Consider the following 54,533-nt stretch of genomic DNA (forward strand, 5'->3'; position numbering starts at 1 on the left):
CCCGGGTGCGCCGCGAAGGCACAACCGCCACGTCGTCGAACCCGTAGGCGCGGCGGCCACGCTTGGCCCGGCCGCCGGGACGGACCCGGCGGCGGGCGAGGCGGTCAGGGGCTCGTCCATGGCTACTGCCAGGTCTCCTTCGCCGCGTCCTTCTCCAGCTGCGCGGCGGTGCCGTTGACGTCGCCGCTGCTCAGGAAGTCCTGCAGGTCCTTCCACTCCCCGGCGCCCTTGGTGCCGCCGAACCCGACCGGGGCCTGGTCGGACATGTCGAACCGGAAGCCGTCGCCGGCGCCGATCAGCATCTGCGCCTCGGCGCGCGTGGTGTCGTCCGGGTAGGCGGACATCGGCACGTTCTTGTTCGGCGAGACGAAGCCGCCGGCCGAGGCCCAGGCCTGGGCGGCGTCCGGCGAGGCCAGGAACTGGATGAACGCCATCGTCGCCGGGCTGTCGTTGGTGGCCAGCGCGGCGTCGCCGCCGCCGTCCACGAAGTTGGTCAGCGAGCCGGCCGCCGGGAACGGGAAGAACTTGGCGTCGGTGCCCAGCTTGGCCGAGGTGGTCGAGGTGATGACCGAGCCGGAGAAGTCGCCCTCGTAGACCATCGCGGCCTTCGGCGGGCTCTTGAAGGTCTGGGTGACCGAGTCGTTGAACGAGGTCTGCAGCGCCCCGGACTTGCCGCCGGCCATGAACTGGTCGCTGCCGAACAGCTGCTTCAGCGTGGTCAGCGCCTGGACCACCGTCGGGTCGGTCCACGGGATCTGGTGGTGCGTGAGCTTGTCGTAGTTGTCCGGGCCGGCCTGGGACAGGTAGACGTTCTCGAACCAGTCGGTGAGCGTCCAGCCGTCCGCGCCGCCGACCGAGACCGGGGTGATGCCGGCGTCGGAGAGCGTCTGGCAGGCCTTCAGGAAGTCGGCCCAGGACTTCGGCGGCGTGATGCCGGCCTGCTGGAACTGCGCGGTGTTGTACCAGAACGTCGACTTGTTCGCGGCCTTGAACATGATCGAGTAGACCTGCCCGTTGACCGAGCCGAGCTTCTTCCAGCCCGGGTCGTAGTTCGCGTCGATCTCGGCGATCACGTTCGCGGCCAGCGGCTTGATCTGCCCGGCCTTGGCGAACTGCGCGATGGCGCCGGGCTGCGCCAGCAGCGCCACGTCCGGGGCGCCGCCGCCGGCCAGCTTGCTGCGCAGCACGGTCGGCGTCTGGTCGCCGGCGCCCTGGTAGCTGACCTTGGCGTGGGTCTTGGCGCTGAAGGCGTCGATCACCTTCTGGAAGTCCTGCTGCTCGGTCCCCGACCACTCGGCCAGCACCTGGATCGACTTGCCGGACAGGTCCGGCAGCGCCGGACCCGAGCCCGCGGCGCCGCCGGCCGAGGACGAACTCGACGACGAGCCCGCCCCGGAGGCGGAGCTGGAACCCGACGAACCCGAGGAGCCCGCCGAGGGCTTGGAGGAGCTGGAGGAGCAACCGGCCAGTGCCAGGCCGGAGGCCAGTCCCACGGCCAGGACAACCGTGACGGACCGGTGGGAGCGTGCACCCATGATCAGCCTTCTTTCATCGACTCGAGTGAGGGACCTGTCGTTTTTGAAGTGGGGCGGCGTTGCGGGAAACGTAAAGGCGACGAAATGAAGGCGTCAAGCATGTTGCGATTCCGTGATGGACGAACAAATTCCACCGAACTAACCGGGGCTTCAACCCCTGAATTTGTTTGATCCTTGACTAATGACGCCCGATCCCAGCATCCTTCAGTCCCATGAGGACGCCACCCACGGAGTCCCGTGCCGAGCGCAGCCGACTGGCCGTCGTACGGCTGCTGCGCGAACGCGGGACGATGAGCCGCGCCGACATAGCCCGCGCCGTCGGCCTGTCCCGCTCGACGGTCTCCGGCATCATCGCCGCCCTGGTCACCGACGACCTGGTGGTCGAACTGGACGCGAAGCTCACCCCCGCCGGCGGCGGAGCCGGACGCCCGGGCGCCGCCGTGATGCTCAACCCGGCCAGCGGCGAGGCGATCGGCGTCGACTTCGGCTACCGCCACGTCCACGTCATCATCGCCAACGTGGCGCACGCGGTCCGCATCGCCAAATCGGTCCGCCTCCCGGTCGGCTACGACCCCGGCCAAGGCTTCGACGTCGCCGCCGACCTGGTCCGCACCGCGATCGACGAGGCGGGCACGGACCCCAGCCGCATCCTGGGCGTGGGCGTGAGCGTCCCAGGCCCCTTCGACACCGCCCGCGGCGTCCCCAGCTCCGGCATGCCCTCCCGCTGGGCCGGAATCCCCGTCGCAACAGAACTCGGCGCCCGCCTGAACCTCCCGGTCCTGGCCGACGGCGACACCAAACTCGGCGCCCTGGCCGAACGCCGCTGGGGCGCGGCCCGCGGCTGCGACGAGTTCGTCTACATGAAGCTGCACGGCGGCGTCGGCGGCGCCTTCGTGTCCAACGGCCAGCTGACCCGCGGCGTCAACGGCGGCGCCGGCGAGATCGGCCACCTGGTCGTCGACGCCACCGGCCCCCTGTGCCGCTGCGGCAACCGCGGCTGCCTGGAGACCTTCGTCGGCCTGCCGGTCGTCATGCGCGCCCTGGAACCGGCCTACGGCGACCGCCTGACCCTCCGCAACGTGATCACCATGGCCTGGCAGGGCGACCGCGGCTGCATCAGAGCCCTGTCAGACGCCGGCACCATGGCCGGCCGCGCGGTCGGCATGCTCGGCAACATCCTGAACCCGCAGAGCGTCATCATCGGCGGCGCCCTGTCCGCCGCCGGCGAACTGCTGATGGGACCGCTGCGCGAGGCCGCGGCGACAGCGTCGCTCCCGCTGGCCGGCGACGCGATGACGATCCAGGTCGGCTCGCTGGGCCCGCAGGCGTGCGCGCTCGGGGCAGTGGCGATGGTGCTGGGCGAGACGGACGAGAAGCTGTTGGCTGCTATGGGATCTTGAGCGGCTGCGCGGCTGGCTACGGTCGGCCACGCGACCGCCCGAACAACTCAGCTACAGAGCGGCCGCGTGTGCAACTAACCGCTTCCGCATCAAGCCTTCCGGAACAGCGTCACGACAGCCGCGCCCCCAAGCCCGATGTTGTGCGCCAGCCCAACCCGCGCTCCCTCAACCTGACGCTCCCCAGCCAGCCCGCGCAGGTGCCACGAGATCTCAGCACACTGCGCCAGCCCCGTCGCCCCGAGCGGGTGCCCCTTAGAAATCAGCCCACCCGATGGGTTCACCACCCAGCGGCCGCCGTAGGTCGTCGCGCCGTCGGCCACGAGCTTGCCGCCCTCGCCTTCCCCGCACAGCCCGAGCGCCTCGTAGGTGATCAGCTCGTTGATGGAGAAGCAGTCGTGGAGCTCGATCACGTCGAGATCGTCCGGCCCCAGGCCCGAGGCGTCGTAGACCTTGCGCGCCGCGTCGCGGCTCATCGGCCGGCCGACGACGTCGATGCAGGTGCGGGTCTCGAAGGCCTCGGCGGTGTCGGTCGCCATCGCCTGCGCGACGATCTCCACGGCCTGGTCGCCCAGCCCGTGCTCCTCCACGAACCGCTCGCTCACCACCACGGCCGCACCCGCGCCGTCGGACGTCGGCGAGCACTGCAACTTGGTCAGCGGCCGGTGGATCTCCCTGGCGTCCAGGATCTCCTGCACCGAGTACTCGTCCTGGAACTGCGCGTTCGGGTTGTGCACGGAGTGCCGGTGGTTCTTGGCGGCGACCATCGCCAGCTGCTCAGCAGTCGTGCCGTAGCGCTCCATGTGCTCGCGGGCGGCGTTGCCGAAGATCTGCGCGGTCGGCGGCGTGGCCTCGAACTCGTGCAGCTCGGCCATCAGCGTGTAATGCCGCGCCAGCGGCGAGGCGGCGAAGTCGTCGTTGTTCATCCCGCCGCCGAGCGCGCCCTTCTTCATCTGCTCGAACCCCAGCGCCAGCACACACTCGTTGAGCCCGCCACCGACCCACTGCGCCGCCATCAGCAACGCGGTCGACCCGGTGGCGCAGTTGTTGTTGACGTTGTAGACCGGCACGCCGGTCAGCCCGAGCTCGTACGCCGCCCGCTGACCACACGTCGAGGGCCCGAAGACGTACCCCGCAGCCACCTGCTCCACCTCGTCGTACCCGACGCCCGCATCAGCCAGCGCCGCGGAGCCGGCCTCCCGCGCCATGTCGAAGTAGCGCCACTGCCGGGTCTCGGGCTTCTCGAACTTCGTCATGCCGACACCGACGACGTAGACCTTGTTCACCGTTACGCCCCTTTTATCAGATTTCAGAGCCTGAGTCAGAGTTCAGTCTTAGTCACGAGGAAGACCGAGGATCCGCTCCCCGATCACGTTCAGCTGGACCTCGGTGGTACCGCCCGCGATCGTCAGGCAGCGGCTGGACAGAAAGGCCTGCGTCCACCCGGCCGCAGCTCCCGCCTGCTCGGTCGCACCGGCCGCGCCCAACAACTCCAAGCCGAGCTCGGCGACGTCCTGCGCGAGCTTCATCGAGATCAGCTTCCTGATACTCGCCTCAGGACCCTGCTCCATTCCGGACAACTGCCGCAGGGTCGTCCGAAGCCCGAGCAACGCGGCGGATTGCCCCTGGCAGATCAGCTCGCCGAGCTTCTGCGCGACCACTGCATCCAGCTCGTCCTGTTCGTCGCGCGCCGCCACCGAACTCAGCAGCCCTTCCAGCGAACCACCAAGTACCGGCCCCGAAGCAAGCGAGACCCGCTCGTTCCCCAGCGTGTTCCGCGCCAGCGGCCACCCGCCGTCCACCTCGCCGACCACCAGCTCGTCGGGCACGAAAGCCCCGTCGAGGAACACCTCGTTGAACATCGAAGCGCCGGTGATCTCCTTCAGCGGCCGGACGTCCACCCCGGGTGACTTCATGTCGACGAGGAAGTACGTGATGCCCTCATGCTTGGGCTTGTCAGGGCTCGTACGCGCGATGCAGATCGCCCACTGCGCGAAGTTCGCGACCGACGTCCAGACCTTCTGACCGTCCAGCTGCCAACCGCCCTCGACACGAGTCGCGCGGGTGGTCAGCGCCGCGAGGTCGGACCCGGCCCCGGGCTCGCTGAACAGCTGACACCAGATGATCTCGCCACGCAGCGTCGGCAGCACGAAGCGTTCGCGCTGCCCGTCCGTGCCGTACTTGACCAACGTCGGAACCACCCAGTTGCCGATCACGAGATCGGGCAACCGCACCTTCGCCGCCGCCATCTCCTGCGCGATCACGATCTGCTGAACCGGCCCGGCCGACAAGCCGTAGGGCTTGGTGAGATACGGAGCGGCGTAGCCGGTCGCGGCGAGCGCCTTGCGCTGCTCAGCGGGAGTCAGCTCCCTGACTCCGGCGAACGCCTCGCGCGCCGCGTCCCGGTAGGCGTCGGCTTCAGCGGGAAGCTCAACCTTGAGCTCACGACGGCGTCCAGCGGCGGTGAGTTCGGCGACGCGGGCACGCCAACGGCTGGTGGGACCGTGGACCTGGCGGAGAGTCAGGGCCCTGCGGAGATAGACGTGCGCATCGTGCTCCCAGGTGAAGCCGATTCCGCCGAGGACCTGGATGCAGTCCTTGGCGCATTCGACAGCGGCGTCCAGGGCAAGTGCGGCGGCGATGGCGATCGGGACCTCGATGTCGTCGACATCCCCGGCAGCACCGGCGACGAAGGCGGCATCCCAGACCGCACTACGCGCCTGCTCCATCCGCGCGACCATGGCCGCACACCGGTGCTTGACCCCTTGGAACTGACCGATCGGCTTGCCGAACTGCACCCGGACCTTCGCGTACTCGGCAGCGGTGCGCGTACACCAGTCCGCGATACCGACCGCCTCGGCAGATGCCAGAAGCGCCGCAATGCGATCGAGGACAGCGGTGCCGCCGATGATCACCTTTTCGCGCGCCACCACCACACCGTCAGCCGAGACTTTTGCCACGCGCCGCGTCCGATCCAGCGAAACCAGCGGGCTGATGTCCAGATCCGCCGCCGGGACGAGAGCCTGGATTTCGGAGCCGTCGGACCGCCGCGCGGTCAACACCAGCCAGTCGGCGAGCGCCGCGCCGATAACCGGTTCTACCGAGCCGGTGAGCCGGTAGCCGCCCTCGACGGGTTCGGCAACGACCGTCCCGGCACCGATCGCCACAGCCGCGATCACGCTGCCGTCCGCGATCCCCCGCACCACATCGGCGCAGCCCTTCCCGCCGCTCTCAGCCAGGAAGACCCCGGCGATCGCCGTCGGCAGGAACGGCCCCGGCGTCGCCGCGCGTCCCGCCTCCTCCACCACGACCGCCAGCGTCAGCAGCCCGGCGCCGGCACCGCCGAACTCCTCCGGCAGGTGGTCGCCGAGCAGGCCCTGCTTCGCCAGATCACCCCAACCCTCAGGGCGTTCCTCCTGCTCAGCGTCCAGCGCGGCGCGTACGGCGGCCGGTGGCACAGCCCGTGCCAACCATCCCCTGACCGCCTCGGCAAGCTCGCGGTGCTCACTGGTGATCCCTATGGAGCCGATTCCGGCGGTCACTGATGCCACGTGCCGGATAGTAGAACACGTTCCAGTTATCCGGAAGATAGAGTGACGCCATGGATCACCAGCTGCGCGCCGCCGCCGAAGCCGCCCCCGGCTTCATGCCCGCCGACGAGGGCCTGGCCCTGTACGAGGCGGCCGAGCGCGCCGCGAAGGTCGGCGACCTGCTGGAGATCGGCACGTACTGCGGCAAGTCGACCATCTACCTGGCCGCGGCCGCCGCCACCGCCGACCGCGTGGTGGTCACCGTCGACCACCACCGCGGCTCCGAGGAGCAGCAGCCGGGCTGGGAGTACCACGACCCGACCCTCGTCGATCCCGAGGTCGGCCTGATGGACACGCTCCCCACGATGCGCCGCACCCTGCACGCGGCCGGCGTCGAGGACCGCGTCGTCGCCGTCGTCGGCCGCTCCCCGGTGGTGGCGCGGCTGTGGAACACCCCGGTCGGCCTGTGTTTCATCGACGGCGGCCACACCGACGAGCACGCTCAGGGCGACTACGACGGCTGGGCCCACCACGTCGCGCCCGGGGGCCTGCTGGTGATCCACGACGTGTTCCCGAACCCCGAGGACGGCGGCCAGGCGCCGTACCGGATCTACCTGCGGGCGCTCGAGTCGGGCGACTTCGTCGAGGATTCGGTGACGGGCTCGCTCAGAGTGCTGCGTCGGGTCTAGCCGGCGACGCCTCCAGGTCGGCGAGCTTCCCCTTCAACACCGCCTGCTCCCGTTCGTTCCCGCACAACTTGATCGCGTTCTCCAACTCCACGCGCGCCTCGTCGAAGCGCTCAAGTTGAATCAGCAGCTCGCCACGCACACTCGGCAGCAAGTACGAGTTCGCCAAAGCCCCGTCCACGACCAACGCATCCACGAACTCGAGCGCAGCGGCGGGGCCGCCGGCTATGGAGACTGCGACTGCGCGATTAAGCTCCACCACCGGCGACGGAGCCAGATGTGCGAGTGCGTCGTAGAGCGAGACGATCTTCTCCCAGTCCGTCTCCTTGATCGAGGACGCGACGGCGTGGCACTCGGCGATCATCGCCTGCAAGCCATAAGCGCCAAGGCCCCGGCTGCTCTGCTGCGCCCGCGCCAGGGCCGCGCGACCGCGCCGGATCGCGGCGTGGTCCCAGCGTCGGCGGTCCTGGTCGGCCAGCAGGACCGGCTCGCCGTCCGCACCGACGCGGGCCGGGAAGCGCGCGGCGGTCAACTCCATCAGCGCCAGCAGGCCGTGGGCCTCCGGTTCGTCGGGCACGAGGCGGGTCAGCATGCGCGCGAAGCGCAGCCCCTCGCTCGCCAGGTCCTGCCGGATCAGCGCGTCGCCGGCACTCGCCGAAGAGCCCTCGGTGAAGATCAGGTAGACCACGGTCAGCACCGAGCCCAGCCGCTCGGCGCGCTGCTCCGGCGGCGGCACCTCGAAGGGGACGCCGGCCGCGGCCAGCGTCTTCTTCGCCCGCGTGATGCGCGCCTGCACGGTGGCCGTCGGCACCAGGAAGGCCTTCGCGATCTCGTCGCTGGTCAGGCCGCCGACCACGCGCAGCGTCAGCGCGACCCGGGCCTCGCGGGAGAGCACCGGGTGGCAGGAGACGAACATCAGCGCCAGCAGGTCGTCGTCGATCTGGTCCGGGTCCCACAGCACGGCCTCGCCGTCGCGCGGCGGGTCGATCGGCACGCCGCCGGCGGCCACGCCGCCCTCGCCCAGCTCCTGGGCGAGGACGGCGTACTTGCGGTCCTGGACGGCGTGCCGCCGGAAGTGGTCGATCGCGCGCCGCCGGCCGACGGTGAGCAACCAGCCGGCCGGCTGCCGCGGGACGCCCTCGCGCGGCCAGGTGACCAGGGCCTCGGCCAGCGCCTCCTGCGCCACGTCCTCGGCCAGCGCGAAGTCGCCGGTATACCGGGCCAGCGCGCCGACGATGCGGGCGGACTCGATGTGCCACACCGCCGCCACGGCGGCCCGGCCGGTCAGGTCAGTCATGGTTCACAGGCTCGCAGGCTCAGGCGCTCGCACAGGCTCACGCCCTCACAGCTGCCCGGTGGCCTCGCGCCACACGCGCTCCTTCTTGACCCACTCGTTGTCCTGCGGCATCTCGTCGATCGAGGTCACCCGCCGGACCTCGGTCTTGAACCCGGGACCGGTGATCGGCGAGCGCTTGGCCCACTCCACGGCCTCCTCCAGAGAGGCCACGTTGAGGATGTAGAAGCCGTTGAACAGCTCCTTCGTCTCCCCGTACGGACCGTCGGTGACCACCGGCGGCTCGGTGGAGTAGTCGACGACCACGCCCTCCTCGGGCCCGGCCAGCCCCTCGGCCGCGAGCAGCACGCCGGCCCGGATCAGCTCGTCGTTCATCCGGCCGACCTTGTCGATCATCTCGGCGAAGTCGGTGGTCGCCATCGACTCCAGGGCCTTGTCGTCGGCACGGAAGATCAGCATGTACTTCATGGTCGCTCTCCTTCGGTTCGTGCGGGCCCGGTTCGGCCCCGCACCCTTAGGTCGAACGGCGCGGGGCCCGGATCGACACGAGGTCCCCACTTTAATCTCGCGCGACGATCAAGGGCCACACCGACGAGGCCACACCGATGAGCTCACGCCGTGGTCAGCGGTCGAAGAGCTTCCAGTGCCCTTCGGAGACGACCTCGACGACGCCGTCCACCACCTTGATCGCCGTTTCGTCATCGACCGCGTATCCCGGCACCGGCACGCGCGCAGCCCACTTCTCGGCGTCGGCCATGGTGTTCTCCGGACACATGACGTTGTCCAGGTGCGGGAAGATCGAGAACCCGACCATGCCCAGCGCGCTGTCGCCGCCCGCGGCCGGCTTCCAGCCGACGAACCCCTGCCCGACGTGCGGGGCCATCACCATGCTGCCGGCGCTCAGTCCCACGTACACCGTCTCGCTCAGCGACGGGAACAGATCCGCCAGGCCGGACTCGCGCATCCAGTGGTGCAGATACAGGACGTCGCCGCCGCACACCAGCAGGGCGTCGGTCTCCCGGACCAGCGGAACCCAGTTCTCCTCGTCGATGCTGGGCAGCGCGGTCAGCTCCAGCATCCCCACGGACTTCCACCCGAGCTCGACCAAGGGGGTACCGGACTGCCCGGCGATCTGCTGCCACGTCGTGACGGCGGTTCCGGGCATGCCGTACATCGCGGTGGGAATGCACAGGGCCGTGGACTCGGCGATGGGCTTGCCCAGCATGCCGACCAGCGCGTCGCGGATGCTCTGGTTGCTGACACCACCGGAGGTGAGGAGAAGTTTCATGGGAGCCTTCTATCAGTCCTCGACGTTGTACTGGTCGTGTTCCAAGAAGAACGCTGGCCCCACCGTGTTCTGCAACCCCTCCACCAGCCCGCGGAAGTAGTTCTCGCGCGGCGCGCCGGGGGCGAACATCAACAGCATCGAGGCGGTCTCGCCGGACTCGTTGCGGAACGCGTGCAGCCCGCCGGGCGGCACGAACAGGTAGTCGCCGGGCGTGGCCTCCACCCACTTCTCGCCGTTGAACAGGCGCACGGCGCCCTTCAGGATGAAGAAGGCCTCGCTCATCGTCTTGTGGAAGTGCGTGCCGGGACCGCTCGGCGCCGCGGCGAAGTCCCAGCGGTAGAGCCCGTACAGGCCGTCGGTGCCGTCGGAGGTCGACAGTAGGCTGCAGGTGCCGCCGGAGGCGAAGGCGATCTCCGGCTCGGCATCGGCCGGTCGGAACGTGGCGCTGACCTCACCGGTGTCGGCGAAGTAGCGCGGGTCCGGATAGGACATTGACGCATCCCTTCCTGAGTACTTCCGCGGATGTGATCAACACGCCGCTTCCGTAGTCTGTCCGATGTCGGAAACACAGTAGACCCGGGGGGGATCTTGTGGGGGACCTGGTTCTTGTCAGGGATACAGATGTTCTTGTGATGGATCCAGTTGTTCTAGTGATGGATACAGATCATGGCTGAGAACTCACAACCCGGCCGCCTGGTCGGCGGCCGCTACCGTCTGGTCGACCGGCTGGGCTCCGGAGGCATGGGCCGCGTCTGGCGCGCCCACGACCAGACGCTGGGCATCGACGTGGCCATCAAAGAGGTCTCGCTGCCCTTCATGCTCTCGGAGAAGCAGCTGGCCGAGCGCCTGAGCCGGGCCGAGCGCGAGGCGCGCAACACCGTCCGGCTGCGCGACCAGCCGGGCATCGTGACCGTGCACGACGTGGTGATCAACGACGACGCGCCGTGGATCGTGATGCAGCTGGTGACCGGCAGCTCGCTGGACGAGCACCTGACCGAGCACGGCCCGCTGAGCGTGGAGAACGCAGCGAAGGTGGCCGACACCATGCTGCGCGCGCTGGCCGCCGCGCACGCGGCGGGCATCGTGCACCGCGACGTGAAGCCGGCGAACGTGCTGCTGGCCAAGGACGGCCGGGTCCTGCTCACCGACTTCGGCATCGCCCAGGCCGAGGGCGACAGCTCCCTGACGATGACCGGCGCGGTCATCGGCTCCGCGGAGTACCTGGCGCCCGAGCGGGCCCGCGCCGAGGAGGCCGGTCCGCCCTCGGACCTGTTCTCCCTCGGCGTGACGCTGTACCAGGCGGTCGAGGGGGTCTCGCCGTTCCGCCGCGACTCGCCGACGGCCACCATGACCGCGGTGCTGTTCGAGCAGCCGGCGCCGCCGAAGAACGCCGGGCGGCTGACCGCCCTGCTGGCCGCGCTGCTGGCCAAGGACCCGTCGCAGCGCCCGACGGTGCAGGCCGCGCTGGCGATGCTGAACGACCGCGGCACCGGTGGCACGAGCGCCGCCGGCTTCGGGGCCGGCTTCGCCGCCGCCGGCGCCACCACGCCGACGGCGATAGCGACTCCGACCCCGCACGTGCCGATGCCGGGCATCCAGTCGCCCCCGACGAGCGCGTCGAACGCCACGCCCTACCCGGCGCCGGGACCGCAGCCGACGCCGTACCTGGCCAGCCAGGCGCTGAACCCGCCGCCGCCGCGCAAGGGCAGCGGGGGGAAGATCGCCGCCGTGGTCGCGGCGGTCGCCGTGGTCGCGGTACTGGCGACGCTCGGCGCCACGCAGCTGATGCACCACGGCTCGCCGACGGCCGGACCGACGAACTCCACGACGTCCACGAGCTCCAGCACCGACACCCCGACCAGTTCGCCGTCCACCTCGGCCCCGACGCAGGACACGTCGACGTCCAGCAGCCCGCCGAGCCCGGACGGCGTCAAGGCCGGCTGCACGGAGGCCAACCGCGACCTGAACGCCTTCAACGCCTCCAACCCGGCCGGCACCGGCGACAAGGCCTACCAGATCAAGGCCGACCACGACCTGGCCGACAAACTGGACGCCGACGCCGCGCTGGCCACCGACCCGGCGGTGAAAACCGCGATCCAGAACGAGGCGTCGAGCTGGAACACGTTCGCGGACGACTACGCCAACGACGACACCAGCGGGATGAGCCAGACGATCCCGCAGACGACCAAGGACATCGCCGCGGTGAACACCGCCTGCAACAGCTGAGCCGACGGCATTAGGGATTATCACGGAGTACCAGGGCACGTCGCAGCCCGCTCGTTCGAGCTGCGACGAACTGCTGAGCCGCACCGCACTCAGCCACGAGCCGGTCCGCGCCGCACTCAGGCCGCCACACACTCCGCAACAGAGCACTCGACCGGCAGCCCCTCGGGCAACCCGTCCCCGCCGAACACGGCGACCGTCGCCTTGTCCTCGGCGAGCACCGCGAGCGCCAACAACAGCGCACCGGCCGTCCAAGCGGTCTTCTCCTGCGGCCAGATCGCGGGCGGATTCCCGTCCTTGTCCGCCTCGAAGACCCGGCCGGTCCAGTACATCCCGTCGGCGTCGTCGCGCAGGTGCTGGATGTCGCGCAGCAACGTCCGCGCCCGCTCCACATCGCCGATCGCCCACAGCGCCAGCGCCAGCTCGCAGGTCTCGCCGCCGGTGACCCACGCGTTCGGCGTCACACACCGCACCCCGAGCCCCGGCACCACGAAGGTGTCCCAGCCCTCTGCGATCCGTTGCTCCGCCGCCGCACCGCGCAGCGCCGTCCCGAGAACCGGGTAGTACCAGTCCATCGAATACGTGCCCTTATCCGCGAACCGCTCCGGATGACCGGCAAGCGCGTGCCCCAACCGACCGCACGCCAGCTCCCAGTCCGGCCGGCCGTGCCCGACCTGCTCGGCGACCGCCAGCGCGCAGCGCAGCGCCTGGTACATCGACGAGCAGCCGGTTAACAGCGCCTCATCGGCCTGACGCTCCTCCTCGTCCTCGCACCACACGATCTCGCCGCCGGGCGTCTGCAACCGCAGCACGAAGTCCGTCGCCCGGCGCACCGGCGGCCACATCTCGGCCAGGAACTCCTCGTCGCCGGTGACCAGGAAGTGGTGCCAGACGCCGACCGCGATGTAGGCGGTGAAGTTGGTCTCGCGCAGCCGGTTGGTCGGCTCGGTGACGCCCTCGGGGGCGTCGGCGTAGGCCGCGTACCAGGAACCGTCAGCATTCTGCGACGCCGCCAGCCAGCGGTAGGCGGCCAGCGCCCGCTCCGGCAGCCCGGCCACGTCCAGCGCCATCGCCGCCTCGATGTGGTCCCAGGGGTCCAGGTGGCCGCCGTGGAACCAGGGGATCGCGCCGTCGGGGCGCTGGAGCGCGGCGATGCCCTCGGCGGTGGCGCGGACCTGGCCGGCGCTCAGCACCCCTTCGCCGGCCAGCAGTGCGACCGCGGCGGTGAGCCCTTCGGCCGCCGGTGCGGACCCCAGCGTCATGCGGCGGACTTGGTGCCGGCGGGCTTAGTAGCGTCGGGCTTGGTGGCGTACACAACCAGGCTCTTGCCCAGCACCGGGTTCAGCAGCGTCTCACTCACGCGGGTGATCGCCGGGGCCTTGATGATGTCCCACTCCAGCAGCTTCTTGTACGCCTTCACCGGCGCGTTCTCGGTGTCCACGCCGACCGCGCACTTGAGCCACCAGTACGGCGCGTGCAGAGCGTGCGCATGGTGCAGCTCGCTCGGCACCACGCCGGCGTCGCGCAGCTTCTCGACCATCTCGCGCCGCTTGTAGATCCGGATGTGGCCGCCCTCGACCTCGTGGTAGGCGTCGGACAGCGCCCAGCAGACCTTCTCCGGGAACCAGCGCGGCACGGTCACCGCCAGCCGCCCGCCGGGTTTGAGGACCCGGACCAGCTCGGACATCGCCAGCCGGTCGTCGGGCAGGTGCTCCAGCACCTCGGCGGCGACGATCGCGTCGAAGGTGGCGTCGGCGAACGGCAGGCCGTAGGCGGTGCCGCGGACCGCGATCGCGCCGGCCCCGGCCGGCACCTCGCCGGCCAGCTGCATCGCCGCGAACCACTTGGTCACCTCGGCGACCTCGTCCTGGCTGTAGTCCAGGGCGACCACGTCAGCCCCCTGACGCAGCAGCGCGAAGGCGTGCCGGCCGAAGCCGCAGCCCATGTCCAGCACCTTCTCGCCCTTGGCGATCGGGAACTTCTCGAAGTCCACGGTGAGCACGTCAGACCCCTGCCTTTCTGCCACGGAGCCTGTCGGCGGCCATGCGGTCCCAGTCGACCGGATCCCGGCCGGCCTCGATGAGCGCCCGGTAGCGCTCGGCGGTGGCGATCGCCGCGGCCCGCCACGTGAACTTCTCCAGAACACGTTCTCGTGCCGCGGCGCCCAACCGGGCCCGCAGTTCCGCGTCCCCCAGTACCCGGGTCAAAGCGGCGGCAAGCGCTGACGGATCTCCCGGCGGCACCGCCAATGTGGTCTCGCCGTCCCGGCCGGCCACCTCGGGGATCGCCCCGCCGGTGGTGGACACCAGCGCGGTCCCGCAGGACATGGCCTCGACCGCAGGCAGCGAGAAGCCCTCGTACAGCGAGGGCACGCAGGCCACCTCGGCCGAGCGGATCAAGTCGATGAGTTCGGCGTCTGATATGCCGTGCACGAAGCGCACCGCGCCGCCCAGGCCCAGGCGCTCGATCGCCTTGGCGACGACGCCGTCCTCGCGGGCCTTGCCGACCACGACCAGATGCGCGTGCTCGACCTCGACCCGCACCTTGGCCAGTGCTTCGACCAGCGGCAGCAAGCCCTTGAGCGGGACGTCGGCACTGGCGGTGGTGACGATGCGCCCGGAGACCTTGGCCACCGAGGGATCCGGGGAGAAGGTGTCGGTGTCGGCGCCGATCGGGATCGTGCTGATCCGCCGCTGCGGGACGCCGAGGTACTGCCCGATCTCGGCGGCGGAGGACGACGAGACGGTGATGATCTCCGGCAGCCGCCGCGCGACGCGGGTCTGCATCTTGGTGAAGGCGTACCAGCGGCGGACCGAGGCGCGCTTGCCCCTGGTCGGCGCGGCGGCCAGCTCCAGCTCGCGGTCCACCTGGATCGGGTGGTGGATGGTCGCCAGCGTCGGGAAGCCCAGGCGCGGCATGCCGAGCAGGCCGTAGCCGAGGCACTGGTTGTCGTGGACCACGTCGAACTCGCCCTTGCGCTCGGACAGGTGGCGCAGCGCGCGCAGCGAGAAGGTCAGCGGCTCGGGGAACCCGGCGGTCCACATCGTCCCGACCTCCAGCATGTCCACCCAGTCGCGGTACTCGTCACGCTTGGGGGTGCGGAAGGGGTCGGGCTCGCGGTACAGGTCGAGGCTGGATATCTCGGTGAGCTTGACGCCGGGTTCGGGGTCCAGCACCGGATACGGCTGGCCGGCCAGCACTTCGACGGTGTGGCCTAAGCGGGCGAGCTCTCGGGAGAGGTGCCGGACGTAGACGCCCTGACCTCCACAAAAGGGGTTCCCCTTATACGCGAGCAAGGCTATGCGCAGTGGCACGTCCGCCATGCTCTATCACCTCGCTCCGTAAGTCCGTGTCCCGCCTTCACGGCTTAGACGGCGTCACGAGCGGGTCAACGGAGCATAATCCGTGGCGCTAATCTAGAACAAGTTCCTACTTCGCCCGCGCCGCAGGTGGCAGAGTTGGGACGTGACACAGTTCACAGACGGTTCACATCCGGCTACCACGGCGAACACCGTCCGTGAACCGCTGTGGCCAGGATCGGAACCGCGTTCGCAGAGTCTATCGAGGTTGAGGAAAGCCCATGTCGGTTGACGCGTCGGCCCCCGCCGGCCCCCCCGCTTCGGCGCCGTCGCCGGTCCCGGCCCTGACGGAGCGTCAGGAAGCCCGCCGCCAGCGCATCCTGCGCGCCACCCAGCAGCTGGCGGCCCGCGGCGGCTTCGACGCGGTGCAGATGCGCGAGGTCGCCGAGCTGTCGGAGGTGGCGCTGGGCACCCTCTACCGCTACTTCCCATCCAAGATCCACCTGCTCGTGGCCACCATGCAGGACCAGCTGGAGCAGCTGCACGACCAGCTGCGCCGCAAGCCCCCGGTGAGCACCGACCCCGGCGAGCGCGTGGCCGAGACCCTGATGCGCACCTTCAAGGCGCTGCAACGCGAGCCGCACCTGGCCGAGGCGATGATGCGCGCGCTGACGTTCGCCGACCGCTCGGTGTCCGCCGAGGTGGACTCGGTGAACCGGCTGATCACCGACGTCATCGCCGACGCCATCCACTCCGGCCGCCCGCTGACCCGCGCGGAGTTCGCGGCGGTGCGCGTGGTGACGCACACGTGGCACTCGACGCTGATCACCTGGCTGTCCGGGCGGGCTTCGATCTCGCAGGTGAAGGCGGACATCGACACGGCGTGCACGCTGGTTTCGCAGGCTACTGCGACGAGTGCGGCCGGCGCGGCTGGTGCAACTGCCGGCGCCGGTTCGACCGCCGACGCGGAGTGACGACGCGGGGCGAAAACCCGTTGCGCTGAAAAGCGATCGTCACCCTTCGCAATCCCCTGTCACCATCGGGTCGCGAAGGGGGTGACGACATGGGGATCCAGAGTTCCCAGCTCGGTGAGTGGCTGCGCGACCTGCCGGCGGTCCGGCAGGAGTGGCTGGACCTGCAGGCGTGCACGCAGCCGGTCGACCGGTACGAGGCGGAGTTCGGGGTCGCCCTGGCGTACGAGACCGCCGGGCTGAAGCCGCCGCACACTGTGGTCTGGGCACCGGATCCGGCGCTGGGCGCGGTGATCGCCACGGTGGTGTCCGGCTTCACGCCGCGGGCCTCGGCCAAGGTGTGGACCGAGGCGCGGCAGCGTGCGCGGCGCTCGACCGGGAACACCCACAAGAACCGCGTCTGGCAGCAGGCGGCGGCCGGGACCCGGTTCTCGGAGCGCGAGCGCGTGGACGCCGCCATCCGCTCGGCGGCGCTGGGGCTGGCGTTCACCACCCGGAACTCCAGGACGCCCGAGGCCGACGGCCTGACACTGGCCGAGCGACGGATCGAGGGGGCGCGCGCCAAGGCGTCGATGGAGGTGTGGGGGCAGCACGCGTTCTGGAGCCACGGATCTCTCGGACAGCGCCGGCTCGGCGTGCGGATGGCGTTGGACGCGCTTGGCTCCGCGGCGGAGAAGGAGTACAACGAGGCGCGCCGCCGCCATACGCCGTCCTACAACAAGGTGAGGGCGACCCTGGCCTGGGCCCGGAACCAGCACGAGGGATTGCAGGAGCTGGCGTTGCTCGACGCGCTGGCCCGACTGCACACGCAGGGCTCGCCGGCCGGGGTCGAGGGGCTGGTCCGCGTGGCGCGCTCGGCCGGGTGGTGGTGGCCGTTCCGGGACGTGGCAGTGGTCTGCGAACGTCCGTCGCTGCGCAAGGTCGACCGGGAGGGACGCCTGCACGCCGAAGACGGCCCGGCGCTGGTGTATCCGGGCGGGTTCAGCGCGTACTTCTGGCACGGACGGATCGTGCCGCGGTGGGCGGTGCTGGAGCCGACGGTCGCGCGCATCGGGGCGGAGCAGAACGTCGAGGTGCGGCGCTGCGCGATCGAGGCGCTGGGCTGGTCGCGGTTCACCGACGAGGCCGGGCTGAAGCTGGTCGACGAGTGCGCCGACCCCGGCAACCGCGGGCAGCGGCTGGCGCTGTATTCGGTGCCCGGGAAGCTGTGGGGGATGGCGGCGAACGTGCTGGTGTGCACGAACGGCACGGAGGATCTGGGCGGCGGGCGGCACACGTTCGGGCTACTGGTGCCGGTGACGGTGCGGGCGGCGCTGGGGGCCGCGGCCTGGGGTTACGGGCTGACGGCGGAGGAGTACGCGGGGCTTGAGCGGCGTGCTTGAGGCTTCGGGCGATACGGAAACCATGGGGAGATCACGGAGAATGAAGACTCTCGGCGAGGCGATCGAGGTCCACGGCATCGACGTGGACGAGCATCTCGATCGGCAGATGACGATCCCGGTGCTGACCGGGCTGCAGGCGCAGGGCGATGTGATGGTCGTGCCGCGTCCGGCGTTGGGGCCGGCCACGGCGGTGATCCCGCGTGCCGGGCTGCCGGTGGTCCGCGGCGAGTTCGGCGGGCACACGCACATGCTGCTCGCGGAGGGCGCGGCGGCGTTCGACACGGCGGGCGGGGACGGGAACGGGGACGGCGACGGGAACGGCGGCGGGCTGGACCTCGGGACGCTGACGGTGGCGGAGGGCGCGGTCGCGTACCTGGCGCATCCGGAGCACGCTTACTCGGGCATCGGGCCCGGGACGTACGTGCTGCGGCGGCAGCGGGAGCTGGACACGGCACGGCCGGACGCGGAGGCGATGGCGGAGCGGGCGGTGGCGGTGGCGTCGGCTCGGGAGCGCGAGCGGGTGCGGTACGTGCGGGACTGATCAGTCCGCCGACGGTTGCGGGCCTTCCGACGCCGCCGACCGCTCGTTGTCTTGCGCGCCGCCCCACTCATCGCCCCAGTCGGCGTCGCGTGCCGCGCGGTACGTGTCGCCCTGGCGCTTGGAGACGAGCGTCTGGGCGACCGTGCCGTCGGGCTGGCAGAGCTGCATCATGACCAGGCCCTTGCGGATCTGGGGGTGGCGCAGGATGCGCGCCTGGGATGCCGCCGGAGCCGGGACCGGGAGGCGGGTCGCCACGATGTAGGCGTACTTCTCATCCTCGTGGCCGAGGTCCCCGCCTTTGAGGCGGCGGTGGAGGGGGCTGCGGTGGATGCGTGAGGCGAAGTGGCACCAGTCGCGGGTGCCGAGCAGGGGGCAGGCGTCGGAGTGCGGGCACGGCGCCGCCACCCGGAGCCCCATGCCGACCAGGACGTCGCGCGCGGCCATGATCCGCTGGTAACCGTCGGGCGTCCCGGGCTCGATCACGGCGATGGTCTCGGCCCCTGCGGCCGAGGCGCGGACCAGCGCCTGCTGCGCGTCGGGCGCCAGCTCGCTCAGGACGTACGAGACGGTCACGAGATCCGCCGCCGGGACCTGCGCCGGAAACCGCACCTGCCGCCACTCCGCATGCCGCAACGCGCCCGCGAAGGCATCGCGCGCCAGCCGCCGCCCCAACTCCAGCGCGTCCGGCACCTGATCGAGCACGGTGATGTCTCGGAGCGACCCACCGAAGACGCCCGCAGCCGCCCAAGCCGCCGCCCCGGACCCACCCCCGACATCGACCAAACTCGTAGGCGCCAACCCCGCCACCCGCGCAGCCGCCGCCGCAAGCGCGCCCCGCACCGCACCCCACGTCGCCGGCATCCGGTACGCCGCATAAGCAGCGGCATCAACCCGCCCGCCGAGGATCGGCCGCTCAGCATGCCCGGGCGCCCGATAACGGGCGATCAGCCGATCAACCGACGCCTCCAGCTCCCGCAACGGAATGTCGGCGGTGGCGGCGGCAAGCGCGGCGGCAAGGTCGGTGGGGAGGTCCATGGCGGCACCATCCTGCCATCCGGCGGCCGGTGCTTCGCGCATGGACGGGTGCGGCGCGCAGGGCGGCTTGGCTGCGCGGCGAGGCACTGGAGCCAGCGGGCAGCGACCAGGCAACAGCTCTCGATGCGGCAGGCTGCCGGCTCGGCAGTCCGGTCGGGTGGCGGCTTGGCGATCTGGCAAGCACTGGCCGAGCGGTGGCCAGGGGCGGTTTGGTTGTGCGGGTGCGGGTGCGGCGGCGGATGTCGGTCTGAGCGGCGGCGCCCGGCGCCTACCCCAACTCCAGCCACCACTCCTGCTCGACCAGGTGGTGCCCCCACATCTCCACCGCGGCCTGGTGCATGATCTCGAAGCCGAGCGTGCGGTAGATCTTGTGCGCCGCCGTCAGGCCGTCGACCGTGAACAGCATCATCCGCCGGTAGCCGACCTTGCGGGCGAACTCCACGCACTCCTCGACCAGCCGCCTGCCCACGCCGAGGCCGCGGGCCGTCGGGTCGACCAGCAGGATCCTGAGTTGCGCGGTGTCCACGCCGCCGTCCGTCGGGCGCTGCACGCACGCCACGCAGCCCACGCGGCGGCCAAACGCCTCGGCGATCCAGAAGGCCTCGCGCTCCGGGTCGTGGGAGCTTGCGTAGTCCGCGACGATGCGGGCCACGTCCGCCTCGAAGGTCTCGTCGAAGTCGCGCTCGGTCGCGTACAGGGTCCCGTGACGTTCCACCACCCAGCCGTAGTCGCCGGCGCGCGGGGGCCGCAGGGTCACGCCGTTCGTCGATGAAGTCCCAGCCTCGAAGCCCAGCAGCCCCCCGATCTGCCCCATCGCCTCGACCAGCCGCCCGCGGTCCCCCGCCCCGAGCCGCGACAGCCACGCCGCGGCCTGCTCGCTCGACCGCTCGTCGAGCCCTGAGAAGACCCCGCGTCCGCGCTCCGTCAGCGCGACGGTCCCGCGCCGCGCGTCGCTCGCCGCGCGCCCCTTCACCGCCAGGCCCTCGCCGTCGAAGCGCGCCAGGATGCGGCTCAGGTAGCCGGCGTCGAGTCCCAGGTCCTCCCGTATCCGGGCGACGCTCGCGCCGTCCGGACCGGCGTGCGCGATCTCGAACAGGACCCTGACTTCGGTCAGGGTGTAAGGGCTCTTCAACAGCCCCTCGTCCAGGACGCCGATGACCTTCGTGTAGCTCCGGTTGAACGAACGGACGGACGCCACCGCGGGCGCGAGATCCACCATGCGGCCATGCTAGGGACTATTGCTTGACTGAGTCAATGAATGAGTCAAGCAATTTCGGCCGCGCAAAGGCCCGCACAGCAAGAGCCCTAGTCAGCCGGCGGAAAAACCGCCGCCCCGCTCCCCTCCTCCACGATCGCGATCGCCTCCACCGGGCAGTTCTCCGCCGCGTCCAGCACCGCGTCCGAAGGCCCCATCACCTCGTGCCGCGGGCAGGACTGGCGCGCCGCGTCCAACTCGAACCCCTCCGGCGCGCTCAGAACGCACGCCCCGGACCCGATGCACAGGTCCGTATCGACAGTCACTCGCCACTTGGTCTCCGACACCGCTCAAAACCCTTCAGGGGTGTACCCGCTCGGCAGGTGCATGGTCTTCGTCTCCAGATATGCCCGCAACCCCTCGGGCCCGAACTCCCGCCCGAGCCCCGACTGCTTGAACCCGCCGAACGGGGAGTTGAACTCCATCCCGAACGTGTTGATCCCGTAGTTGCCGGTCCGCACCCGCCGCGCCACGTCCAACCCGTGCTCGACGTCCGCCGACCATACCGACCCTGACAAGCCGTAGTCGGAGTCGTTGGCGATACGGACCGCGTCCTCCTCGTCCGTATAAGGAATCATCGCCACGACCGGCCCGAAGATCTCCTCCTGCGCGATCACCATCCGGTTGTCCACGTCGGCGAACAGCGTCGGCTCGACGTACCACCCCTTCGGCAGATCGGCCGGACGCCCGCCGCCGACCACCACCCGCGCGCCCTCGCCGATGCCCTTGGCGATGTAGGACTCCACCCGATCCCGCTGCCGCTCCGCGACCAGCGGACCGACCTGCGTCTCCGGATCGAGCGGATCCCCGACCCTCAGTCCCCTGACAGCCTCCGCCATCGCCTCGACCGTCTCGGCGTACCGGTCCCGCTGCACCAACACCCGCGTCTGCGCGACGCACGCCTGCCCGTTGTTCATATACGCGTTCGGCAGCAGCCCCGGAATCGCAGTACCCAGATCCGCGTCCGGCAGGATGATCGCCGCCGACTTCCCGCCGAGTTCCAGCGTCACGCGCGTCAAGTTCGGAGTGGCCGCCGCCAGAACCGCTTTACCGCCGGCCGTCGAGCCGGTGAAGGCGATCTTGTCCAACCCGGGATGCGCAGCCAGATAGGCACTGTTCTCGCGCCCCGCCGGGACGATGTTCAGCACCCCCTCCGGCAGCCCCGCCTCGATCGCCATATCAGCCAACAGATACGCGTCCAAAGCCGTCTCCGGCGACGGCTTCACCACCACCGCGCACCCCGCGACGAGCGCCGGCGCGATCTTGCTCACCGTGATGAACTGCGGCACGTTCCACGCCACGATCCCCGCCGCCACCCCCACCGGCTCGCTCCGCACCACCGTCGGCCCGAGCATCCCCTGCCGCAGCTCCTCCCACGGATAGTCGGCCGCCATCCCCAGGAAGTAGTCCCAGATCACGATCGGCGCCCACACCTGCCCCATGATCGACCACGAATACGGCGAGCCGGTCTCGGCACTGATCAGCCTCGCCAGCTCGTCGGCCCGGGCCTCGTACTGGTTCCGGAGCTTGCGCAGGATCTCGACCCGCTCGGCCACGCTCATCCGCGGCCACGACCCGGCGTCGAAGGCCTGCCGTGCGGCCGTCACGGCGCGGTCCATGTCCGCCGGCGACGCCTCGGGCGTGCGCCCGAACACCTCCTCGGTGACCGGCGAGATCATCTCCAGCGTGGCGGTCGTGGCCGGATCGACGTAGGAGCCGCCGATGAACAGCTTCCGGTGCTCGGTCACGGTGCCCATGCGTTCACCTCTCCGTGATACTGACGGGCCGTCAGAACGCGGTCCGTTAGAACAGATATCAGTTCCACCGGACGAGCTCAATGAGCGTCTGACTGCGCGGAGCGGCGGCAAACCTTTCGCCTCGCTAACTAGCCATGAGAACGTGTTCTCACCACCGTCGAACGCGCCGAACGAAGGAGCACCACCATGACGGACGCCCCGCCCGCCGAGGACAGTGCTGAGGCCGCCGACGTAGAGGCGCCGAACGCGGAGGCCCCAGGCGTCTGGTCGATCCGCGTCCCCTTCCCGGACAACCCCCTCGGCTACACCCTCGTGTACGCCCTGGAGACGAAGGACGGCGGCCCCGTGCTCGTCGACGCGGGCTGGGACGACCCGGTCTCGCTGGCGGCCCTGGAGCGCGGCCTGGAGGCCGTCGGCACGTCGGTGTCCGACGTCCGCGGCGTCCTGGTCACCCACCACCACCCCGACCACCACGGGCTGGCCGGGCGCATCAGGGAACTGAGCGGCTGCTGGGTGGCGCTGCACGGGGAGGACGCGAAGGTCGTCGACATGGTCCGCACCGCCGAGCGCGAGCCGTGGACCAAGCGCTACAAGAGGCTGCTGGAGCTGTGCGGCGCACCGGCCGAGGCGGTCGCGAGCGCCGCGTCCGCGATCCCGTCCGGGGCCAAGCCGGCGGTGCCGGACATCCTGATCGAGGACGGCGCCCTGATGGACGTCCCGGGCCGCGCGGTGCGCGCCATCTGGACGCCCGGCCACTCCCCCGGCCACACCTGCTTCCACCTGGAGGACACCGGAGCGTTGCTGACCGGCGACCACGTCCTGCCCGGGATCACGCCGGCGGTCACGGTCTACGACGACCACGTGGTCGGCACATCCGACCCGCTCGGCGACTTCCTCGCCTCGCTGGAGAAGGTCTCGCGGCTGAAGACCACGCGGGCCCTGCCGGCGCACCGTGCGCCCTTCGACGACGTCCCCGGCCGGGCCGCGGAGATCGCCGAGCACCACGCCCGGCGGCTGGAGCAGATCGAGGGGCAGCTGGCCGCCGGGCCGAAGACGTTGTGGAGCATCACCGAGCACATGGAGTGGAACAAGGGCTGGGAGCGCCTGGACACCTTCGCGCGGCATCTGGCGCTCGGGGAGGCCGGTTCGCATCTGCGGCACCTGGTGCTGACGGGGCGGGTGCGGCTGGCTTCGACGGAGCCGATCGAGTTCTCGCTCGCCTGAGGGCGCGGCGTCGGGCGTGCGGGGCGTCCGACGCATACGGGCCGTACCCAACGCGCCCGCGACCGCGCTCACGGCGCGCGTCCGTCTCGTTTCGGGGAGGCGACGGTTCACTCCCTGAAGCGTCGGCGTACGCTGATGAACCATGCCGGTCCACAATTCGCACTGCTCCTACTGCGGCACCGCCTACCCCGAGGGCTCCCCGTGGCCGCGCACCTGCGCGAACTGCGGCGAGACCACCTGGGTGAACCCGACGCCGGTCGCGCTGGTGATGATGCCGATCATCGGGAAGGACGGCCGGACCGGGCTGCTGATGGTCCGCCGCGGCATCGAGCCGCAGCTCGGCGAGATCGCCCTGCCCGGCGGTTTCATCGAGCAGGGCGAGAGCTGGCAGCAGGCCGCCGTGCGCGAGCTGTGGGAGGAGACCGGGCTGCGCGCCGAGGTGGACGAGGTGGAGCTCGCCGACGTGCTGAGCGCCCCCCGCTACGTGATCCTGATCTTCGGCCGGGTCAAGCCGCGCCCGATCGAGGATCTGGCCGGTCTGACGCCCGAGCGCGTGCGGGAGCTGTCCGCCGGCGAGACGCAGGAGCTGGTCGTGATCGACCACGCGCAGCCCCTCGCCTTCCCGCTGCACACCGAGATGAGCGATCGCTTCTTCGCCGGACTCGGCTGAGCCCCGGGGCCGCTCCGCAGACGCCTCCACCACGCCCGGAACGGCCCCCGAAAGGCGCGCGAGACGCGCACGAGACGCGCACAAGTGGGTGGATCTGTCCGCCACGAGAGTGACGATAGGGTGACGACACGGCGCCCACCTTGCCGTTTCACCTATCGCCGCCGAGCTGGTAGTGCTACCGTGACGCACGGTCGCACTGGGCAGTCGGTTCATGAAGCACATCCGGACTCACTCCAAGCTCGACCGGTATCCGCGCGACAGGCGCTGGTACCCACCACCGGTCCCGCTCACAGCGGGAGTGATTTCCGAGGTAGAACGCAGCATGGCAACTGGCACGGTCAAGTGGTTCAACGGCGAGAAGGGCTACGGCTTCATCGCTCAGGACGGCGGCGGCCCGGACGTCTTCGTCCACTTCTCGGCCATCGAGGGCTCCGGTTACCGGAACCTCGAGGAGAACCAGCCGGTCGAGTTCGAGATCACCCAGGGCCCGAAGGGCCCGCAGGCGGAGAAGGTGCGGGCTCTCGCCCAGTAACCCGACCCATCACTCACAGAGCCCCCGCGACAACCTGTCGCGGGGGTTTCTCGGCCTCTGGGGGCCATGTGGGGGACCACGGCGGGTACGAGTTTCCAAGAAACCTCGGTCCGGGGTCCTGGAGGGCTGTGCCGGCCGGAGACGGCTTTGGACGCGGATTCCAACAACCGCCCCGGATCCGCACCCGGCACGCGCGCGAAACGGCGTGCGGAAACGCGAGCGCGACGGCATCAGAGCCGCGCCAAGCAAGCGATAGCTCGGCCGATCGCCGCCGAGCCCACCGATCCGGCCAAGCCCGAAGCAGCCCCTGTTGAGCCCTGCTGAGCCGACGACGGGCTTCGGCGACACCGGGTAAGTCGGGTTTCCGCGCCAGAATGCTGGACCGGCACACACGGATCGGCACTATCGAAGCTCCAGCAGAGCCCCCGCAGAGCCGACAACCACTCGCCTACTCAGCGAACCCCGCCGGCAGCCCCCGGTCCCCCGGACCGTCGTACCAGTCCGGCCCCTGCATCTGCAGCGACAGCGGCTGCACCATGTCGGAGTTCTCCGAGGCGCGCCAGCCCTTCTCGCGGGTCGACTCCTCGATCGAGTGGGCGCACAGGGACAGCGTCCGCGCGGTGATGAACATCGCCTTCATCTCCAGCGGCGAGTAACCGGCGTCGAGCCCGATGCAGCCCATCGCACCGGGGCCGTTGATCCACAGGCGGCGGCCGAAGACGCCCTCGGTGGCGTCCTCCATGGCGCGCGCGATGGCGACGTAGGTGCCGCTGATGCCCCACTTGTCGCTCAGTTCCAGCAGGCGCACGGTGCGCGGGTCGCGGATGTGCTGCGCGTGGTGGTAGCCGGGCATGTTCTCGCGGCGGGCGCGCATCTCCTGCACGGTCAGCGCGGCGGCCTCCTCCATCGGGATGCCCTCGGCCTCGGCGCGCTGCTCCACGCCGATGTACATGTTCGCCGGGCGGTCGGCGGTGCCGTGCAGGCGGCCGATCGCCGCGACGCCGGCCGAGACCGCGCCGTTCAGTTCGGCGCCGCCGGAGGTGGCGAAGCGGACGGTGGCCGAGGAGGGCGACATCGCGTGCTCGGCCAGGGAGACCATCATCGCGTTGGTGATCCTGGCCTGGGCCTCGGTGGGCAGTTCGCCCTTGAGGACCAGGAACAGCATCTGGCCGAAGTCCAGGTTGCCGGTCAGCTCGTTGACGTCGTAGCCGCGGACCACGATGCGGTCGCGGTTCTTCCACGCGATGTCGGACTTCCAGTGGAAGGGGGTCTTCTCAGTCACGGGTGACTCCGTTCTTCAGTCGTTCCGGAAAATAGCGGGACTCGGGGTCGAGCACGTCGCGCAGCAGCGCCAGGTGCTCGGCGGAGGGGGCGGCGACCACGTCGAGGTGGTCGGCGACGCGCGGTGTGAAGCCGGTGTTCGCCAGCACGTCCTCGATGGCCACGCCGGGCATCAGGGCACTGACCGTGAGCTCGCCCTCGGTGTCGTCGCCCTCCATCACGCACAGGTCGGTGACCACCTTCACCCGCACCGGGTTCAGCCCGGCCCGCCGGCGCGCCCCGGGGCCGTCCAGGAAGCCCGGGGAGGTGATGTAGTCGCAGCGTTCCGGGAAGCGGCGCTTCTCGTGGCTGGTGAGCACCACGATCGTGGCGCAGTGCGAGGCGATGTCGTTGGCCCCGCCGCTGCCCGGCAGCCGCACCCGGCCCGACCCGCGCTCGATCCAGGTCGAGTTGATGTTGGCGCGGGCGTCGATCTGCGCGCCGCCCAGGAACCCGGTGGCCACCAGGCCGCGCTGCACGAAGCCGCCGAGCGACTCGATCAGCGAGCCGAGCTTGGACGGCGCGTGCATGATCCGCGGGTCCACCACCGACAGCGGCGTGGGCACCACCTTCGGGAACACGACCCCTGATTCGATCAGCAGCCGCGCGCTCGGCGCGTGCGTGCGCTGCGCCACCAGGCCGGCCAGCAGCGGCAGCCCGGTGCCGGCGATCACGCAGTCGCCGTCGGCGATCTGCCGCGCGCCCTCGAACACCAGCAGCTCGCGGGGCAGCGCGCCAGCCGGCTCCAGGCCGCCGGAAGGCGCCGCGGTGGGTTCGGTGACGGTCACAACAGGCTCCGCATCTGTTCGGCCATCGCCGTCCGCGCCGAGGCGCCGGGGTCGGTCGCGGCGAGATAGCCGTCGAAATCGGCGTGCGCCGTGACGTGCTCGGCGAGGAACGCGCGCGGACCCTCGTCGCCGGCCTTGGCGCTCTTCTGGTAGCCCTCGATCTCGGATTCGTAGTAGTCGTACCGGCGGTAGACGCTGGTCGGCCAGGCGCCCCAGGGCTGCTCGACGACCGCGCTGATGTAGGCGCCGGAGATGGTGACGCGCTCCGGCAGGTCGTCGAACGCCCCGGCCGGCAGCACCTCCTCCACCGAGACGATGACGTGCCGGGAGGCCCGGACCATGTCCACCTCGTGGCTCGTCACGCCGTCGATGACCACGTTGCCGTCGGCGTCGGCGGCGTTGGCGTGGATCAGCGACACGTCCGGGGTGCAGGCCCGCACCAGCACCACCGGCTCGCCGCTCCAGGGGTCGGCGGTGACCACCGCGTCCTCCTCGGCAACCAGGCGTTCCAGCACCGAGGAGCCCAGCAGCGAGCGCACCGGCATGAACGGCAGCCCCATCGCGCCGGCCAGGAACCGGGAGGCCATCGACAGGTGCGAGTAGTCGCGCACCTCGATGCGGTTCGCCTCCACGGCCCGCCGCCAGCTGAACAGGGTGCCGAACTTCTCCAGGTTGCCGCTGCCCTGCTCGGTGCGGACCACGAGCCCGGCGGCGACCAGGTGGTCCAGCGGCAGCGACAGGTTGCAGCCGACGACCGTCAGCTCGCCGATGTCCTGCCGCACCACCTCGTGCACCAGCGCCATCGGGCAGCGGTTGATGTTCTGGCCGCCCAGGCCGAGCACCGCCCCGGGCTCGACGAAGGCCTCAACCGCTTCAGCGGCGGACATGACCCTCGCCTGACCCAGCGGGTTCAGAAGCTGATGCACGCCGACCGCCATTCGGTGTAGAAGTCCCAGACCTCCGGCGAGCACTCCGGCGCGCCGTACTGCGACTGTTTGGCGCCCATGTGCGGCAGGTGCGCGTAGGCGCCGACGCCGGGCCGGTTGACGTGCAGCATGCCGGCCTCGAAGCGCTCCAGCGCCTCGAAGATGTGCGCCGGGTTCTGCGTGAAGATGGTGCCGGACATGCCGTACTGCACGGAGTTGGAGATGCGTATGGCGTCGTCGAAGCCGTCGCAGTCGATGACCGAGAGCACCGGGCCGAAGATCTCCTCCTGCGCGATCTCACAGTCCCAGGGGACGTCGCGCAGCACGGTCGGCTGGACGTAGTAGCCGTCCGGGACCCCGTCGGTGAACCGGTGCCCGCCGACCGCGACCTTCGCGCCGACCTCCTGGGCCTTCGTGATGGCCGCCAGGCAGGCGTTCATCCGGTCCTCGTTGACGACCGGGCAGACGTCGGCCTCCGGGTCGAAGGGGTGCCCGACCTTCAGGGCACTCACCTTCGCGACGACCTTCTCCAGCAACACTTCCTTGACGCTCACGTCGACCACCACGCGGGAGGTCGCCGAGCACCGCTGCCCGGCCTGGCCGAACGCACCGAACACGATCGCCGCCGCGGCCTTGTCCAGATCGGCGTCCGCCAACACCAGCACCGCGTTCTTGCCGCCGAGCTCCAGCTGCGTCTTCAGCAGCCGGCCGGCGCCGGCGGTGTGGATCGCGCGGCCCACCGGCAGCGAGCCGGTGAAGGAGATGCCGGCCACGCGCGGGTCGTTCGTCAGCGCCTCGCCGGGCTCCCGGTCGCCCTGCACAAGGTTCAGCACGCCGGCCGGGACCCCGGCGTCGGCGAAGGCCTGCACCAGCAGCGCCGAGGAGTAGGGGGTGAACGGCGACGGCTTCAGGATGCTCGTGCACCCGGCCACCAGCGCCGGCGCAACCTTCCAGATCGGGATGGTCAACGGGAAGTTCCACGGCGTGATCAGCCCGACCACGCCGATCGGCTGCCGGAACATCATCGCGACGGTCCGCGGCTCCTCGGCGGGCGTGGTGTAGCCGTTGAGCCGGCGGCCCTCCCCGGCGGTGAAGTCCAGGATCGCCATCCCGCGCCGGACCTCGCCGAGCGCCTCCTTGTAGAGCTTGCCCTGCTCCCGGCTGATGGCCCGGGCGAACTCGTCCTCGCGCTCGCCGATGATCCGCTCCGCCCGGCGCACGAACTCGGCCCGCTTGATCGCACCCGACGCCCGCCAGGCCGGCAGCGCGGCCTCGGCGGCGTCCACGGCGCGCACCGCGTCGGCGGCCGTGGAGTCGGCGAAGTGGCCCAGGACGTCGGAGGTGTCGGCGGGACTGACGTCGGCCCGGGTGCCGCCGGCCTCGGCCGGGCCCCAGACACCGCCGACAAAGTTGCCGAAGTGTTCGGGCCGGACAGGGAGATGATCAACCATGGTTCCTACCTTGGGATAAGCGCGGGCATCCGCCAAGACCCCTCTTCGGCATGGAAGTGATAGCGGCTCGCTATGCGGCGGCCTGCGCATCGAAGCACACCGGCGAGCAGTTGGATGAACAGTGCGTTAACCCCGAGGTGACCTGTCGCGCCGGCCTGCGGTGAGGCCTTCCGCTATAGCCCCCATAGCCGGTCAGCCGGTTGGCGGCTTATGCGCGCGAGGGAAAACTGCGGTTCACGGAGCACTCGCGACGACCACTCGGAAATCGCCTTTCAGTCACTTGCAAAACTCCGGCTCCGGGTCACGCTGTACACGGAGATTCCCCTAGAAGGGTTCGTCAATGTCGCACGTACTGTCCCGCACGCGCATCGGCCGCGCCGGCGCTCTGATCGCCGCCGGCGGCCTGGCGCTGACCGGACTGACGGCTTGTGCCTCCAATGCCCACAACTCCCCCGGCGCCACTGGCGGCACCGGCGGTACCGGCGGCACCTCTCCCGCTGCCGCGTCGTCCTCCTGCCCGGCGCTCGGGGCCGCCGCGCCGACCGGGGCCGCGAAGGCCGACGGCTCCGGCGGGCAGGTGACCATCTACAGCGCCGACGGTCTCTACGACGCCAAGGACGACAAGAACTGGTACAACCAGGAGTTCAAGAAGTTCACGGCGCTGACCGGCATCCACGTGAACTACTCCGAGGACGGCTCCGGCGGGGTGGAGACCAAGGTCGACTCGGAGAAGTCGAACCCGAAGGCCGACGTCGTCGTCACCCTGCCGCCGTTCATCCAGAAGGCCGAGGCCTCCGGCCTGCTGCAGCCGTACAGCCCGGTCTGCGTGGACAAGGTCGACCCCTCGCTGGTGGACAAAAACGGCCAGTGGGAAGCCGTGATGGGTGACTACCTGTCCTTCATCTACAACACCAAGATGCTGCCGGCCGGGCCGCCGAAGACCTGGAACGACCTGCTGGACCCGAAGTTCGCCAAGAAGCTTCAGTACTCCACCCCCGGCGTGGCCGGCGACGGCACCGGCGTGATGATCTCGGCGATCCACGCCTTCGGCGACGACCGGAACGCCACCTGGGACTACTTCAAGAAGCTGCAGTCCAACAACGTCGGGCCGTCCAAGTCCACCGGCGCGCTGGAGAGCAAGGTCAACACCGGCGACCTGTGGGTGGCCAACGGCGACGTGCAGATGAACTACGTCGACAGCACGACCCAGTACCCGAACAACAAGATCTTCTTCCCGGCCGGCAACGACGGCAAGCCCAGCACCTTCTCCCTGCCGTACATGGCCGGGCTGGTCAAGGGCGCGCCGAACGCCGACAACGGCAAGAAGCTGATCGACTTCCTGCTCTCCGAGGGCGCGCAGCTGGACGCCTCCAAGGTCGCCTACGGCTTCCCGACCCGCGGCGACATCAAGCCCACCGACAGCAACTACGCGGCGCTGACCGCGCTGATGCAGGGCGTGACCGTCTTCCCGGTGGACTGGAACCAGGTCGCGCAGAACTACAACAGCGACGTCAAGGCGTGGGACGGCGCCACCGGCACCCCGAGCTGATCGCAATCGCCGACCGTTTCCCTACTGTTTTTCCTTGATGTCTCGACCAGGAGTGAGCATGGCCGCCACCGAAGCCGACCCATCGGCCCGACAATCAGGACGCGGAACTGGAGGCATCCGCTTCGAGGACGTGACGGTCGCCTACAACGGCAACGTCGTGCTCGACTCCTTCTCGCTGGACGTCGCTCCCGGCGAGGTGGTCGCACTGCTCGGGCCTTCGGGCTCGGGCAAGACCACCGCGCTGCGGGCGGTGGCGGGGTTCGTGCGGCCCGCATCCGGGCGCGTGTACGCCGGCGGCCGCGACGTCACCGACCTGCCGCCGTACAAGCGCGGCCTGGGCATGGTGGTGCAGCAGTACGCGCTGTTCCCGCACATGCGCGTCGAGCAGAACGTCGCCTTCGGCCTGAAGACACAGAAGGTCGCCAAGTCCACGATCCCCGGCCGCGTCGCCGAGGCACTGCGCATGACCGGCATGGCGCAGTACGCCAAGCGCTACCCGCGCGAACTGTCCGGCGGCCAGCAGCAGCGCGTGGCGATCGCCCGGGCACTGGCGATCGAGCCCTCGGTCCTGCTGCTGGACGAACCGCTGTCGGCCCTGGACGCCCAACTGCGCAGCGGCATGCTCGCCGAACTCGCGCGGCTGCACCGGGAACTGCCCGATGTCAGCATCCTGTATGTCACGCACGACCAGATCGAGGCCCTGACCCTCGCCGACCGCATCGCGGTGATGAACGACGCGCGCCTGGTCGAGGTGGGGACGGCCCGGGAGCTGTACAAGCGGCCGGGGACGGAGTTCGCGGCCGGGTTCGTGGGCAACTCGAACCTGCTGCCGGTGACGGTGACGGGATGCGCGCCACAGCCGGACGGGTCGTTCCGCGCGACGGTGCGGATCGCGGCGGAAGCCGAGCCGGTGATGGCGACCTGCACGGAACCCGCAACCGTCGGCGAGCAGCGCACGCTGTGCCTGCGCCCGCACTTCCTCGGCCTGACCGCCGCCGAGCACCACGACAACGCGTTCCTCGGAAAAATCACCGAAGTACAGTGGCGCGGGTCCTCGCACCGGGTGTTCGCCGACGCGCAAGGGCACGAGGTGCGACTGGATACGACCGAGCTGCGGAATCCGCCGGTGATCGGCGACGAGGTGTGGTTCCACTTCTCGACTGAGGATGCGGTGCTGATACCGGCGGCTGCTTCCGGGCTCGCGCCTGCTGCTGCGGCCGCGACTACCGACCCGACCGCGCCGACCGCCGCCGAACCCGCGGAAGTCTCCGCAACTCTGCCCGCCTCTGCCGACGGTGCCGCCCGATGACCGCCGTCACCGAACTCCCGCCCGCCGCTCCGGCCAACAAAGTCCGCCGGTCCGTGGCCTGGCTCTGGTCCACTCCCCCGGTCCTCCTCCTCGCGGCGGCCTTCCTCTATCCCCTCTACCTCGTCGTGAAGCAGGCGATCGAGGGCAGCCCGCCGGACCCGACCAACCCCTTCAAGGTCACCACGTCCTTCTCCGAAACGCTGAAGGACCCGGGCACGCGCACCGTCATCAAGAACACGATCGAGATGGCCGTCTACTCCACCGTCGGGTGCCTCGTGTTGGGCTTCCTGCTGGCGCTGATCATCGCGTTCGTGCCGTTCCCGGGCGCCAAGGCGGTGTCCCGCTTCATCGACGTGTTCCTGTCGTTCCCGTCGTTCCTGATCACCGTGTCGATCATGTTCCTGTACGGCCGGGTGGGCATGGTGAACCACATCGCGTCGACGCTCACCGGGGGGCGGCACGATACGCCGATCAACTTCGTCGAGTACTCGCCGTGGGGCATCTGGCTGGCGGAGCTCATCTACTTCACGCCCTTCGTGATGCGGCCGCTGCTGACCGCGTTCTCGCAGATCGACTCCGGCCAGCTGGAGGTCGCCGCCTCGCTCGGGGCCCGCGCCGGCCGCGTGGTCTGGCAGGTGATCCTGCCCGAGGCGCTGCCCGCGGTGTTCGCCGGCGGCTCGCTGGTGCTGATGCTGACGATGAACGAGTACGGCATCGTCTCCTTCACCGGCGCCAAGTACCAGACGCTCCCGGTCCTGATCGAGAACTTCGCCAAGGAACAGACCAACTACGCCGGGGCCTGCGCGCTGGCCGTCATCAACATCGTGCTGTCGCTTGCGCTGTTCGCCGGCTACCGCGTACTGCTCGCCCGGATGTCTGGAGGCCGTCGTGCTGCTGTACACGCGTAGATCGCAGAGGATCGCGTGGGCGGTCTTCGGCTTCTTCTTCCTGCTGCTGTTCGGCCTGCCGTTCGGCGTCCTGGTCCTGGCGGCGTTCACCCGGCAGTGGAACGGCGCGTTCCCGTCCTCCTACACGTTCTCCAACATCACCGCGGCCTTCCACACCGACCCCCTGGACGGCCTGGAAACCTCGCTGATCACCGCGTTGCTGTCGAGCGCGATCGCACTGGTCGTCGGCACATGGGCCGCGCTCGCCCTGGACGCGGTCCGCAACCGCGCCGGCAAGACCCTGATCCAGACCGTCTTCATGCTGCCGATCGCGGTCCCATCGGTGGTCGTCGGCCTGGCGCTGCTGGTCGCCTTCTCGCAAGGCCCGGTGCTCCTGAACGGCACCAACACGATCGTGGTCATGGCGCACGCGATTCTGGTCACCGCCTACGCCTTCCAGCAGGTCTCAGCGGCGGTCACCCGCCTGGACCCGGCGTTCGAACAAGCCGCGGCCTCGCTCGGGGCGCGGCCGTACTACACGCTGCTGCGGGTGAAGCTGCCGCTCCTGCTCCCGGCGCTGACCGGCTCGCTGGCGCTGTGCTTCGCACTGTCGATGGGCGAACTCGGCGCGACGGCGATGGTCTACTCGGCGGACTGGACGACGCTCCCGCTCCGCATCTACGCCCTGGACGACCGTGGTCACCAGTTCGTCGCGGCGGCCGTGACCGCGGTGATGATGACGATCACGCTGGCGGTGTTGCTGGTGTTCTCGCGGATTCGGACACGCGCGAACTATCGGTAAGACCGGCGGAAGGAGCCGAGGGCCCGGGTCGCCACCGGGCCCTCAAAACTCCTTTCTAGATCATGCTTATAACGCTGGTGAGGGTAATCACTGCGGCTTCCTCGTCGACCTCATATTCGATGAGGCCCAGAGCACCGACCGCCCAAGCACCCAACTTAATCGCACCAGCTGTTCCGTCCGTGAGCTCGCCCTGCCCACGGGGGTCGGCATGAATCTCCAGACACGCCATCACGAACAGATCGTGTGCGATCTCGGACATTGTGGCGATGGCCTCGGTCACCGCGATCTCGATGATCAGGCTGTACCTCATGCAGCGCGTTGAGCCCGCTCCTGCTCCCAGCGCTCCCGGTAGCCGGGAAATGCCTCATCGAAAGGGATACCGTTGCCTGTCGCGTGGCTGATCCCGGCCTTGATGTCTGCCAGCAAGCCGGCTTCGTTCAGAACGGCGCGCGCGAACCACCGCTCGAAAGTCCGCTGCGGCTCGTCGTCGGTCGTCGACGCCATGTCCGCGTCGAATTCGGCGATCTCGTCCTCCGGTAGCGCGGCACGGACTGCGTCGACCGTACGCTTCAGATGGACCGTAATGAGGGCCATTCATGTTCCTTTCTTTCGGCTCCGCAGCCACCTCCACTGTGACACCCGCAACACCGCGCTGTCCTCTTTCTGCCGCATCGCGCCGGTACAGCACCTGAAAGTTACCCGCTGGTAGCATGCCTCCATGACTCACGCCCCGGCCGCGCTGTTCAACCCGCGCACGCTCGACTTCTCGCACTTCGACGAGGAGACCCAGCGCCTGCTCACCGCCGTCGTCGACTGGTTCGAGGGGCGCGGCAAGCGGCGCCTGCTCGCCGAGGACCTGGACCGGGTCTGGTACGCCGACTTCCTGGAGTTCGCGGCGAAGGAGAAGCTCTTCGCGACCTTCCAGACGCCCGCCGCCGACGCCTTCGGGCCGGCCGCGCCGGCGCAGCGCTGGGACACGGCGCGCAATGCCGCGCTGAGCGAGATCCTCGGCTTCTACGGCCTGCCCTACTGGTACACCTGGCAGGTCACCGTCCTCGGCCTCGGCCCGGTCTGGATGTCCGAGAACGCCGCCGCGCGCGAGCGGGCCGCGCGGCTGCTCGACGAGGGCCACGTCTTCGCCTTCGGCCTGTCGGAGAAGGAGCACGGCGCCGACGTCTACTCCACCGACATGATCTTGGAACCGGACGGCGACGGCGGCTACACCGCCACCGGCGGCAAGTACTACATCGGCAACGGCAACGTCGCCGGCCTGGTCTCGGTCTTCGGCCGCCGCTCCGACGTCGAGGGCCCGGACGGCTACGTCTTCTTCGCCGTGGACAGCCGCCACGAGAAGTTCGAGCTGGTCCAGAACGTCGTCGACTCCCAGATGTTCGTCAGCGAGTTCAAGCTCCACGCCTACCCGGTCACCGACGCCGACCTCCTGCACACCGGCGCCGACGCCTTCAGCGCCGCGCTGAACACCGTCAACGTCGGCAAGTTCAACCTGTGCACGGCCTCCGTGGGCATCGCAGAGCACTCCTTCTACGAGGCCATCACGCACGCCCACAACCGCATCCTCTACGGCCACCCGGTCACCGACTTCGGCCACGTCCGCGCCTCCTTCGTCGACGCCTACGCGCGCCTGATCGCGATGAAGCTCTTCAGCGCCCGCGCCGTCGACTACTTCCGCACCGCGAACCCCGACGACCGCCGCTACCTGTTGTTCAACCCGATCACCAAGATGAAGGTGACCTCCGAGGGCGAGCGCGTCATCGACCTGCTCTGGGACGTGATCGCGGCCCGCGGCTTCGAGAAGGACACCTACTTCAACGGCGCCACCCACTACATCAGGGCCCTGCCGAAGCTGGAGGGCACGGTGCACGTGAACCTCGCGCTGGTGCTGAAGTTCATGCCGAACTACCTGTTCTCGCCGCAGGAGTACCCCGAGGTCCCGACCCGCACCGACGCCGCCGACGACACCTTCCTGTTCCACCAGGGCCCGGCGCGCGGCCTGGGCAAGGTGCGCTTCCACGACTGGCGCGCGGCCTACCGCCAGGCCGCCGGCGTGCCGAACGTCGCGCGCTTCACCGAGCAGGCAGAGGCGCTGACCCAGTTCCTCGCCACCTGCCCGCCCGACGAGGCGCAGCAGCAGGACCTGGACTTCCTGCTGAACGTCGGCCACCTGTTCACGCTCGTCGTCTACGGCCAGCTGGTGCTGGAGCAGGCGCGCCTGACCGGGCTGGAGGACGAGGTCGTGGACCAGATCTTCGACTTCCTGGTCCGCGACTTCTCCGACTACGCGGTCGCCCTGCACGGCAAGCCGTCCTCGACCCCGGAGCAGCAGTCCTGGGCCCTGGCCGCGGTGCGCAAGCCGGTGGTGGACGCCGAGCGGTTCAGCAGGATCTGGGAGCGGGTCGCGGATTTATCGGGTGCTTATGAAATGCGCCCCTAGAATTCACCGCAGACCTCTACCATCCATCCATGGGGGACTTGTTCATCGTCGTCGGTGGTAATGCCCTGGCATACCGGCTCACCGTCGAGTTGACCCACCAGTACGCCGTCCGGACGGCCGCCATCGTGCCGTCCCAGGAGACCGCGTACACCATCCAGATCAGCAAGGAACTCGGCCCGGAGAACACGATCGCCGACGCCTACGTCTCCGAGGAAGCCCTGCGCGAGGCGGGGATCGACCAGGCGCAGGCGATCGCGTTCGTCGACGGCGACGACCGGACCAACATCCACGCCGCGATGCGCGCCGCGGCCCTGCGCCCGGGTATCAGGGTCGTGATCCGCATGTTCAACCAGCGGCTCGGCGTGCACATCGCGCAGCTGGTGGACAACTGCACGGTCCTGTCGGCCTCGGCGACCGCCGCCCCGGCGTTCGTCAACGCCGCCCTGCAGCGCCCGCACTCGGTCCGCGCCGGCGGCCGGGCGCTGCGGATCGCCATCGGCCAGGACATCGACATGCGGCAGACGCCGTTCCTGATCGCCGACGCCATCGACCGGGACCGGCAGTCGGACATAGAGGTGCTGCCGACGGCGGCGGCGCGCAGCCGCACGCGGGAGTGGATGCTGTTGCAGGAGCGCTCGCCGCGGCACGCCGCGCTGCAGTTCCTGGACGCCTCCGACACGATCGTGCAAGGGAACGTGTACAAGGCCCCGCTCGCGGCACGTCTGCTGTGGCGCGCCTCGGACACGCTGAAGTTCTTCACCAGCGCCAAACTGCGCACGATCCTGATGGCGTCGGTGGCCACGCTGGCGGTGTCGTTCCTCGGGATCTGGTCGCTGGCCAGGCCGTTCGGCTGGGCTCTGTACGAGTCCCTGCTCGACGTCGCGGGGTCCGCGGTCCCGGACACGTACGGCCAGCCGAGCTCGGTCGGCGGGAACGTGCAGCGGCTGTTCCAGGTCGCGATCACGCTGTCCGGCATCGTGCTGATGCCGGTGGTCACGGCGGTGTTCGTGGAGAGCACGGCCACGCGCCGCAGCGTCCGCACCCGGCAGCCGAGCACCGGCCTGCGCGGGCACGTCGTGGTGGTCGGCCTCGGCAACGCCGGCACCCGGGTCACGGCCCTGTTCCGGGAGCTCGGGGTGCCGGTGGTGGGCATCGAGCGCGACGCCGAGGCGCGCGGGATCGCGGCGGCGCGCGGCCTGGACGTCCCGGCCGTGGTCGGCGACCGGCCGATCGACGACGCCCTGCGCCGGGCCCAGATCGCCCGGGCCCGCGCGGTCGTGGCGGTGACCGGCGACGACGTCACCAACCTGGAGGCCGCGCTGGAGGCCCGGGCCATCAACCCCGAGGTCCGGGTCGTGGTCCGGCTCTTCGACGACGACTTCGCCTCGCACGTCTACAAGGAGTTCGGCAACACCGCCTCCCGCTCGGTGTCCTACCTCGCCGCCCCGGCCTTCGCCGCCGCGATGATGGGACGCGAGGTCCTGGGCACGCTGTCGGTGTACCGCAAAGTCCTGCTGATCGCGGAGGTCGCGGTCGAGGAGGGCTCGGAGCTGGCCGGGCAGGAGCAGCGCGATCTCGACAAGCCCGGCCTGACACGGGTCCTGGCCGTCCGGCGCGCCGGCAGCACGGCCTTCGACTGGTCGGGGGCCGACCGCGGCCGGCTCCTGCAGGCCGGCGACCAGCTGATCGTGGCCGCGACGCGCGCCGGCTTCGGAGGGCTGGCCGGGCGCATCGGCGAGGGAAATACTGAAGCGGACCCGGTATCGGGAGAGTGATGCGGACGAAGGGGGGATGTGCCACCGATGAGTGACACTCCGCAAGGCGGATGGGATTCCGGTCCTGAGGGCTACGGCACTGAGGGCTACGGAACGAAGAGCTACGACACCGAGGGATTCGGCCCAGGGTTCGGCTCCGGGGGATTCGCCGCGCCCGACGGCGGCGGCTTCGCCTCTCCGGCGAGCGACGCGCCGCCGACGCAGGCCGCGATCCCGGTGCAGCCGCCGTACCCGCCGCAGCCTTCGTATCCGCAGGGCTCGTATCCCCAGCCCAACTATCCCCAGGGCTACCCGCCGCAGCTGTATCCCGGCGGGTACTACGGTCCGCCGATGCTGCGGCAGCAGACCAGCGGTATGGCGGTCACCGGCATGGTGATGGGGATTCTCAGCCTGGTGCTGTTCTGGGCTTCGCTGCTGGGGCCGCTGCTCGCGCTCATGGGGATCATCTTCAGTTCGGTCGGACTGTCGCAGAGTTCGAAGCCGGGCTGGACCGGCAAGGGGATGGCGATCGCCGGGCTGGTGTGTTCGCTGATCAGCATGGCCTTCTGGGTGTTGTTGGCGATCGCCATCGCATCGATCTTGGCTTAGGCCATCGTTGACGCCCTCGTTCAGCAGTCCCGAAGCTCGGGCGACTGGTTGAGGATCTGGGCGCGTTCCGACGTGAAGCGCCGGTAGGTCTCCGAGCCGACCGCCTCGGGCCGGAACACCGCGACCCGGTGGCAGTTCTGGAAGGCGAGCTTCACCGCGAAGCGCCGCTCCAGGCTGCCGCGGATGGCGTCGGAGGCCAGGGCGCGCAGGAGTTCGGCGCGCTCGGCGCCGGTCGGGGCGATCTGGTTGTCGGCGAACTGCCTGGCCGGGTCGGCGTGCAGGTCGGCGGCGAGCTTCTCGACCACGGTGTGCGCGTACGGGAGCGAGGCGGCGACGGTGTCGGCGAACTCCGCCTCGTTCACCTCGCCGACTTCGGCCTGCTTGAGCAGGTGCGGTGCGACGTCCAGGGACATGCTGGGGCTTCCTCTCGATAATGAATGTCGTTTTCATCAGGAGGGTAGACCCGGCCTCGGGGCGGACGGCTCAAGATCCGGTCAGACCGGCGTGTCGCGGGACGTGAACAGCACCGCGAGCTGCGTGCGGCTGCCGCAGGAGGTGGCGGCCAGGACCCGCGTCAGGTGCTTCTTGACCGTGTCCACGCCGATGAACAGGCGCGCGGCGATCTGCCGGTTGGTCAGGCCCTGCGCGGCGAGGTCGGCGACGTCCCATTCGCGCGGCGTCAGGTCCCAGTCGGCCCGGGTGGCCAGGCGGGAGCGGTGCCGGGCCAGCTGCTCGGCGGCCGGCGGCGTCAGGTGCCGGCGCAGCACCCGCAGCACGGCCAGGTCGCGGTCCGGGACCCGCCGCACACCGTCCGGCACGGCCAGGCCGACCCACAGCACCCCGGACGGCGCGGCGTCGATGAGCATCGCGGCCTTGTCGGCGATGCCGCGCGGGAGCAGGAACTGGTCGCGGAAGCGAGCGCCCTCCGAACCCTCCTCGACGTCGGTCAGCCGCGCCACTCCGACCCCGGCCAGCCGCCGTAGGAAACCCTGGTCGCGGAACGGGTCCACGCGCTCCCAGCCGCCGGCGGCATAGGTGTCCAGGAACTCGGCCGAGTATCCGGCCAGCACGCCGCAACCGTTCTCGACCGCGTCGGCCGCTGTGTCACCGTGCAGCACGGTCACGCCGTTGTAGCCGAACCACGTCCGCAACGCCGTGACCAGCAGCTCCCGGAACTCCGCGAGGTCCCCGGCGTGGTCCACGGCCTCCACCACCCCGACCACGCGCCGGTAGTCCTCCGGGCTCAGCGGCTCGTCGGCGGGCAGCGGTCGGGGGCGCGGGGCGGGTCCGGGCAGTGCGACGGTCACCCTTCGATGTTCCACCTTCGGGCCATACCGGGGCCACCCGGCCCCGCCTGAACATGGAGGCATGACAGATGGAACCCCCACCCCGCGCCGTTGGTTCGTCACCGGCGCGAACAGCGGCTTCGGCCTGGCCATCGTGCACGCCGCCCTGGCGGCCGGCGACGAGGTGGTCGCGGCGGTCCGGCGCCCGGACACCATGCGCGAGCTGGCGGCGGCCTCCGGCGGCCGGGTGTCAGTGGTCGAACTCGACCTGCGCGACCGCGACCGGCTCCGCTCGGCCGTCGAGGCCGCCGGACGCGTCGACGTCCTGGTGAACAACGCCGGCTTCGGCCTCGTCGGCGCGATCGAGGAGACCGGCGAGGCCGAGCTCCGCGACGCGATGGAAGTGATGTTCTTCGGGCCGCTGGAGCTGACGCGCCTGGTGCTGCCGCAGATGCGCGCCCGCCGCTCCGGCACGGTCGTGCAGCTGAGCAGCATGGGCGGGATGCTGGCGTTCCCGGGCGTCGGCGCGTACTGCGCGGCCAAGGGCGCGCTGGAGCTGGCGAGCGAGGCGCTGGCCGGCGAGGTGGCGCCGCTGGGTATCAAGGTGCTGATCGTGGAGCCAGGTGCGTTCCGCACGGGCTTCGCCGGCCCGGCGGCGCTGCAGGCGGTCGAGGCGCGGATCGCGGACTACGACGGCACGGCCGGCGCCACGCGCGACGGGCTGCCGACGTCGCACGGCGCGCAGGAGGGCGACCCGGCGAAGGCCGCGGCGGCGGTGCTGGAGGTGCTGGGGTGGAAGGAGCCGCCGCTGCGCCTGGCGCTGGGAAACGACGCGGTGGACGAGATCCGGGCGAAGCTGTCGCGGGTCGGCGCCGATCTGGACGCGACGGAGGAGCTTGGGCGGGCCATGACGGTGTGAGACAGAAATCTGTTTCAGCTGAGATCTGACTCGGTCGCGAAGCGCTCGGCTGTCCCGTGAACAGTGCATGCGAAGGCGCCGGACAGCAGTCCGCGCCGCATGCACTCCTCGGTCGTCGCGCCGCGCAGCACCCCCGACATGAATCCGGACACGAAGGCGTCGCCGGCGCCGTTGCTGTCGACGACTGGTCCCGCCGGTGTGACGGCAGGGAAGTGCTGGGTGCTTTCCCCGCGCACGGCCAAGTAGGCACCGCGAGCGCCATCTGTGGCGACGACGGTCCTGGCCCGACCGCGTGCCAGCACCTCAGTCAGGACCGCGTCGCGGCAGTCCCCGAGGTTCGCGGCGCTCAGGAAGACGTGGTCGGCGGCGTGGGCGAAGTCCTTGTGGTGGTCGTTGATGCCGTCCCAGTCGTGGAGGTCGGTCGAGATGCTGGCTCCGTGCCGGAGCGCGACCGGCAGGACGTGCCGCGCGTAGTCCGCTATGACCACGTGCACGTGCCGCGAGCGTGCGAGCCAGCCCTCATAGAAGCCCTCCGGCATCCGCTGCCCCGGCACGCCGCGCGGGTCGTAGAACGACATGCGGCGTCCGTCGGCCGAGACCAGGTTCACCGCGCGCACGGTTCCCGCCGACGACGGCAGCCAGGAGAAGTCCAGCCTCTCGTCGGCGAACCGGCGGCGGACCAGGTCGCCGAAGGTGTCCTCGCCGAGGAAGTCGACGAACTTCACGCGCAGCCCGAGCGACCGCACGCCGAGGGCCACGGCCGTCCCGGTGTGCGCCACGTAGGACTCGATCGGCGGCACCAGCACCGAATCCGCATACGGCGCCGGCAGCTCCGGCACGCGGACGATGGTGTCGATGCCCGCGCCGCCGACGACCAGCACATCGAACTGGCTCGCTGACTCAGCATCCTGCGCCACTGCCCCGACCTCCGCTATCGCCGAAACGAAATCGCCGCGCCTCATGAACCCGCGCGGTGGCCCTGGAATCCAGCCACCGCAACCGCCGCTACCGCCGCACCCGCGGCCCCGACCCCGTAGACCCCCGCACCACCAGCTCCGGCGCGAACACGAACTCCGTGTGCGGCGCGTGCCCCCCGCCGACCTCCTCCAGCAGCGCGCGCACCGCCGCCGCCCCCATCGCGGCAACCGGCTGGCGCACCGTCGTCAGCGGCGGGTCGGTGTACGGGATCAGCGGCGAGTCGTCGTAACCGACCACCGAGATGTCGCCCGGCACCGCCATCCCCCGCGCCCGCACCTCGGCGATCGCGCCGAGCGCCATCATGTCCGAGGCGCACACGATGCCGGTGCAGCCCTTGTCCAGCAGCTTCGCCGCCGCCGCGCGGCCGCCTTCGAACCCGTACAGCGAGTACTCCACGAAGTCGGCCGGGTTCTCGACGCCCAGCGTGTCGCGCAACGCGGCCGTAAAGCCCTCTATCTTCCGGATCACCGGCACGTAGCGCTTCGGCCCGACCGCCAGCCCGATCCGCTCGTGCCCCAGGTCCGCGAGGTGGTTCACCGACAGGCGGGCCGCCAGGGCGTCGTCAGGGCTGATGAAGGGCGCTGCGATGCCCTCGGCGAAGCCGTTGATCAGGACGAAGGGCACGCCCCGGTCCGACAGCCGGTGGTACCGGTCGCGCGAGGCGGTGGTGTCGGCGTGCAGCCCGGAGGCGAACACGATGCCCGCGACCCCGTGCTCGATCAGCAGCTCGACGAGGTCGTCCTCGGTCGCGCCGCCCGGCGACACCGTCGCCAGCACCGGCGTGTAGCCGTGGTGCGTCAGCGCGCGCTCCACCGCCTGCGCCATCGCCGGGAAGATGGGGTTGTCCAGCTCCGGGATGATCAGCCCGATCAGCGCGGCGGTCCGCTGCCGCAGCCGCGTAGGGCGCTCGTAGCCCATGACGTCCAGCGCCGCCAGCACCGCCTGCCGCGTGGCGGCGGCCACCCCCGGCTTGCCGTTCAGCACCCGGCTCACCGTCGCCTCGCTCACCTTCGCCTGCGCGGCGATGTCCGCGAGTCGTGCGGTCGATGGCAGTGAAGCGTTGTCCGTCATGGCGCCCATTCTTTCGCTCCCGGTCCTGGAAATGGCTAGATCCGCCACCAGGCGGCCGAGTCTGCGGGCAGTTCAGCATTGTCGGCGGTCACCGACACCGAGGCGGAAGCCAGCAGCAACGCGCCTGGAACGGGCAGCTCGACCGGCAAAGGTCCCGTGTTCACCGTGCAGACGAACCCGTCCCCGCGCCGGAACGCGAGCACGCCGTCCGGCGCCGGCAGCCACACCAAAGCCGTCTCGTCGGTCTCCGCGCCGAGGTCCGGCAGCTCCCGCCGCAGCGCCAACGCCGAGCGGTACAGCTCCAGCATCGAGCCCGGATCCCCCGACTCCGCCTCCACCGACGACGCGCCCCACGACGACGGCGCCGGCAGCCACGAAGCCTCGGACCCCTCCGGCCCGAAGCCGTAGGTGGGAGCGACGCCCGACCACGGCAGCGGCACCCGGCAGCCGTCCCGGCCCTTCGACGGGTCGCCAGACTGGATCCCCTGCGGATCCACCAGGAACTCGACCGGGATGTCCAGGACCTCCGGCAGCCCCAGCTCCTCCCCCTGGTACATGTACGCCGACCCCGGCAGCGCCAGCATCAGCAGCGCCGCGGCCCGGGCCCGCGCGAGCCCCACCGCGCCGCCGCCGTAGCGCGTCACGTGCCGCTTCATGTCATGGTTCGACAACACCCACGTCGACGGCGCGCCGACCGAGCCGGCGGTGGCCAGCGAGTGGTCGATCGCCGTCCGCAGCGCCGCCGCCTCGAAGGGCCGGCCCAGGAAGTCGAAGTTGAAAGCCTGGTGCAGCTCGTCCGGCCGCACGTAGTTCGCCAGCCGCTCCGGCGTCGGCGCCCACGCCTCGGCCACGCCGATGCGCTCGCCGTCGTAGGAGTCCAGCAGCAGCCGCCAGGCGCGGTAGATCTCGTGGACGCCGTCCTGGTCGAAGAACGGCAGCACCGCGTTGCCGATCATCTCCACGTGGTCGGCGTGCCCGACGTCCGGCAGCCCCGGGGCCTTGACCATGCCGTGCGCGACGTCGATCCGGAAGCCGTCGACGCCGAGGTCCAGCCAGAAGCGCAGGACGTCCAGCATCTCCGTCCGCACCTCCTCCAGCTCCCAGTTCAGGTCCGGCTGCGCGGGCGCGAACAGGTGCAGGTACCACTGCCCGGGCGTCCCGTCCGGGTTCACCGTCCGGGTCCACGCCGGGCCGCCGAAGACCGACTCCCAGTCGTTCGGCGGCAGCTCGCCGCGCGCGCCGCGGCCCTCGCGGAAGATGTAGCGGGCGCGCGCGGCACTCCCCTCGGATGCCGCGAGCGCCTCCACGAACCACACGTGCCGATCGGAGGTGTGGTTCGGCACCAGGTCGACGATCACGCGCAGCCCCCGGGCGTGCGCGTCGACCATCAGGGCCCGGAAGTCGTCGAGCGTGCCGAACACCGGGTCCACGGCCCGGTAGTCGGCGACGTCGTACCCGAAGTCGGCCATCGGCGAGGAGTAGAACGGCGTGATCCACAGCGCGTCCACGCCGAGGTCGGCCAGGTACGGCAGCCGGGAGCGGATGCCCGGCAGGTCGCCGACCCCGTCCCCGTCGGAGTCGGCGAACGAGCGGATGTAGACCTGGTAGATCACCGCGTCGCGCCACCAGTCGGTGCGGCGGGCACCGGATTCGCGGGCCAGCTCCGCTTCGACGGTGAGTGTCTCGGTTGTCATGAACTCAGTTGCCCCAGAGGTAGTTCGAACGGTCGGCCGGGTCGGCGCCGGCCTCGGGCGGCGCGCCCGAGGCCCGGCTCAGCCCTTGGCGCTGCCGGAGGTCAGGCCGGCGACCAGGTTGCGCTGCACGAGCAGGAACATCACGCCGGCCGGGATCGCGATCAGCACCGAGGCCGCGGTCATCAGGCCCCATTCGCCCTTGTACTGCGAGACGAAGGTGCGAAGGCCCACGGCGAGCGTGTACTTGTCCGAGCTCTGCATGAAGGTGTTGGCGAAGGCGACCTCGGCCCACGCCGTCAGGAAGGAGTAGAAGGCGGTCACGGCCAGGCCCGGCCGGGCCAGCGGCAGCACCAGGCGCCAGAAGGTGCCGAACGGCGAGAGTCCGTCGACCCTGCCGGCCTCGTCGATGTCGATCGGGATCGTGTCGAAGTAGCCCTTGAGCATCCACGCGCAGTACGGCACCGCGGTGGTGCAGTAGACGAGGATCAGGCCGCCGAACGAGTTCACCAGGTGCAGCTTCGACATGATGTTGTACAGCGGCACGATCAGCACCGCGATCGGGAACATCTGGACCACCAGCAGCAGCCACATCGTGGCCCGGAAGCCCGGGAAGCGCATGCGCGAGACGGCGTAGCCGCAGGTGGCCGCGATGAAGACGGCCAGCGCCATGGTGCCCACCGAGACGATGAGCGAGTTGCGGAACCAGGTGAGGAAGTCGGTGTCGTTCAGCACCTGGCTGTAGTTGCCGAAGTTGAGGTGGCTGAAGTCGCCGGGGTGGGCCCACTGGCCGTCCTTGGTCTTCAGCGAGGTCAGCGCGACCCAGACGATCGGGAAGATCGCGATGAAGGACGCGGCGATCAGCGTGGCGTGGATCGCGACGGAGGCCAGCGGGGAGCGCTTGGTGCGCGAGTACTTCTTGCCCGGGGCGGCGACGGCGCGATCGGCTGCCTGGTCGACCGCCTGGCCGGCCGCCCGGCCCGACTCGGCGGAGTTCACGGACTCGGTGGCCGCGCTCATGCCTGCACCTCCAGCTTGGCCTGCGACCGCCGGTAGACGGTGGCGAAGACGAGCAGCATCGACAGGATCACCACTCCGTAGGAGGCGGCCTCGGCGTACTGCCGGATGTTCGCGAACGCGACCTGGTAGGCGTGCGTGACCAGGATGTCGGTGGATCCGGCCGGGCCGCCCTCGGTGACCAGGAAGATGACGTCGAACTTGTTGAACGTCCAGATGACGCCGAGCAGCGTGACGGTCATCATCACCGGCCGCAGCCCCGGCAGCGTCACCATGCGGAAGCGCTGCCAGGCGGTCGCGCCGTCCATCTCGGCGGCCTCGTAGAGCTCCTTGGGGATGGTCTGGAGACCGCCGAGGAAGGAAACCATCATGAACGGCACGCCCATCCAGACGTTGACCGCGATCACCGCGATCTTCGCCGAGGTGGGCTGCGCCAGCCACTGCACGCCGTGCATCCCGAAGTACTTCAGCACCGCGTTGAACACGCCGTTGTCGTTGTAGAGCAGGCGCCACGCGAAGGCCGCCACGAAACCGGGGACGGCCCACGGCAGGATCAGCATCAGCCGGTAGCCGCCGCGGAACCTGATCTTGCGGTTCAGCAGAACGGCCAAGCCGAGGCCGATGGTGATGTGGAAGAAGACGTTGAGGAACGTCCAGATCAGGGTCCACGTCAGGGTGCTGTAGAAGTGTCCGTCGTTGCCGGACAGGATGTCCCAGTAGTTGTGCAGCCCGACGGAGTGGTAGCTCGGCGGGATGTGGTTCACGCCGATGTCGTGGCCGATGGTGGACTCGTCGGCGTTGGTGGTCGACAGGTACGCGCCCCAGATGAAGGGGTAGCCGACCAGGACCAGCATCACCAGCACGACCGGGGCGGCCATGGCCCAGCCGTACCAGTACTTCTCGAACGAGCGGCTCAGGCCTTTCCACAGGCCCGGCGCTGTCGGAGTTCTCATGTCGTCCCTACCTGATCCCTGCCTGGTTCGGCGATCCTGCGACGCCGTCGTGCCGTCAAGGTGGTGAGCCACCGTCGCCGGTGGTGAGCCGCGCGGGAGGCGGGACCCTCACTTCCCGCTGCCCGCGCGACCGGTCTGGCGCGGGTTTCAGCTCTTGCTGAAACCCGGCAGGATCTGCGCGAACTGGGTCGCGGCGTCGTTCAGCGCGGCCTGCGGGGACTTCTGGCCGCCGAGGATCGCCTGGTAGTCGGTGTCCAGCGGGGTGAACAGGTCCGAGGCGCCGGCGACCGGCGGGCGGCCGACCGCGTTCTTCAGCGGGCCCTCGAAGGCCGACAGGATCTTGTTGTTCGCGACCTGCGGGTCGGAGTAGGCCGAGGTGCGGGTCGGCAGCACGTTGTTCTTGGCGGCGATGGTGGCCTGGTTCTGCGCGTCGTTCAGGAACGCGATGAACAGGTAGGAGGCGTCGAGGTTCTTCGAGCCCGCGTAGACCACCAGGTTGTGGCCGCCGACCGGGGCGCCGGCCTTCACCGAGCCGGCCGGGACGGTGGCGATGCCGAGGTTGTCGGCGCTGCTGAAGGCCGAGCCCTTCAGGTCGTCGGCGGTGGACCACGGGCCGTTGACGACCATGGCGACCTTGCCGTCCTTGAAGGCGGTCTGCATGTTGTTGTAGCCGTCCTTGGTCACGTCGGTGACCGCGGCGCCGGACTTGACCAGGTCCTGCGCGATGCCCACGGCCTTGAGCGCGGTGGCGTCGTTGACCGTGATCTTCTTGGCCGAGGCGTCGATGATGTCGCCGCCCTCGCCGTAGATGAAGGGCAGCAGGTAGTAGGACGCGGCGTCCAGGAACGTGCCGTCGACGCCGGCCTTGGCCTTGATCTGCAGGCTGTCGGTCTTGAGCTCGTCCCAGGTCTTCGGCGGGGTGGTGATGCCGGCCTTGGCAAGCAGGTTCTTGTTGTAGAGCAGCGAGAGCGTGTCAGTAACCTGAGGAACGCCGTAGATCTTGCCGTTGTAGTGGTCCGAGGCGTACGGGCCCGGCATGTAGTCGGAGTCGTTCGCCAGGGCCGGGGTGCCGTCCAGCGGCTGCAGGTAGCCGAGCTGCGCGAAGGCCGGCGTCCACCCGACGTCGGCGCGCAGCACGTCGGGCGCACCGCTGCCGGACTGCGCGGCGGTCTTGAACTTGTCCTCGGCGTCGGAGAACGGCACGTTGACGTAGTTGACCTTGATGTTCGGGTACTTCGCCTCGAACGCCTTGATGATCGGCTGGTAGTTCGGCGCCTCATTGGTCGCATCCGAGGTGTCCCACCAGGTGACCGTGCCCTTGACCGACGCCGGGTCCTTGGCGGCGGCGGAACCGCTCGCGGAGCCGCCGGACTTGCTGCTGCTGCAAGCCGTTGCAGCAAGTGCCAGGACTGCTATCGCCGCGATACCGGCGCCGCGCTTGGCGGCCGTGCTGCGTCGCATCGAAGACTCCTTGGGGGATGGCTTTGAGGGGATCTGCGCCACTGTCTGGGCGGCGCGGGTGCTGACGCTAGCAAGGGGTGAGGCGGCGATGAAAGACTTTGCTGCAAGATTTCTGCAACTTGCGGATAACGATGCGGCAACGTGGGCTTTACGCGGGGGGCGCGGTGAGTGGTTGCAGCAAGCTTCGCCAGAAAGTGGCTACTCGGGCCCGCGCGCGGTCGTGCTCACCGATGCCGCCGGCCGCGCCGCACCATCGAACTGCGCCACCCCGCGAAGGCATCAGACCGTTCGCGAAGCCATAAAGATCGCCGGTGAACCGGCGGACCTCACTCGTCCCGCTCGGCCAGCACCAGTTCGCCGACCTCTTCGACCAATACCTCGCGGGCCTCGCGCGGCAGCCCGTCGTCGGTCACCAGCACCGCCGCATCCCCCAGCCCGGCGAACGCCGACAGCCCGACCACGCCCCACTTCGTGTGGTCCGCGACCACGACCAGGTTGCGGGCTGCGGAGACCAGGGCGCGGTTGGTCTCGGACTCCATCAGGTTCGGGCTGGTGTAGCCGGCGGCGGCGTCCATGCCGTAGACGCCGAGGAAGACCTGGTCCAGGTGCAGGGTGCGGATGGCTTGGACCGCTATCGGGCCGACCAGGGCCTCCGACGGGGTGCGCATGCCGCCGGTGAGGATCACCGTCTGGTTGTTGCCGGGGTTGGCGCTTTCGTGGGCGTGCAGGACGTCCGCGACGCGCAGGGAGTTCGTGACCACCGTCAGGTCCGGGACCCCTACCAGGTGCCTGGCCAGGGTGTACGTCGTGCTGCCGCCGCTGATGCCGATGGCGGTGCCGGGGCGGACGAGCTCCGCCGCTGTGCGGGCGATCGCGTCCTTGGCCGGCTGCTCCATCTCGGCCTTGACCGTGAACGCCGGTTCGTCGGTGGATCCGGCGCGGCGCACCGTGGCGCCGCCGTGGACCTTCGTCAGGAGGCCGCGCGAGTCCAGGACGTCCAGGTCCCGGCGCACGGTCATGTCCGACACCCCGAGCAGGCGCGTCAGATCGTTGACCCGCACGCCCCCGGTCCGCTGGACCTCCTCGAGGATCCGCGCCTGCCGCTGCGCTGCCAGCATCGGATGTCCCTGTCCCCTTCGTGCCGCCCGATCCGCCCGATCGGCCTGGTACCGACTGAACGCACGGTAACACGCTCACCAACTCTTACAGGCCTGGTAGAGCGCCAGACCGGGGATCCGGGCGGAACGTACCCGGCGTGCCGGGTCGAATCCGGCACCGCGGAGCCAGCTTTGGAGCTCCGCCGGGGTGTACACCGTCGATCCGGATGTCAGTCGGACGAACAGCGCCAGGTGTGTGGCGGCCGCGTTGGCGCGGCCCCGGCCCCGGCCCCAGACCCGGCCGGGGCGCGGCGGGTCGGCGAAGGCGTCGAGGACGGCCAGCGTGCCGCCGGGCTTCAGGGCCTTGGCGGCCCGGGCGAGCAGCGCCGGGATCTCGCTCTCGGTGAGGTGGTGCAGCAGGTTGAAGCACAGCACGGCGTCCTGGCCCTCGGGGAACTCCGCGTAGCGGGCGTCGCCCTCGGCGAAGGTCACCCGGTGCGCCAGGCCGGCGGCCTCGATCACCTCGCGCCCGACCCGCACGCTGCCCGGCAGGTCCAGCACGGTCGCGGTGAGGGCGGGGTGCCGCCGGCACAGCGTGGCCGAGTACCAGCCGTGGCCGCCGCCGACGTCCAGGACGCTGCCCGCGTTCTCCGGCAGCACCAGCCGGCGCGCCACCTCGGGCGCCGACAGGCGCGCCAGGTCCAGTTGGCCCAGGATGTAACGGCGCCAGTAAGGGTCCTCCGGGCCCCGTTCGTGGTGCTCGACGGAAGCGCCGGTCTCGATCAACCGGTCCAGGTCCCGCCACCAGTCGAAGTAGTCGCCGCAGGAGTTCACGAAGCGCGCCACGCCGACCTCGGACTCCGGGTCCAGCCAGCGCCGGTCGCGGCGCGCCAGGCGCACCGTGCCGTCCCGGGACCGGCGCGCGTGGCCGGAGGCGATCAGGCAGTCCACGAGCAGCCGAGTCGGCGTCTGCGCCAGGCACAGGTCCCGCGCGATCTCCTCGGTCCGGGCCGGCGCGCTCGCCAGGCGCGCGACGACCCCGGTCCGCACCGCCGCCACCAGTACGCCAGATGCCGCAATACCTCCCCATGCCTCGGCGGCCGGAGTCGGGACTAGGTTGGCGCGCAGGGCCACGCGCTCCAGAGTGTTGCCGCCACGCAGCGCCAGTCGCATGGTCCTTGCTTACCCCCGTCGAGGAGAACTTGATGCCGATCCTCAAAGCCCTGTTCCGTACCTGCCATCCGCTGCCCTCGTTGGCCGTCACGGCGATGTTCGCAGCGTTGATCGCGCAGGCCGCCCCGCACGGTCTGGGGCCGGCCGCGGCGATCCCGGCGGTGCTGCTCGGCGAGATGTCCATCGGATGGTCGAACGACTACTTCGACGCCGCGCGCGACGCGATGGCCGGCCGGACCGACAAACCGATCGTCTCCGGGGTCGTCTCGCAGCGCACGGTGCTGATCGCGGCGATCGTCGCGGTCGCGGCCTCGGTTCTGCTGGCGTTCTCGATCAACTCGGCCTGCGGGACCGTGGACGTCGTCCAGATGGCGGCGGGCTGGTTCTACAACGCGGGGCTGAAGATCACACCGGTCTCAGGGCTCGCCTACGCGGTCGGGTTCGGGCTGATCCCGGAGTTCGCGACGAGCACCGCGCCCGGCGTGCCGTCGGCCCGGGCCGGGGTGCTGGCCGCGGCGGTGCTGCTGGGCGTCGGCGGCCACCTGGCGAACGCGCTGCCGGACCTGGAGGGCGACCGTGTAGCCGGGGTAAGGGGGCTACCGAACGTATTGGCGGACCGCTTCGGCGCCGGATTCGTGCGGATCATCACGGTCCTGCTCTTACTCGGCGCCTCGGGGTTCCTGGCGATCGCCGGATCCCCGTGGCTGTGGCTGGGCTTCGCGGTCGCGGCGCTGCTGGCCTGGCTGGGGATCAGCGGCGAGGGCCGCGCGCCGTTCTTCGCCGCGCTCGCGATCGCCGGGATCGACGTGGCGATGTTCGTCCTCGGCGGGGTGCCGCTGTCCTGAAATCTGTCCTGAAATCTGTCCTGAAACCGCCGCCACACCTGACACACCTCACACACCTGACACGCCGCATTCATCAAGACGTGCGCATTATTCGGCCCGGCCGCGGGTACCGGGTAACCTGACGCGCCCGCGTCAGCAGTTCCGTGCGACCGGCGAGGGAGCGTAAGGGTGTCCCGCATCGCGGCAGTCACTTCGGCTCTCCCTTCCCATCGTTACGAACAGGACGAACTGGCTGCGGCCACGGCGGAGCTGTGCGCACTGCCGCCGACCCGGCGGGCGCTGCTGGACCGGTTGTCCGCCAACGCCGGCGTCCGGACCCGGCACACCGTGCTCCCTCTCACCGGCTACCGGCGGCTGGACGGGATCGACAGCGTCAACGACACCTACATCGAGCACGCCACCGAGCTCGGCGAGCGGGCGGTCGAGGACGCCCTGCGCCAGGCGGGGGTCACCGCGGAGGACGTGGACCTGTTCGTCACCACGTCGGTGACCGGCGTCTCGGTGCCGTCGCTGGACGCCCGGCTGGTGCCGCGGCTCGGGATGCGGCCGGACGTGAAACGGGTCCCGATGTTCGGGCTGGGCTGCGTGGGCGGCGCGGCCGGGCTGGCGCGGATCCACGACTATCTGCGGGCGTGGCCGGACCACACGGCGGTGCTGCTGGCGGTCGAGCTGTGCTCGCTCAGCGTGCCGCTGGTCGACCCGACGGTGCCCGATCTCGTGGTCAGTGCCTTGTTCGGGGACGGCGCCGGAGCGGTGGTGGTGCGCGGTGCCAACCGGGGCGCCTCGACCGTCCGGATCGTCGCGACCCGCAGCGAACTGTGCCCGAACACCCACGACGTCCTCGGCTGGCACCTGGGCCCGCAGGGCTTCCGCATCGTGCTGACCACCGAGCTCGCCGAGGTCGTGGAACGGGAGCTCGGCGGCGTGGTCAAACGGTTCCTCGCGGACCACGGATTACAGGTCCCTGACGTCGCCGCCTGGGTCGTGCACCCCGGCGGCCCGAAGGTGATCGACGCGGTGCGCGACTCGCTGGAGCTGCCGGAGGCACAGGTCGCCACGGCCCGCGCGGCGCTGGCCGAGGCCGGCAACATGTCCTCGGCCTCGATCGTGCAGGTGCTGGGCAAGGAACTGGCCGCGCCGGACGCCGAACCGGGGCCGATCGTGGTCGTGGGTCTCGGGCCGGGCGTGAGCATCGAGCTGCTGCTGCTGGAGCGGCTCGGATGATCGCCTACTACGCGCTGGTGATCGCCACGTGCTTCGAGCGGCTCGCGGAACTGGTCGTGGCCAAGCGGAACGCGGCGTGGAGCCTGGCGCGCGGCGGGGTGGAGAGCGGCCGCGGACACTACCCGCCGATGGTGGTGCTGCATACCGGGCTGCTGGCCGGGTGCCTGATCGAGCCGGCGGTCGCGCACCGATCGTTCGTCCCGGCGCTCGGGATTCCCATGCTGGTGCTCGCCGTCGGCTCGCAAGGGCTGCGGTGGTGGTGCATCAGGACCCTGGGAAACCGGTGGAACACCCGCGTGATCGTGGTGCCGGGGCTGCCTCTGGTGGATTCCGGGCCGTATCGGTGGTTCGCGCATCCGAACTACGTGGCCGTCGTGGTCGAGGGCTTCGCGTTGCCGCTGGCCGGTTCGGCGTGGGTGACGGCGCTGGTGTTCACCGTGCTGAACGCGTGGCTGCTGACCGTGCGGCTGCGATGCGAGATCAGAGCCCTGTGCGCGACGCCGTGAGCTCCGTGCACGACGGCCTGAGCCCTGGATACGACGTCCTGGTGGTCGGCGGCGGTCCGATCGGGCTGGCGACGGCGTGCTACGCGGCCGAGGCGGGGCTCTCCGTGGTCGTCGCAGAGCCCCGGAGCGGGCCGATCGACAAAGCCTGCGGCGAGGGGCTGATGCCACCCGCCGTGGCCGCCCTGGGGGCCCTCGGCGTCGATCCGGCGGGCCAGCGGCTGCGCGGGATCCGGTATCGCGACGCGGGGCACAGCGTGGACGCGGAGTTCCGCAGCGGCCCGGGACGCGGCGTCCGGCGCACGGTGCTCCACTCGGCGCTGGCCAAGCAGGCCGAGAGCGCCGGGGTCGAGGTGATGTCGGAGCGTGTGACCGAGTTCCGTCAGTCCGCCGGCGGCGTGGAGGCCTCGGGGATCACGGCCCGCTACCTCGTGGCCGCCGACGGCCTGCACTCCCCCATCCGCCGAGTCTGCGGCCTGGAGCCGCCGCCGGCCCGGCACGCGCGCTACGGGCTGCGCAGGCACTTCCAGACCGCGCCGTGGACCGACTTCGTCGAGGTGCACTGGTCGGCCGGTTCGGAGGCGTACGTCACGCCGGTGGACGACGGCCTGGTCGGCGTGGCGATCCTCGGGCCGCCCGGCGCCGGCTTCGAGGACCGGCTGGCGGAGTTCCCGGAGCTGCGCGACCGGCTCGCGGGCGCGACCGCCGGTCCGGTGCGCGGCGCCGGGCCGCTGCGGCAGGCCGTGCGCCGCCGGGTCGCGCCGGGCGGCAGGGTCCTGCTGGTCGGGGACGCCTCGGGCTATGTCGACGCGCTGACCGGCGAGGGCATCAGCGTCGGGCTGGCGCAGGCCCGGGCGCTCGCGGCGTGCCTGGCGGCCGGGCGGCCGGGCGACTACGAGCGCCGGTGGCGCCAGGTCTCGCGCCGCTCGAACCTGCTGACCGCCGGGCTGCTGGCAGCGCGCCGCAACCCGGTGCTCGGTCCGCGCATCGTCCCGGCGGCCGGGGCGCTGCCGGCGGTCTTCGCCGGAGCGGTGCGACTGATCACTGGCTGATCACCGGCTGACCTGCGTTCATGGGAGCTGTCAAGGAAGTTCACCCGGACGGGTGTTCACTGGTGATCACCGAAGAGTTCACAAGAACCTGCGGTGAGAGTACATTGACGTACCGTGGCACGCCCGGTCACCGACTGTCACGAGAATGAGCGTATTGACACGACGCCGATCGACGCGAACCGGCGGAGCTCGCCGAGGCTCGGCGTCGACAGCGGGGGATGGGGAGCATGGCCAAGCCTGACAAGGACCCCCTCCCCCGGCTTTTCTGGTGGTATCTGGCCGCCGGGGCGGTGTCCTGGCTCGGGGACGGCCTGATCGTCGTCGGGTTCCCGCTGCTGGCCGCCGGGCTGACCGGCTCGCCGCTGGGGATCGCGGCCGTGATCGTCACCCAGCGCCTGGCGCCGATGCTGCTGTCGCTGCCGGCCGGGGCGCTGGCCGACCGCTGGAACGCCCGGATCACGGCGGTGGCCACCAACGTCGCGCAGGCCGTGCTGTTCGGCGTCGCCGCGGTACTGGTCGCCGGGAACCACCTCGGGCTGGTCGCGCTGATCGTCATCGCGTTCGTCGCCGACGCGCTCGGGACCCTGTTCACCTGCGCGAACGGCGCGCTGCTGGCGGACGTCGTGGAGCCCAAGCACTTCGGCGCCGCCAACACCTGGCTGCGGGCCTGCAACACGGTGATCGCGTTCGTGATCGGGCCGGGCTTCGGCGGGTTGCTGTACGCGACCGGCCGACAGCTGCCGCTGCTCATCGACGCCTGCTCGTTCGTGGTGGCGGCCGTGGTCCTGGCCGCACTG

52 protein-coding genes are annotated in these 54,533 nt (G+C 70.4%); 22 read left to right on the forward strand and 30 right to left on the reverse strand.

Translation table 11 applies throughout. The annotated features are described in order from the left end of the window. Positions 1-122: 122 nt before the first annotated feature. A complete protein-coding gene (locus tag GWK61_RS16100) occupies positions 123-1,535 on the reverse strand; it encodes an ABC transporter substrate-binding protein (RefSeq protein WP_194909189.1) in 1,413 nt (470 codons plus the stop codon). 212 nt (positions 1,536-1,747) lie between these two features. Here GWK61_RS16100 and GWK61_RS16105 point away from each other — a divergent pair, with 212 nt between their 5' ends. Beyond that, positions 1,748-2,935, forward strand: coding sequence for an ROK family transcriptional regulator (locus GWK61_RS16105; protein ID WP_194909190.1), 1,188 nt, complete (start codon positions 1,748-1,750; stop codon positions 2,933-2,935). An 89-nt stretch (positions 2,936-3,024) separates the two neighbouring features. Here the strand turns inward: GWK61_RS16105 and GWK61_RS16110 are convergent, their stop codons facing one another. Beyond that, on the reverse strand, positions 3,025-4,218 hold the full coding sequence (locus GWK61_RS16110) for a lipid-transfer protein (RefSeq protein ID WP_194909191.1): 1,194 nt from the start codon (positions 4,216-4,218) through the stop codon (positions 3,025-3,027). A gap of 48 nt (positions 4,219-4,266) precedes the next feature. Continuing rightward, the gene (locus GWK61_RS16115) at positions 4,267-6,483 is read right to left on the reverse strand and encodes an acyl-CoA dehydrogenase family protein (protein WP_323747589.1); all 2,217 of its coding nucleotides are present in this window, start codon (positions 6,481-6,483) and stop codon (positions 4,267-4,269) included. Positions 6,484-6,533: 50 nt separating this feature from the next. Between GWK61_RS16115 and GWK61_RS16120 the strand changes: the two genes are divergently transcribed. Further along, entirely contained in the window at positions 6,534-7,151 is a 618-nt protein-coding gene (locus GWK61_RS16120; protein WP_194909192.1) for a class I SAM-dependent methyltransferase, read from the forward strand. Here GWK61_RS16120 and GWK61_RS16125 read toward each other — a convergent pair. The 4 genes from GWK61_RS16125 to GWK61_RS16140 all read right to left on the reverse strand — a co-directional run bounded on the left by GWK61_RS16125 (position 7,129) and on the right by GWK61_RS16140 (position 10,222). Continuing rightward, positions 7,129-8,445, reverse strand: coding sequence for an RNA polymerase sigma factor (locus GWK61_RS16125; RefSeq protein WP_194909193.1), 1,317 nt, complete (start codon positions 8,443-8,445; stop codon positions 7,129-7,131). The two genes, GWK61_RS16120 and GWK61_RS16125, sit on opposite strands and share 23 nt — an antisense overlap. A 45-nt stretch (positions 8,446-8,490) precedes the next feature. Continuing rightward, positions 8,491-8,910 (reverse strand): YciI family protein, encoded by a 420-nt coding sequence (locus GWK61_RS16130; protein ID WP_194909194.1) that lies wholly within the window; start codon positions 8,908-8,910, stop codon positions 8,491-8,493. 154 nt (positions 8,911-9,064) lie between these two features. After that, positions 9,065-9,730, reverse strand: coding sequence for a Type 1 glutamine amidotransferase-like domain-containing protein (locus GWK61_RS16135; protein ID WP_194909195.1), 666 nt, complete (start codon positions 9,728-9,730; stop codon positions 9,065-9,067). Positions 9,731-9,742: 12 nt separating this feature from the next. After that, complete coding sequence (locus GWK61_RS16140; RefSeq protein ID WP_194909196.1) at positions 9,743-10,222, reverse strand: cupin domain-containing protein; 480 nt, start codon at positions 10,220-10,222, stop codon at positions 9,743-9,745. Between the two features lie 174 nt (positions 10,223-10,396). Between GWK61_RS16140 and GWK61_RS16145 the strand changes: the two genes are divergently transcribed. Beyond that, entirely contained in the window at positions 10,397-11,956 is a 1,560-nt protein-coding gene (locus GWK61_RS16145) for a serine/threonine-protein kinase (RefSeq protein ID WP_194909197.1), read from the forward strand. A gap of 116 nt (positions 11,957-12,072) precedes the next feature. On the opposite strand, the gene GWK61_RS16150 is transcribed toward GWK61_RS16145, so the two are convergent. Genes GWK61_RS16150 through GWK61_RS16160 form a run of 3 tightly spaced genes read right to left on the reverse strand, consistent with a single transcriptional unit; the run spans position 12,073 to position 15,276 of the window. Next, positions 12,073-13,215: a glycoside hydrolase family 15 protein gene (locus tag GWK61_RS16150; protein ID WP_228562407.1), complete on the reverse strand. Its 1,143-nt coding sequence runs from the start codon at positions 13,213-13,215 to the stop codon at positions 12,073-12,075. Then, on the reverse strand, positions 13,212-13,955 hold the full coding sequence (locus tag GWK61_RS16155) for a class I SAM-dependent methyltransferase (RefSeq protein WP_194909198.1): 744 nt from the start codon (positions 13,953-13,955) through the stop codon (positions 13,212-13,214). The genes GWK61_RS16150 and GWK61_RS16155 overlap by 4 nt, the downstream gene beginning before the upstream one ends. Before the next feature lies 1 nt (position 13,956). Further along, entirely contained in the window at positions 13,957-15,276 is a 1,320-nt protein-coding gene (locus GWK61_RS16160) for a glycosyltransferase family 4 protein (RefSeq protein WP_194909199.1), read from the reverse strand. Positions 15,277-15,533: 257 nt separating this feature from the next. On the opposite strand from GWK61_RS16160, the gene GWK61_RS16165 reads away from it, so the two are divergent. The 3 genes from GWK61_RS16165 to GWK61_RS16175 all read left to right on the forward strand — a co-directional run bounded on the left by GWK61_RS16165 (position 15,534) and on the right by GWK61_RS16175 (position 18,146). Continuing rightward, complete coding sequence (locus GWK61_RS16165; RefSeq protein ID WP_228562408.1) at positions 15,534-16,226, forward strand: TetR family transcriptional regulator; 693 nt, start codon at positions 15,534-15,536, stop codon at positions 16,224-16,226. An 89-nt stretch (positions 16,227-16,315) separates the two neighbouring features. Further along, positions 16,316-17,605 carry a DUF6745 domain-containing protein gene (locus GWK61_RS16170; protein ID WP_194909200.1) on the forward strand — a complete coding sequence of 430 codons (1,290 nt, stop codon included), beginning with the start codon at positions 16,316-16,318 and terminating at the stop codon, positions 17,603-17,605. Positions 17,606-17,645: 40 nt separating this feature from the next. Beyond that, the gene (locus tag GWK61_RS16175; RefSeq protein ID WP_194909201.1) at positions 17,646-18,146 is read left to right on the forward strand and encodes a DUF8820 family protein; all 501 of its coding nucleotides are present in this window, start codon (positions 17,646-17,648) and stop codon (positions 18,144-18,146) included. Here GWK61_RS16175 and GWK61_RS16180 read toward each other — a convergent pair whose 3' ends face one another. From GWK61_RS16180 to GWK61_RS16195, 4 genes are all read right to left on the reverse strand, one after another. Then, positions 18,147-19,181 (reverse strand): small ribosomal subunit Rsm22 family protein, encoded by a 1,035-nt coding sequence (locus tag GWK61_RS16180; RefSeq protein ID WP_194909202.1) that lies wholly within the window; start codon positions 19,179-19,181, stop codon positions 18,147-18,149. Positions 19,182-19,449: 268 nt separating this feature from the next. Continuing rightward, positions 19,450-20,400, reverse strand: a complete 951-nt coding sequence (locus tag GWK61_RS16185) for a bifunctional helix-turn-helix transcriptional regulator/GNAT family N-acetyltransferase (protein WP_194909203.1) — start codon at positions 20,398-20,400, stop codon at positions 19,450-19,452. Positions 20,401-20,486: 86 nt separating this feature from the next. Continuing rightward, positions 20,487-20,702, reverse strand: a complete 216-nt coding sequence (locus GWK61_RS16190; RefSeq protein ID WP_323747590.1) for a ferredoxin — start codon at positions 20,700-20,702, stop codon at positions 20,487-20,489. A gap of 24 nt (positions 20,703-20,726) precedes the next feature. Beyond that, positions 20,727-22,193 carry an aldehyde dehydrogenase gene (locus GWK61_RS16195; RefSeq protein WP_194909205.1) on the reverse strand — a complete coding sequence of 489 codons (1,467 nt, stop codon included), beginning with the start codon at positions 22,191-22,193 and terminating at the stop codon, positions 20,727-20,729. 186 nt (positions 22,194-22,379) lie between these two features. Between GWK61_RS16195 and GWK61_RS16200 the strand changes: the two genes are divergently transcribed. The 3 genes from GWK61_RS16200 (at position 22,380) to GWK61_RS16210 (ending at position 24,619) form a co-directional block, all read left to right on the forward strand. Beyond that, the gene (locus GWK61_RS16200; RefSeq protein WP_194909206.1) at positions 22,380-23,417 is read left to right on the forward strand and encodes an MBL fold metallo-hydrolase; all 1,038 of its coding nucleotides are present in this window, start codon (positions 22,380-22,382) and stop codon (positions 23,415-23,417) included. 142 nt (positions 23,418-23,559) lie between these two features. After that, on the forward strand, positions 23,560-24,087 hold the full coding sequence (locus tag GWK61_RS16205) for an NUDIX domain-containing protein (protein ID WP_194909207.1): 528 nt from the start codon (positions 23,560-23,562) through the stop codon (positions 24,085-24,087). Positions 24,088-24,409: 322 nt separating this feature from the next. Continuing rightward, entirely contained in the window at positions 24,410-24,619 is a 210-nt protein-coding gene (locus GWK61_RS16210; RefSeq protein ID WP_012786341.1) for a cold-shock protein, read from the forward strand. Positions 24,620-25,067: 448 nt separating this feature from the next. On the opposite strand, the gene GWK61_RS16215 is transcribed toward GWK61_RS16210, so the two are convergent. Genes GWK61_RS16215 through GWK61_RS16230 form a run of 4 tightly spaced genes read right to left on the reverse strand, consistent with a single transcriptional unit; the run spans position 25,068 to position 29,104 of the window. Then, on the reverse strand, positions 25,068-25,901 hold the full coding sequence (locus GWK61_RS16215) for a citrate/2-methylcitrate synthase (protein WP_194909208.1): 834 nt from the start codon (positions 25,899-25,901) through the stop codon (positions 25,068-25,070). Next, entirely contained in the window at positions 25,894-26,727 is an 834-nt protein-coding gene (locus GWK61_RS16220) for a CoA-transferase subunit beta (RefSeq protein ID WP_323747591.1), read from the reverse strand. The genes GWK61_RS16215 and GWK61_RS16220 overlap by 8 nt, the downstream gene beginning before the upstream one ends. Further along, on the reverse strand, positions 26,724-27,614 hold the full coding sequence (locus GWK61_RS16225; RefSeq protein ID WP_267254276.1) for a CoA transferase subunit A: 891 nt from the start codon (positions 27,612-27,614) through the stop codon (positions 26,724-26,726). The genes GWK61_RS16220 and GWK61_RS16225 overlap by 4 nt, the downstream gene beginning before the upstream one ends. Positions 27,615-27,637: 23 nt before the next feature. Then, positions 27,638-29,104 (reverse strand): aldehyde dehydrogenase family protein, encoded by a 1,467-nt coding sequence (locus GWK61_RS16230; RefSeq protein ID WP_194909210.1) that lies wholly within the window; start codon positions 29,102-29,104, stop codon positions 27,638-27,640. Between the two features lie 340 nt (positions 29,105-29,444). Between GWK61_RS16230 and GWK61_RS16235 the strand changes: the two genes are divergently transcribed. Genes GWK61_RS16235 through GWK61_RS16250 form a run of 4 tightly spaced genes read left to right on the forward strand, consistent with a single transcriptional unit; the run spans position 29,445 to position 33,651 of the window. Beyond that, positions 29,445-30,653, forward strand: a complete 1,209-nt coding sequence (locus GWK61_RS16235; RefSeq protein WP_194909211.1) for a 2-aminoethylphosphonate ABC transporter substrate-binding protein — start codon at positions 29,445-29,447, stop codon at positions 30,651-30,653. A gap of 58 nt (positions 30,654-30,711) precedes the next feature. Then, entirely contained in the window at positions 30,712-31,962 is a 1,251-nt protein-coding gene (locus GWK61_RS16240; RefSeq protein WP_194909212.1) for an ABC transporter ATP-binding protein, read from the forward strand. Then, positions 31,959-32,870 (forward strand): 2-aminoethylphosphonate ABC transporter permease subunit, encoded by a 912-nt coding sequence (locus tag GWK61_RS16245; protein WP_194909213.1) that lies wholly within the window; start codon positions 31,959-31,961, stop codon positions 32,868-32,870. Before GWK61_RS16240 ends, GWK61_RS16245 begins: the two co-directional genes overlap by 4 nt. Continuing rightward, positions 32,851-33,651: an ABC transporter permease gene (locus GWK61_RS16250; RefSeq protein WP_194909214.1), complete on the forward strand. Its 801-nt coding sequence runs from the start codon at positions 32,851-32,853 to the stop codon at positions 33,649-33,651. The genes GWK61_RS16245 and GWK61_RS16250 overlap by 20 nt, the downstream gene beginning before the upstream one ends. 55 nt (positions 33,652-33,706) lie before the next feature. Here the strand turns inward: GWK61_RS16250 and GWK61_RS16255 are convergent, their stop codons facing one another. Then, a complete protein-coding gene (locus GWK61_RS16255; protein ID WP_194909215.1) occupies positions 33,707-33,961 on the reverse strand; it encodes a hypothetical protein in 255 nt (84 codons plus the stop codon). Then, positions 33,958-34,245: a hypothetical protein gene (locus tag GWK61_RS16260; RefSeq protein WP_194909216.1), complete on the reverse strand. Its 288-nt coding sequence runs from the start codon at positions 34,243-34,245 to the stop codon at positions 33,958-33,960. Before GWK61_RS16260 ends, GWK61_RS16255 begins: the two co-directional genes overlap by 4 nt. 124 nt (positions 34,246-34,369) lie before the next feature. Here GWK61_RS16260 and GWK61_RS16265 point away from each other — a divergent pair, with 124 nt between their 5' ends. The 3 genes from GWK61_RS16265 to GWK61_RS16275 are packed head-to-tail and all read left to right on the forward strand — an operon-like array spanning position 34,370 to position 38,466. Then, the gene (locus GWK61_RS16265; RefSeq protein ID WP_194909217.1) at positions 34,370-36,103 is read left to right on the forward strand and encodes an acyl-CoA dehydrogenase family protein; all 1,734 of its coding nucleotides are present in this window, start codon (positions 34,370-34,372) and stop codon (positions 36,101-36,103) included. Between the two features lie 29 nt (positions 36,104-36,132). Then, a complete protein-coding gene (locus tag GWK61_RS16270; RefSeq protein WP_194909218.1) occupies positions 36,133-37,878 on the forward strand; it encodes an NAD-binding protein in 1,746 nt (581 codons plus the stop codon). A gap of 27 nt (positions 37,879-37,905) precedes the next feature. Beyond that, entirely contained in the window at positions 37,906-38,466 is a 561-nt protein-coding gene (locus GWK61_RS16275; RefSeq protein ID WP_194909219.1) for a DUF4190 domain-containing protein, read from the forward strand. 20 nt (positions 38,467-38,486) lie between these two features. Here the strand turns inward: GWK61_RS16275 and GWK61_RS16280 are convergent, their stop codons facing one another. Both GWK61_RS16280 and GWK61_RS16285 read right to left on the reverse strand, forming a co-directional pair. Further along, entirely contained in the window at positions 38,487-38,879 is a 393-nt protein-coding gene (locus GWK61_RS16280; protein ID WP_194909220.1) for an SCO5389 family protein, read from the reverse strand. Positions 38,880-38,960: 81 nt separating this feature from the next. Beyond that, positions 38,961-39,773, reverse strand: a complete 813-nt coding sequence (locus tag GWK61_RS16285; protein WP_194909221.1) for a helix-turn-helix transcriptional regulator — start codon at positions 39,771-39,773, stop codon at positions 38,961-38,963. Positions 39,774-39,834: 61 nt separating this feature from the next. Between GWK61_RS16285 and GWK61_RS16290 the strand changes: the two genes are divergently transcribed. Further along, positions 39,835-40,671, forward strand: coding sequence for an SDR family NAD(P)-dependent oxidoreductase (locus GWK61_RS16290; RefSeq protein ID WP_194909222.1), 837 nt, complete (start codon positions 39,835-39,837; stop codon positions 40,669-40,671). A 14-nt stretch (positions 40,672-40,685) separates the two neighbouring features. Here GWK61_RS16290 and GWK61_RS16295 read toward each other — a convergent pair whose 3' ends face one another. From GWK61_RS16295 to GWK61_RS58535, 8 genes are all read right to left on the reverse strand, one after another. Beyond that, positions 40,686-41,588, reverse strand: coding sequence for a carbohydrate kinase family protein (locus GWK61_RS16295; protein ID WP_323747592.1), 903 nt, complete (start codon positions 41,586-41,588; stop codon positions 40,686-40,688). Between the two features lie 88 nt (positions 41,589-41,676). Beyond that, the gene (locus tag GWK61_RS16300) at positions 41,677-42,729 is read right to left on the reverse strand and encodes a LacI family DNA-binding transcriptional regulator (protein WP_012786324.1); all 1,053 of its coding nucleotides are present in this window, start codon (positions 42,727-42,729) and stop codon (positions 41,677-41,679) included. A 26-nt stretch (positions 42,730-42,755) separates the two neighbouring features. Beyond that, positions 42,756-44,414: a glycoside hydrolase family 13 protein gene (locus tag GWK61_RS16305; RefSeq protein WP_194909224.1), complete on the reverse strand. Its 1,659-nt coding sequence runs from the start codon at positions 44,412-44,414 to the stop codon at positions 42,756-42,758. Between the two features lie 78 nt (positions 44,415-44,492). Further along, entirely contained in the window at positions 44,493-45,431 is a 939-nt protein-coding gene (locus GWK61_RS16310) for a sugar ABC transporter permease (RefSeq protein ID WP_194909225.1), read from the reverse strand. Then, a complete protein-coding gene (locus GWK61_RS16315) occupies positions 45,428-46,381 on the reverse strand; it encodes a carbohydrate ABC transporter permease (protein ID WP_194909226.1) in 954 nt (317 codons plus the stop codon). Before GWK61_RS16315 ends, GWK61_RS16310 begins: the two co-directional genes overlap by 4 nt. A gap of 147 nt (positions 46,382-46,528) precedes the next feature. Next, the gene (locus tag GWK61_RS16320) at positions 46,529-47,842 is read right to left on the reverse strand and encodes an extracellular solute-binding protein (protein ID WP_194909227.1); all 1,314 of its coding nucleotides are present in this window, start codon (positions 47,840-47,842) and stop codon (positions 46,529-46,531) included. 326 nt (positions 47,843-48,168) lie between these two features. Beyond that, on the reverse strand, positions 48,169-48,960 hold the full coding sequence (locus GWK61_RS16325) for a DeoR/GlpR family DNA-binding transcription regulator (RefSeq protein WP_194909228.1): 792 nt from the start codon (positions 48,958-48,960) through the stop codon (positions 48,169-48,171). 75 nt (positions 48,961-49,035) lie between these two features. Beyond that, the gene (locus tag GWK61_RS58535; protein WP_194909229.1) at positions 49,036-50,112 is read right to left on the reverse strand and encodes a class I SAM-dependent methyltransferase; all 1,077 of its coding nucleotides are present in this window, start codon (positions 50,110-50,112) and stop codon (positions 49,036-49,038) included. Between the two features lie 32 nt (positions 50,113-50,144). Between GWK61_RS58535 and GWK61_RS16335 the strand changes: the two genes are divergently transcribed. The 5 genes from GWK61_RS16335 to GWK61_RS16355 all read left to right on the forward strand — a co-directional run. Continuing rightward, on the forward strand, positions 50,145-50,957 hold the full coding sequence (locus GWK61_RS16335; RefSeq protein WP_194909230.1) for a UbiA family prenyltransferase: 813 nt from the start codon (positions 50,145-50,147) through the stop codon (positions 50,955-50,957). A 168-nt stretch (positions 50,958-51,125) separates the two neighbouring features. Continuing rightward, positions 51,126-52,181 carry a type III polyketide synthase gene (locus GWK61_RS59530; RefSeq protein WP_194909231.1) on the forward strand — a complete coding sequence of 352 codons (1,056 nt, stop codon included), beginning with the start codon at positions 51,126-51,128 and terminating at the stop codon, positions 52,179-52,181. Next, on the forward strand, positions 52,178-52,687 hold the full coding sequence (locus tag GWK61_RS16345; protein ID WP_194909232.1) for an isoprenylcysteine carboxyl methyltransferase family protein: 510 nt from the start codon (positions 52,178-52,180) through the stop codon (positions 52,685-52,687). Before GWK61_RS59530 ends, GWK61_RS16345 begins: the two co-directional genes overlap by 4 nt. Then, entirely contained in the window at positions 52,672-53,736 is a 1,065-nt protein-coding gene (locus GWK61_RS16350; protein ID WP_323747593.1) for an NAD(P)/FAD-dependent oxidoreductase, read from the forward strand. Before GWK61_RS16345 ends, GWK61_RS16350 begins: the two co-directional genes overlap by 16 nt. A gap of 227 nt (positions 53,737-53,963) precedes the next feature. Then, a partial coding sequence (locus GWK61_RS16355) for an MFS transporter (protein WP_194909233.1) occupies positions 53,964-54,533 on the forward strand: 570 nt, incomplete at its 3' end.

It is taken from the genome of Catenulispora rubra (assembly GCF_015356825.1).
Classification (GTDB): Bacteria; Actinomycetota; Actinomycetes; order Streptomycetales; family Catenulisporaceae; genus Catenulispora; species Catenulispora rubra.

Excerpts from the sequence above, each read along its gene's own strand:
- GWK61_RS16100 (WP_194909189.1), bottom strand. The coding sequence starts at position 1,535 with ATGGGTGCACGCTCCCACCGGTCCGTCACGGTTGTCCTGGCCGTGGGA.
- GWK61_RS16105 (WP_194909190.1), top strand. The coding sequence starts at position 1,748 with ATGAGGACGCCACCCACGGAGTCCCGTGCCGAGCGCAGCCGACTGGCC.
- GWK61_RS16120 (WP_194909192.1), top strand. The coding sequence starts at position 6,534 with ATGGATCACCAGCTGCGCGCCGCCGCCGAAGCCGCCCCCGGCTTCATG.
- GWK61_RS16125 (WP_194909193.1), bottom strand. The coding sequence starts at position 8,445 with ATGACTGACCTGACCGGCCGGGCCGCCGTGGCGGCGGTGTGGCACATC.
- GWK61_RS16130 (WP_194909194.1), bottom strand. The coding sequence starts at position 8,910 with ATGAAGTACATGCTGATCTTCCGTGCCGACGACAAGGCCCTGGAGTCG.
- GWK61_RS16135 (WP_194909195.1), bottom strand. The coding sequence starts at position 9,730 with ATGAAACTTCTCCTCACCTCCGGTGGTGTCAGCAACCAGAGCATCCGC.
- GWK61_RS16140 (WP_194909196.1), bottom strand. The coding sequence starts at position 10,222 with ATGTCCTATCCGGACCCGCGCTACTTCGCCGACACCGGTGAGGTCAGC.
- GWK61_RS16145 (WP_194909197.1), top strand. The coding sequence starts at position 10,397 with ATGGCTGAGAACTCACAACCCGGCCGCCTGGTCGGCGGCCGCTACCGT.
- GWK61_RS16150 (WP_228562407.1), bottom strand. The coding sequence starts at position 13,215 with ATGACGCTGGGGTCCGCACCGGCGGCCGAAGGGCTCACCGCCGCGGTC.
- GWK61_RS16160 (WP_194909199.1), bottom strand. The coding sequence starts at position 15,276 with ATGGCGGACGTGCCACTGCGCATAGCCTTGCTCGCGTATAAGGGGAAC.
- GWK61_RS16165 (WP_228562408.1), top strand. The coding sequence starts at position 15,534 with ATGTCGGTTGACGCGTCGGCCCCCGCCGGCCCCCCCGCTTCGGCGCCG.
- GWK61_RS16170 (WP_194909200.1), top strand. The coding sequence starts at position 16,316 with ATGGGGATCCAGAGTTCCCAGCTCGGTGAGTGGCTGCGCGACCTGCCG.
- GWK61_RS16175 (WP_194909201.1), top strand. The coding sequence starts at position 17,646 with ATGAAGACTCTCGGCGAGGCGATCGAGGTCCACGGCATCGACGTGGAC.
- GWK61_RS16180 (WP_194909202.1), bottom strand. The coding sequence starts at position 19,181 with ATGGACCTCCCCACCGACCTTGCCGCCGCGCTTGCCGCCGCCACCGCC.
- GWK61_RS16185 (WP_194909203.1), bottom strand. The coding sequence starts at position 20,400 with ATGGTGGATCTCGCGCCCGCGGTGGCGTCCGTCCGTTCGTTCAACCGG.
- GWK61_RS16195 (WP_194909205.1), bottom strand. The coding sequence starts at position 22,193 with ATGGGCACCGTGACCGAGCACCGGAAGCTGTTCATCGGCGGCTCCTAC.
- GWK61_RS16200 (WP_194909206.1), top strand. The coding sequence starts at position 22,380 with ATGACGGACGCCCCGCCCGCCGAGGACAGTGCTGAGGCCGCCGACGTA.
- GWK61_RS16205 (WP_194909207.1), top strand. The coding sequence starts at position 23,560 with ATGCCGGTCCACAATTCGCACTGCTCCTACTGCGGCACCGCCTACCCC.
- GWK61_RS16210 (WP_012786341.1), top strand. The coding sequence starts at position 24,410 with ATGGCAACTGGCACGGTCAAGTGGTTCAACGGCGAGAAGGGCTACGGC.
- GWK61_RS16225 (WP_267254276.1), bottom strand. The coding sequence starts at position 27,614 with ATGTCCGCCGCTGAAGCGGTTGAGGCCTTCGTCGAGCCCGGGGCGGTG.
- GWK61_RS16230 (WP_194909210.1), bottom strand. The coding sequence starts at position 29,104 with ATGGTTGATCATCTCCCTGTCCGGCCCGAACACTTCGGCAACTTTGTC.
- GWK61_RS16235 (WP_194909211.1), top strand. The coding sequence starts at position 29,445 with ATGTCGCACGTACTGTCCCGCACGCGCATCGGCCGCGCCGGCGCTCTG.
- GWK61_RS16240 (WP_194909212.1), top strand. The coding sequence starts at position 30,712 with ATGGCCGCCACCGAAGCCGACCCATCGGCCCGACAATCAGGACGCGGA.
- GWK61_RS16245 (WP_194909213.1), top strand. The coding sequence starts at position 31,959 with ATGACCGCCGTCACCGAACTCCCGCCCGCCGCTCCGGCCAACAAAGTC.
- GWK61_RS16255 (WP_194909215.1), bottom strand. The coding sequence starts at position 33,961 with ATGAGGTACAGCCTGATCATCGAGATCGCGGTGACCGAGGCCATCGCC.
- GWK61_RS16260 (WP_194909216.1), bottom strand. The coding sequence starts at position 34,245 with ATGGCCCTCATTACGGTCCATCTGAAGCGTACGGTCGACGCAGTCCGT.
- GWK61_RS16265 (WP_194909217.1), top strand. The coding sequence starts at position 34,370 with ATGACTCACGCCCCGGCCGCGCTGTTCAACCCGCGCACGCTCGACTTC.
- GWK61_RS16270 (WP_194909218.1), top strand. The coding sequence starts at position 36,133 with ATGGGGGACTTGTTCATCGTCGTCGGTGGTAATGCCCTGGCATACCGG.
- GWK61_RS16275 (WP_194909219.1), top strand. The coding sequence starts at position 37,906 with ATGAGTGACACTCCGCAAGGCGGATGGGATTCCGGTCCTGAGGGCTAC.
- GWK61_RS16280 (WP_194909220.1), bottom strand. The coding sequence starts at position 38,879 with ATGTCCCTGGACGTCGCACCGCACCTGCTCAAGCAGGCCGAAGTCGGC.
- GWK61_RS16290 (WP_194909222.1), top strand. The coding sequence starts at position 39,835 with ATGACAGATGGAACCCCCACCCCGCGCCGTTGGTTCGTCACCGGCGCG.
- GWK61_RS16300 (WP_012786324.1), bottom strand. The coding sequence starts at position 42,729 with ATGGGCGCCATGACGGACAACGCTTCACTGCCATCGACCGCACGACTC.
- GWK61_RS16305 (WP_194909224.1), bottom strand. The coding sequence starts at position 44,414 with ATGACAACCGAGACACTCACCGTCGAAGCGGAGCTGGCCCGCGAATCC.
- GWK61_RS16310 (WP_194909225.1), bottom strand. The coding sequence starts at position 45,431 with ATGAGCGCGGCCACCGAGTCCGTGAACTCCGCCGAGTCGGGCCGGGCG.
- GWK61_RS16315 (WP_194909226.1), bottom strand. The coding sequence starts at position 46,381 with ATGAGAACTCCGACAGCGCCGGGCCTGTGGAAAGGCCTGAGCCGCTCG.
- GWK61_RS16320 (WP_194909227.1), bottom strand. The coding sequence starts at position 47,842 with ATGCGACGCAGCACGGCCGCCAAGCGCGGCGCCGGTATCGCGGCGATA.
- GWK61_RS16325 (WP_194909228.1), bottom strand. The coding sequence starts at position 48,960 with ATGCTGGCAGCGCAGCGGCAGGCGCGGATCCTCGAGGAGGTCCAGCGG.
- GWK61_RS58535 (WP_194909229.1), bottom strand. The coding sequence starts at position 50,112 with ATGCGACTGGCGCTGCGTGGCGGCAACACTCTGGAGCGCGTGGCCCTG.
- GWK61_RS16335 (WP_194909230.1), top strand. The coding sequence starts at position 50,145 with ATGCCGATCCTCAAAGCCCTGTTCCGTACCTGCCATCCGCTGCCCTCG.
- GWK61_RS16345 (WP_194909232.1), top strand. The coding sequence starts at position 52,178 with ATGATCGCCTACTACGCGCTGGTGATCGCCACGTGCTTCGAGCGGCTC.